Genomic DNA, 55,932 nt, shown 5'->3' with positions numbered 1-55,932 from the left:
GTCCGTGTCCATGGGCACCCTAGAGAATCCGACATGCAAAAACTTGCAAAAGGCATCACCGTAGAGGGCGTCCGCTATGGATCGATTGATGGCACCATCGACAGCGCCAAGGGCGCCAATAGCTGGCTAACCATTGCTCTCCGGGAAGGAAAAAACCGAGAAATCCGGAAAGTGATGGAATATCTTGGCTATTCCGTATCCCGGCTGATCCGGACATCTTACGGGCCTATGTCGCTCGGCGATCTGCCCGCCGGTGCCGTAGATGAAGTGAGATCCAAGATCCTGCGGGAACAGATGGGTGTCGAAAAATTCGAAGATCAGGCCGCCACGGCGAATACGGGACAACGCGCACCGCGCGGCAAACGGCAAGGGGCTCTAAAGCCCAAGGCCAACTCCCCCCGCCCAACAACTGCGCCGCGCAAGCAAGGAACCTTGAAAGCCCGCCCTTCCCCTAAAAAATCAAACTGATGCGCATCGTTGGCGGCAAATTTAGGGGCAAGAAACTCGTCATGCCGGAGGACACGCAGGTTCGTCCAACGTCCGATCGTGCGCGGGAGGCCCTTTTTAATATTCTCGGCCATGATCCGGAGCTGCGCGGCGAAAATGGCCCTCTTCCCCGCGATGCCATAGTGCTGGATGCTTTTGCGGGGACCGGTGCGCTTGGGCTGGAGGCACTTTCACGCGGGGCGGAGCATATTACCTTTCTCGATAATCGCGCGGAAAGCCTGAAACTTGTCGAGCAGAACGTGAAAAACATGAACGCGCGCAGTTCTACGGATATTCTCCGTCGAGATGCCGCTAATCCGGGAAAACCGGGAAGGCCATACGACCTTATCCTCATGGACCCGCCTTACGGTGAGAATCTCTCCGCGCCAGCTCTCTCGGCACTCGAAAAAAATGGCTGGATCAAACCCGAGGCCATCGTCGTGATCGAAGTTGCCGCGAAGGAAAATGTCGATATCCCATCAGAATTCAGGCTTCTGAAAGACCGTAAATACGGCGCGGCGCGGCTTATTTTCCTGCGCCAAAACCCGGATCAATATGGCGATACTTCGCAAACTGATCCTGAATAAGTCTGCGCCGTGTCTCGAATGGTGGAAGTTTATCCATATCCATCAAAGGCTCGGCAAGCGGATCAAACGCTCCGTTCTGAAATTCGAGCGATAGACTAACCCTCGGGTTCTTTGCCATCGGCGTATATTCACCGCCCCAGTGGTATAAATCCTGCGGCCAGCCGAGAAGGGATCCCGCCTTTACGGGAAGCGGTCGTGCTCCCAAAAGATCGGCTTTTTGAGCCGTACCCTTTGCCGCATGACGCGATTGGGGCACGACATACATACAGCCATTACTCTCATCCGCATCCGTCAGCGGGAGCCAGAGAGAAAGGCTCATCAGGACAGCGTCCTCTCCTTCCCCGAAGACGGTCTCGGCATCGCAATCACGATGCGGCGGCCAGCCGCGTGCACCTTCCCGATCAAGATGCCAGGCCCAAAGGTTGGGAAGAACGCCAAATTTCTCTCCGGCAAAATGTCGAAGCAAGACGCCAAGGCGCGCAAAGAGCCACCAGGGCTGATCAAAAAGATAGATATAAACCGGCGGGATATCCTGTTCTGACAGAGCGTATATCGCATCCCGGATTGGGACCAACTCATCTTCACCAAACAGGGGCGGGAGGGAGAGATACCCCTCCTCCCAGAATGAGCCCGAAATCTCCCTTAGTCTGGATGGCGAGAAGGGCAGTTCGTCAATGAATGCATCAGCCCCGATACTGAGCCCCGAGGCCAAGGCCAGCCAATCCTCTTTTCCCCGAGGCTTACGCATATTGCCCCGCAACAAAGCCCGAGGACCAGGCCCATTGAAAATTATACCCACCAAGGAATCCGGTCACGTCGACAGCTTCCCCAATGAAGAAAAGACCGGACACGGATTTCACCTCCATCGTTTTTGAGTTGAGCACCGCCGTGCTGACCCCGCCAACGGTTACTTCCGCCTTGGCATATCCTTCTGTTCCATTTGGAACTATTTTAACCAGTTTAATTTTACTTACCAATTCCTGGATTTTCGTGTCCGATAGATTACCAAGTTCGGGAAGTTCCTCTACCTCTTGCATAAGAGAGACTGCCAACCGGTTTGCAAGGAAGTCCTTGAGCAGGTTTTCCACTTTCAGCTTTGGCTGACTTTGCCGCTTCTCTTTAAGCAGACTTGCAAGGTCGATATCTGGGAGAAAGTCAATCTGGATCGCCTCTCTTGCTTGCCAGAATGACGATATCTGCAGGATTGCCGGTCCACTGAGGCCCTTGTGCGTAAAAAGGAGATTTTCCCGAAACTGAACTTTGCCGATGCGGATAACAACATCGGCGGAAACACCAGTGAGACCCGCAAACCGCTCCTTATCTGCAGGCTCAAAGGTAAAGGGTACCAGTCCGGGCTTCGGCGGCACAAGGGAGAGGTCAAAGTCCTTTGCCATGCGATAGGCAAAATCATTCGCGCCAAGCTTCGGGATGGAGAGACCGCCAGTTGCCAGGACAGCACTTTCTGCCTCAACCGTTTGCTCTCCGGCAAAAATCAGAAACGCGTCCTTCACCCGCTTAATCTGATCCACCCCGGTTCCACGCCATATCGTGACATCAGCCTCGGTGCATTCCGCCTCCAGCATCGCGACAATCTGCTTCGCGCTTTCATCACAAAATAGCTGCCCCAACTTCTTCTCGTGATAGGCGATGCCGTGTTTTTCGACAAGGGCGATAAAGTCCGTCTGGGTATACTGGCGAAGTGCAGATTTGCAGAAATGCGGATTATTCGAGATAAATTTTTCGGGCGCCGCAAGGAGGTTGGTGAAATTACACCGGCCACCACCGGAGATAAGGATTTTCTGCCCACATTTCTCGGCTTTTTCGAGAAGGAGAACTTTTCGGCCGCGCTTTCCCGCCTCGATCGCGCACATCATCCCGGCGGCGCCTGCGCCAACCACCACCACATCAAATTTCAGCGCGCGCGCAGAGCTCATCGGGTTATTTTTTCAGATTATTGTCAGGGTCGGGTTTTAGCGGCGGCCGAATAATTTTTCAATATCGCCGAGCTGCAGTTCTACATAGGTCGGGCGGCCATGGTTACACTGACCGCTGTGGGGCGTGACCTCCATTTCCCGCAGGAGGGCGTTCATCTCGTCAATGGAAAGCCTCCGGCCCGCCCGGACGGACCCGTGACAGGCCATTGTCGCGCAGACATCATCCATCCGATCCTTCAGCGATAACGCCGTATCGAGTTCCGCGAGGTCATCAGCCAGATCCTGAACCAGCCCCTTTATATTGCATTCACCGAGCATGGCAGGCGTTTCCCGCACCACAATGGCGCCAACGCCGAATGGCTCCAACATCAGACCCATCTCCGCAAGTTCCTCCGCCCGTTCAGTAACGCGGTTTGCCGACACCTCGTCAAGCTCAACGACCTCTGGCAAGAGAAGCATTTGCCGCGCCACAGCTTTCTCTGCCAGTTGCTTCTTCATTCGTTCCATCACCAGCCGTTCATGCGCCGCATGCTGATCCACAAGAATGAGACCATGCGTGGTCTGAGCAACAATATAGGTTTCATGAAGCTGGCTTCTTGCGGCGCCCAAAGGGAACTGCTCCAGTGCCTGCGACTTTTCCTGCTGTTGAGGCGTTTCATCAACTCCCCACGCGCGAGGAGGACTTTCTGCCGTGAGCGGCGCCTGATACTCCGCGCTTGCCTCCGCTAGTCCAGGCGACATGGTTGCCGCCTGATCCCCGTTCCAGCGCCCCCAACTTGCTGCCGGGCGGCTCGACGACTGCAAAGGAAGAGGCGCGCTTTGTGGACGGAACGCCCCGAGCGCCTGACCGGATATGGTGGAGGACGCACGATGCCCATGCTCCGCCAGCGCATGACGCAAGGACCCGACAATCAGCCCGCGCACCCCGCCAGAATCGCGAAAGCGGACTTCGGCTTTTGCCGGGTGTACATTGACATCCACCTGATCCGCTGGCAGCTCCAGAAATAGCGCAAGCAAGGGGTGGCGGTTGCGTGCCAGCAGGTCCATATAGGCCCCGCGCACCGCGCCGGTAAAAAGCTTGTCACGCACCGGACGGCCATTGACGAACATAAACTGCATTGTGGCGTTGCCCCGATTAAACGTCGGCACACCAGCATAGCCCGCCAGCTTGACGCCATCACGCTCGGCCTCGATCCGGATGGCGTTCTCTGCGAATTCCCGCCCCATAACCGCGCCAAGCCGATCCAGCCAGGCATCGAACAGATCGCCCTCCGATCCGGCGACACGAAGGGCCACACGGTTTTCATCCCCCAAGGAAAAGGAAATGGCGGGGAAAGCCATGGCAAGGCGGCGGACGACATCAAGCGCTGCGCCAAATTCCGACCGTTCAGTCTTCAGAAACTTGAGCCGTGCCGGCGTCGCGAAGAAGATATCCCGAACCTCGACCCGCGTTCCCTTCTGCCCGCTACCGGGCTCCGGCGCTGCCTTCTTTCCGCCCTCAACCGACATTTTCCAGGCGGTATCTTCTCCCTCCCGCCGGGTGGTGATGGACATGCGACTGACCGACGCGATGGAGGGGATAGCTTCCCCGCGAAACCCCAGATTCTGAATAAAGACAAGATCATCATCGGGCAGTTTGGACGTGGCGTGCCGTTCGAAACAGAGCTCCAGCTCTTCCGCACTCATCCCGGAGCCGTTATCTGTGACCGTGATCAAGGAGCGCCCGCCATCGCGCATAACAACATCAATCCGGGTCGCACCGGCGTCAATCGCATTTTCCACCAGTTCCTTGACGGCGGAGGCAGGCCGTTCAACAACCTCACCGGCGGCAATCTGGTTGACAATATTTTCAGGCAGGCGTCTTAACGGCATGATCCATCCATCGGGAAATTCCAAATGAGCTTAGCAAAATTGAGTTGTCCGGCCTAGGGGAGCAGACCTAATTCTTTTCTACGCCCTTGCCTTTGGCTTCCAGATTTTCGGGCTTGCCGGCGACGACGACGATCAGCTTATCAGGATCGAGCAGTTTTTGCGCAACACGCCTGATATCGTCTTCACTGACCGCATTGATCAGATCTGACCGATCATTCAAATAGTCAATCGGAAGGTTGCTAAATTGCATGGCAACAAGGATGTCGGCGATACGATCATTGGACGACAGGCTCAGCGGGAAGGAACCATTGAGATAGGTCTTTGCCGCCGCCAACTCCTCCGTTGTCACGCCGTCGGCGCGGACGCGACCAAGTTCAGCCTCCACCAGATCAAGGGCCTCCCTCACGGAGGCATTGCTGGTCCCGAAGCCGCCCATCTGCAGCCCGGCTGCCTTCATGGGATAGAGATAGCTGTAGACGGAATAGACAAGGCCCCGCTTCTCGCGAATTTCTTCGGTCAAGCGGGATTGAAAGCTTCCCCCGCCCAGAATGTAATTCAGTACGTAAGCCGCGTAATAATCCGGATCTTCCCTTTTCACGCCCTGTCCGCCAAAGACAACGACGCTTTGCGGGATATCCTGCGGGATGATCTTGACGGCGGCCTCGGATAACGGCACGGTTTGCGGGACGATGGAATTTTCCGCTTTCTCAGGCAGTGCGCCAAATGTTTTATCGAGAAGCAGGCCCAGCTCCTCCGCCGAGATATCGCCTACAACGCCGATCAGCATGTTATTCTTGCCGAGCCGCGTTCTCGCGAATTTTGCAAGATCGTCCCGGGTAACCGCTGTCATCGTCTCAATCGTTCCCTCCGACGGCTGAGCATAGGGGTGATCTTCGAAGGCAAGTTCAAACCAGGCCCGTCCGGCAAGACTGTTCGGATCGGAGAGTTTCCGGTTGAGGGAGGCGAGAATCTGCCCCCGGATACGCTCTACCGGTTCCTCATCGAAACGCGGATCCGTTATGGCAAGTCCGAAGAGACGAAACGCCTCCTCGGTATTTTCACTTAATGTCTTGAGGCTTCCGGAAAAGCTGTCCTTGCTTGCATCGAAGCTAAGCTTGATCGCAAGATCGGAAAGACGCTCCTGAAATGCCTTGCTGTCGAGATCTCCGGCTCCCTCATCCATGGTGGAGGAGGCGAGATAGGCGAGCCCCGCCTTGTCTGCGGGATCAAGGCTCGCCCCGCCCCGCCAGGCAACATTCATGCTGACGATGGGGATCGAGGGCTCTTCCACCAGCCAGGCTTTGATTCCGCCTGGGCTGGTGACTTCTTTCACCTCAACCGCTTTTGCAGGCAAGCTGATCAAAAGGAAGAAAATAACGGCAAGGCCCGCTGCAATTGAACGATATGCAATCAACATTACTCTTCCCTCAGCTCTTTACCTGTTCGGGCAGGAGACGCCCGACAACGGATTGACGCTCATCAAAAACCGCCTTCGCGGCGTTTTGAACGTCTTCTGCGGTCACCTTTGCGATATTTCTCGGCCAGTTGACAATCTGGTCAATGGTCTCACCACTGGCAAGTGAGGAGCCCAATATATTCGCCGCCCCGCGAATGCTGTCTCGCGCGTAGATCGCATCGGCAAGAAGCTTCTTCTTCGCGCGCGTAAGCTCCTTGTCCGTCACGCCGTTCTCGATCACATCCTCGATAATGGCATGGATGGCCGTCTCCACATCGTCAAGATTATGATCCGGTGTCGGGCTGCCGTATAGAACGAAAGTGGATTTGTCATAGGAGCCAGATCGATAGTAGGCGCCTGCACTGGTGGCTATTTTCTTATCGACGACCAGACCGTCATAAATCCGGCTGGTCACTCCACTACCCAGGATCTGGCTCAAAACTTCAAGCGCCCGGACATTGACTTGGTCCTCACCCCTTGCTGACGGCGCGAGATAGCTCTGCCGCCAGGACGGCTGCCGCACCCGCTTGTCGCTCATCTCAAGAACCCGTTTGGCAAGTTGCGGGGGTTCCTGTACCCGCTCGCGCACCGGAATTTTCTTTGACGCGATTGGCCCGTAGTATTTTTCCGCCAGCGCGAACACTTCATCCGCCTCGACGTCACCCGCAACGATCAGGATGGCATTATTCGGCGCATAATAAGTGTTATACCAATCGAGCGCGTCCTGGGTTGTCAGGCTTTCGATTTCGTGACGCCAGCCAATGACCGGCGCGCCGTATGGATGGGCCAGAAACTGCGCCGCCTCGAACTGCTCCCCGAACAGGGCAGCGGGATCATTATCTGTCCGTTGGGAGCGTTCCTCCAGCACTACTTTCAGCTCCGGCGCGACAACCTCATCGGTCAGCACAAGGTTTGCCATCCGATCCGCTTCCATCTCCATGAAGAGCGGCAGCTTGTCCACACTGACATTCTGGAAATAGGCGGTGTAGTCCTGAGAGGTGAAGGCATTTTCCTGCCCGCCATTTTCGGCAACAACCTCGGAAAATTCACCGAGCTGCAACGTCTTGGTTCCCTTAAACATCAGATGTTCAAGGAAATGAGCGATCCCGGATTTAAGCGGCTTTTCGTCTGCGGCGCCCGCCTTGTACCAGACCATATGCGTCACCACCGGCGCGCGATGATCTTCCAACACGACAACCTGCAACCCGTTATCGAGCGTCGTGACCTTCGGATCAAACAGGGTTGGAATACTCTCTTCGGCAAAAAGCTTTTCCGGGCTACCGCCGAAAATCAGGCCAAAAGTCAGGACAAAAACAAATAGCGGTCGCATCGGGCTCATGGATAGCCTCCGGTCGCGTAAAAACTGGTACCCTTGAATAATGGGGGAGACGCCCGAATTTACAAGACTATGCAGCCATTATTTATGACGATTTCGCCGCGAAAGCCTGATTGACGCCCGCCTAGTTAAACAACCCTTCCAGCAGGGCACGCTTGCGCCGCTCGATAATCGGGGTTTCCGGGCCGGCCGCAGGGTTATCGCCAAGTGCCGCATTTTCCTGCAGCCGCTTTTTCTCCTGCACAGGATCAACAACGGTACCGAAGGGAGGCTGATCCTGCCAGAACATGATCTTCTCCATGAAGGTTTCGTCATTCTCTGCAAGGACAGCGGTTTCCGTATCGACTATTTCCCGAATGCTCGGATCAATATTTTCCGCACCGGCCTGACGCAGAAGCGCGAGTTCTCCGGTGGAAACGCCCGCAGCGACCGCATCACTATGAGTGACGGGGGCTGTATTGGGCTGATTCCCGAGTAGAGCCGCTTTCGCGCTGTTCTCGGCAAGAATGTCCTGCGGTCCCTTTTGTCCGGGCGCAGGAGGGCGAAGTGAAAAGTCCGGCGGGATGATCAGGGGCGCCTTGGTAATGACCGTAAATTCGTCCGGTCCTTCCTTCTTGCCGATGCCAAGCGCCTGCTTCGTGCCCTCGCAGCCCGTCAGAAAGACCGCGAACAACAGGACCAGCCCGGTTAAAATTCGCCCACTACGCATTATGTTGTACCCTTCCCTCATGCCGATAATTTATCGGATTTACGCCCCTGAAACAAGTTTTCAAGCAAAATTACGATCACACCGACAACAATGGCCATATCCGCAACGTTAAAGGCGGGCCAGCGCATAAAGATCAGGTCAAAATCGAAGAAGTCCGCGACCGCCCCAAATCTGACACGATCGATGATATTTCCGATGGCGCCACCAAGCACCAGCCCGAGCCCGATAGATAGCATCCTGTTTGTGGCTTTTCTGAGCCAGAAGACGACGACAACGGAAATCACGGCAGCAACAGCAACCAAGATCCACCGCATATTGTCCCCGGCGAACATGCCGAAGCTGACCCCTCTGTTCCAGACCATCACAAGATTGAAGAAGCTTGTCACCTCAATCCCAGATGGATAGCGCGCCATGAGGTCGATCAAATACACTTTGCTGATCTGGTCGACCGCAATGATCACCGCAGCAATAATCAGCCCGAGACGGAGCATGTTGTTCATGCCTCGATTTCCACGGGTAAGGAACCCACAACATCGGCGCAACGGCGGCACAAGTCATCATAGACATCATGCGTTCCCACCTCGTCGAGGATTTTCCAGCAGCGCTGGCATTTCTCGCCTTCGGCGAGGGCCGGGACGACAGCAACATCTGATACTTCCTCAAGGGTGAAGGCACCCTCCGGCGCGGGATCGGTTGAGAGCGTGACTCCGGATGTGATGCAGATATCCGCAAGATCGAACTGGTCGAGCAGCGCCTTATATTTCTCACTCACATAGACGGTGGGGGAGGCCTGCAGGCTAGAGCCAATCCGCTTCTCTCGCCGTTCAATTTCCAGCGCGCCCGTTACCACACGGCGGAAAGCTCGCACGCTGAACCAGCGATCCATAAGTGCGCCATTTTCCCACTCTGCCGGAATGTCCGGGAACTGGCGTAGGTGGACACTGCTGTCCTCACCGGGATAACGTGTCAGCCAGGTTTCCTCCGCCGTGAAAACCAGCATCGGCGCGAGCCATGCCGTCAGGCAATGGAACAGCTGATCAAGGACTGTCCGCGCGGCGCGGCGACGCGTGTCATTCGCCCCGTCGCAATAAAGCGCGTCTTTGCGTATATCGAAGTAAAAGGCCGATAGTTCCAGTGTGCAGAAATTGTGGATCGTGGTGAAAACACGGCTGAATTCATAGATATTGCAGTTCGTACGGATCATCTTATCCAGCTCAAAAAGCCGATGCAGCACCCATTGCTCAAGCTCCGGCATTTCGCTAACTTCCAGCCGCTCACTCTCATCCCAACCCTCAAGATTACCGAGGATGAAGCGCAAAGTATTGCGGAGACGGCGATAGCTGTCGACCTGCCCCTTCACGATTTCATTACCGATGCGCATATCTTCGGAGTAGTCCGACGCCACGACCCAAAGACGCAGGATGTCCGCGCCATTCTGCTCAATGATTTTTTGCGGCGCAACGACATTGCCGAGGGATTTCGACATTTTTCGCCCTTGACCGTCCATCACGAAGCCATGGGTCAGAACGGCCTCATACGGTGCGCGGCCTCTTGTGCCGCAGGATTCGAGCAACGAAGAATGGAACCAGCCGCGATGCTGATCCGTGCCTTCCAGATAGAGTGAGGCGGGCCACTGCAATTCCGGCCGCGCCTCGAGCGTGAACGCATGGGTACAACCGGAATCAAACCAGACATCGAGAATGTCTTGCGCCATGTCATAATCATCGGCGTTATAGTCGTTGCCAAGAAAGCGCTGAGGCGGCGAATCAAACCAGGCGTCAGATCCTTCCTCTTCCGTGATTTGTTCGATACGCGCGTTGACCTTGTCATCACGCAAGAGTTCACCCGTTTCCTTATGGGTAAAGACCGTGATCGGCACGCCCCAGGCTCGCTGCCGCGAAAGAACCCAGTCAGGGCGACCCGAGATCATCGCATGTATACGATTACGACCGGAGGCCGGAAACCATTTCGTATCGTCGATTGCCTTGAGCGCCTTGGCCCTCAGATCATTCGTCTCCATCGAGATGAACCACTGGCTGGTATTGCGGAAAATAAGCGGCGCCTTCGACCGCCATGAGTGTGGATAGGAATGGACGAGCTTACCGCGTTTCAGCAACGCGCCGACTTTTTCAAGCTCGTCCGCTACACCCTCGTTGCATTTATACACATGCTGCCCGGCGAACATCGGCACGTGATCGTAAAAAGTGCCGTCCTCATCCACCGTATGCGGCACCTCAATGCCATGGATCATACCGACTTCATAGTCTTCCTGACCGTGGCCCGGGGCGGTATGAACGAAGCCCGTACCCGCATCCACCGTGACGTGATCGCCATCAATCAACGGCACATCGAAATCATATCCTTTGCCATGGAAAGGATGCAGGCAGATGACACCCTTGAAGGCATCGCCCTTGCCGCGCCAGATCACCTCAGCAGCAGCGATCCCCGCTTCTTTCTGGACCTCTTCCAGAAGCTCGGTGGCAACGAACATCTTCTCGCCCACCACAGCAAGCGATCCCTCCAACACCTCTTTCACTTCTATCCCGACATATTCCATGTCCGTACCATAGGAGATTGCGCGGTTGCCCGGCATCGTCCAAGGGGTTGTCGTCCAGATAACAATGGACGCGCCCATAAATTCTTCCGGGCCAGACTTCACAGGGAAACGAACATGGATCGTAGTCGACGTATGATCGTGATATTCAAGCTCAGCTTCAGCGAGTGCCGTTTTTTCGACCGGCGACCACATGACCGGCTTCGATCCACGATAGAGCCCGCCATTCATCAGGAACTTGTGCAGCTCGCGGACGATCTGGGCTTCGGCATCGAAGCTCATAGTGGTGTAGGGGCGCTCCCAATCTCCGATCACGCCAAGGCGCTTGAACTCTTCCTTCTGAACGCCGACCCAGTGGGTCGCAAAGTCGCGGCACTCTTTGCGAAACTCGACAACCGGCACCTGATCCTTGTCCTTACCGGCCTTGCGGTATTTTTCCTCGATCTTCCATTCGATGGGAAGGCCATGACAGTCCCAGCCAGGCACATAATGCGCGTTCTTGCCCATCATCTGCTGCGAGCGGCTGATCACGTCTTTCAGGATCTTGTTCATCGCATGGCCGATATGCAGATTACCGTTCGCATAAGGCGGGCCATCATGAAGAATGAATTTTTCGCGATCCTTAGACTGTTCCCGCTGGCGGCCGAACAGGTCCATTTCCTCCCAGCGGTCCAGCAATCCGGGCTCTTTCGCAGGAAGGCCGGCCTTCATAGGGAAATCGGTACGAGGTAAAAATAGCGTCGATTTATAGTCAGTGCTCATCGGGCGAACTGATCCTAACAGTATCTCAATTTATCGGTAAATCATGCGCGGCGGTTCGCCGCATTTTTCTGGTTTTACCCTGATCATCAGGTGTGAACCTTTATTACCCGGCCCTATACAGCAAAGGCCGGGTTTATAATTCGATCATAGGCGACACTCCGCCCAAGGAAACAAGCTATATGTATCCGTAATTCTGTCATGGCAGGTGTTTTATCAACTCCGTGCTCTGCTGTCGAGAAATCATAGACGGAAAGGAGCAAAAATTAGCAGTTTTATGCGCCATCCCGTTCCGTTAATCCGCGTTTCCCAACAAAAGATACTTTTGAAGATATTCAGGCAACCTTTTACGGGCCCGCCCCTTCCGGTTTCGCAAGACAGGCGGTGAGCCGGGTCTTTCCGTCGAGACTGGGGAAATAAACAATGTCATAAGCATGTGCTGGCAACGCGGCAGCTAGAAAAAGGAGGATGCTGCAAAGCAGAAAGTAGACTTGCCTAGCTATGGACTTTCTTGTCCGCATATTTGGTTTGCCGATTATTATGATTGGCGAGAATCTCCCGCGCCTTTTTGACATCCTCCGATATCTGCGCGGTTAATTCTTCTATCCCGGCAAACTTCATTTCCGGGCGGATATAGTCAACAAAGGCAACACGCAGGCTCTGATCATAAAGATCGCCGGACCAATCGAGTAGATGAACCTCCAGCAGGACATCCTTCTTATCGAAAGTCGGTCGCATACCAAAATTTGCGACACCATCTATCCAGTCGACATGGGTTCCCCGATGCAGCCCGACCCGGACAGCATAAACACCCAGTTTCGGATGATGATAACCGACCAGCGGAATATTCGCGGTCGGGAACCCGATGGTGCGCCCGCGCTTGTCCCCTTCGATGACGGACCCCTCGATCTCCCACCAATGGCCGAGAAGCAGGGCCGCTTTGCCGGGATCGCCCGCTTTCAAACATTCACGGATCGCCGTGGAGGAAAAAATGACGGTGCCTTCCCCAACCGGTTCCACCACTGTGACTTCAAACCCATACTTCTTGCCTAGCTCTGCAAGAACAACGGTTGTTCCCTGCCGTTTGTGGCCGAAAATAAAATCATAGCCGACAACCACATGCGCGACGTTATATCCATCGACGAGCACATCGCGGACAAAACCCTCGGCCGATTTCTGGGAAAAAGCCAGATTGAACTCTAGGGCCACCATGACATCAAGGCCAAGCCATTTCAGATGCGCCGCCTTCGTATCAAGGGTTGAAAGGCGGAATGGCGGCGCATCGGGCGCGAAAAATTCCCGCGAGTGCGGCTCAAACGTCAACACCCCGGCGGCAAGGCCCAGCCTGTCCGCTATTTCCTGGGCTTCCGCGATAACGGCCTGATGGCCACGGTGAACACCATCAAAATTCCCGATGGCCAGCACGAGGCCGCGGCATTCTTCCGGAACATTTTGATAATCGCGTAAGATGCGCATCGACTGAAATCCGTAATTCTCTCGTTTATCTTATTGGCGTTTTGAGACCATTAAAGTTGCCTCACCATCCAGCACAACAGTCTCGCCGATCGTGCAAACACAGTCAAAAGTAACCCGTTTGCCATTCATCTCGCGCAGCGTCACTCGCGCTACCACTGTATCACCAATGCAGACCGGCGCCTTAAAATTCAGGTTCTGGTTCATGTAAATCGCCCCGGGACCGGGTAGTTTGGTCCCAAACACTGTCGAAAGAAGACCGGCGGACAACATGCCATGAGCTATACGCTCCTTGAAAATCGTCTTTTCAGCGAATTCAGCATTGAGATGAACCGGATTTGTATCGCCTGAGATACCTGCATACATGACGATATCTGCTTCGGAAATCGTTTTGGCATAAAGCTCGGTCATGCCTACTTCCAGATCCTCAAGGAAGTAGCCGTGTAAGTCTTCATAAACTGACATTGGGTTCCCACTCGCTCTTAATCCCGCATACGTCGAGCTATATAGAAGGAAAAACTGCATTGTCGCAAGCATTGTGACGAAAACAGCCGCCTGGATGTAGCCGATGTCGCCAGTTTTTATAAAACTATATCCAAATTAACCATTTTTTTAAGGTTCCGATCTTAATCTCCTGTGGAATGGTTAAGGTGGAGTTTCGAACTATACCGTGACAAAGACAGATTTTTAGGAAAATAAGAGGGCATTTCCATGGCAGTCGATATGAACATGTCGATCCTTATCGTAGATGATTACAAAACGATGTTGCGCATTATCCGCAACCTTCTCAAACAGCTCGGCTTTAATGCAGTCGATGAAGCAGCAGACGGATCCGCCGCGCTTGCGAAAATGCGGACGAAGAACTATGGCCTGGTTATTTCCGACTGGAACATGGAGCCGATGACCGGCTATCAGCTGCTGAAGGAAGTCCGCGCTGACGAAACCCTGAAAAGCACACCCTTCATTATGATTACGGCAGAATCCAAGACGGATAACGTAGTCGCCGCAAAAAAGGCTGGGGTTAACAACTACATCGTCAAGCCGTTTAATGCAGCCACCTTGAAGACAAAAATTTCTTCGGTTCTTGGTGATTTCTAATGTCCGATACGGAAGAGGTCATTCAGCTGAGGAAGGCGATCGCCTCTCTTCACCAGGATTGTCAGGATCTTGCCGGTTTCATTATGGCGGCCAGATCGGAAATTGCCGAAATCCGGCCAAATGACCTAAAGCAGGAAAAGCTTCCACGGGCAGGTAAGGAACTGGATGCGATCGTGGAAGCCACGGAAAACGCAACCAACCAGATCATGAGCGCGACCGAAAAGATTATGTCTGCGAAAGTAACGGACGCTGACGTCGTCAATGACGCCTGCATGGAGATTTTTGAAGCTTGCTCCTTTCAGGACATTACCGGCCAGCGGATCAGCAAGGTTGTCTCAACCCTCAACTATATTGAGGAATATCTCGCGCGCCTCACCAAAGCCTGGGGGCATCACATGGATAATGTCGCCGAAGCAGAGGCTGCGGTGGTCAGCGATGATGATGAAAGCGCGCTCTTGAACGGCCCCGCGCTGGAGGGAGAGGGTGTCAATCAGGGCGACATTGACACGCTTTTCGACGAAGAGAACGACGGGCTACAAAAGAAAAACATGGCCCCTACGGACGAGGACAAGGGCTCGGGCAATAAAGCACAAGATGAGATCGACGCTCTGTTCGATTGACAGGGCTCCAGCACTTCCTACCAGACCATATGTCCCATCACATAGTTTGGTGAAAACTGATGCAACTCAGTGATTTTCTCGATTTGCGCCGCTGTGGGCAATTGCCCATCCTTTAACCCCCACTCATCGGCATGTATCCCGCCACTCACTAACACGCTGTCAATACCATTGGCGTTGGCACCCTTGATATCGGTTCGCATGCTGTCACCGATGGCGAGAATCCTTGACGGCTCAAGGAACTGCAATTTCTTTATCGCCTGCCGATATACTTCTGGATACGGCTTCCCGAAAAGCTCAACCTGCCCGCCAAGCTCCTCATAGAGAGCCGCAATGGCACCTGCGCAATAATGGGATGTCGTCCCCCGCATCACAGTCAGATCCGGATTGGCGCAAAGCATCGGAAGGCTATGTTTAAGGGCACCCAGCAATAATTCACGATAGTTCTCCGGCGTTTCCGTCTGGTCATCCACGAGACCGGTACAAATCAGAAAATCAGCCTCTCCAACGGAAGAAACCCGTCGATAGTCAAGGCCATCCTCCAACCCTTTGTCGCGAACTGCGCCGATCTGGTAAAAGGCGCCGCCGCTGTTCTTTAAAAAGGGATGATCGCGGCGCATCAGCACCTCGCGCGTTATATCGCCCGAGGTTAGAATATGGTCATAACGCTTCCTCGCCACCCCGATGTTTTCCAGAAACTCGATCACATAGCCGTTCGTACGCGGGGCATTGGAGAGAAGGAGTATCGGCTTACCCTGGCTCCGCAGCCTGTCCATGCACTCCAGCACGCCGGGATAGGGATGATGGCCGTTATGCACCACGCCCCAAAGATCCAGAATGAAGGCATCATAGCTCGGTGCCACTCCGGCAAGGCCGGAAATAATCTTGAAGGACATAAAGAATAACCTGTTAATTTACCGATTGCGGCGGGCGCGGCACGCCAAAAAGATATCCCTGACCGAAGCCGACTTCCACATCAAGCAGCCCGATCACGGTATCCTCATCTTCAACCATGCTGGCAATCAGCTCGATATTCTCACGCAGCAGGGCTTCGCGCAGATCATCAGGATGAATATCCATCGGCAGGCCGGGGCGACCGGGAAGAAGTTCTGCGGCGGCAACCTTCAAATACCTGAAATGTCGCTTCCCGAGTTCGCCGAAGTCGAAATCAAGGCGCTGTACATGGTCAACAGAAAATGAAAAACCCATTTTCGCTAACGTGGACAGCCCCTTCTGGACGGCCTCCGACGCATTCTCGACATCGTCCTGAGCAAATTCCAGGATCAGGCTCTCACTCAAATCCTTGTTCTGATCTAGGAATTCAACGAACTGCCGGAAAAAGGCGGTGTCGTTCAGTGTCCGGGCAGACACATTTACGAAAAAGCCGATATCGGCATTGCGCTGGCGGACACGCCGGATCAGCTGGACGCAACGGATGAGTAGCAGATTATCGATCGTTCCGATCAGACCCGCGTTTTCCGCGACGGCAAGATACTGCCCTGGCGTAATTACTTCACCCTGGGGTCCGCGAATGCGAGAAAATGCCTCGTAGAAAAGGGTACGTCTCTGTGGTAGCCGAACAATCGGCTGCAGATAAAGATCAACCTTGTTTTCCTGCAGCCCGGAACGCACAATCTCCAGTATCGCCGCATCCTGAGGGAGGATTTCCTCGTCCGGGCCGTTACTGTTTCGTTGCGGCTCAGGCGGCTCTTCCGGCGCCTCCACCAGCTCCTCATCTGCGGAGAGGATGATTTCCTCTTCCTCATCCTCTTCTTTTTCAGGCGCCTGATCCGTTGAGAGCTGTTTCAACAATTTGCGTAATATCTGCATTTCGGAGGCAAAGCTGTCCATGTTGCCGTCTTTTCCCGCGAGACGGCCGAGAATATTATCGAAACGATCAAGGCCGGTTTCCGCCATATCGAGATCGCTACGCATTTTGATCAGATCACGCTGAAACCGCGCGCGCTCCACATGCCGCATGATAAAATCATGGACCAACGCACAAATAAGGAAAAAAACGCCCCCCGCCCAATAGCCGACGACCGGATCAATCCCCTCGACATAGATCGGCGTTTGCACAGCGATAACAACTGCCGTCAAGGCATAGGCAATAATAATTACGCTATGGTAGAGCACGCGATGATAATCCCCCGTAAGTTACAAGGCGCCAGTTTAGTCAAAAATTACAAATTGGGAAGCCATCTCTGCCGGAAGGCCAAAAAACATCTATTCTCGGCGCTCCATGTATTGATATAGTCCAATATTCCCTAATCAGAAGCTCAAGCAAAGAAGAATGAAAATGAACCGACTACAGGATAAAGTAACCATTATAACGGGCGGAACCAGCGGGATTGGTCTGCGCACCGTGGAAATTTTCGCGGAAGAAGGCGCGACCGTCGTTTTCTCCGGCCGACGGGAGACAGAAGGCAAAGCAATTGCCGACAGGTTGGGCGACGGTGTGCATTTTGTCCGCGCCGACGCGAGTGTTGAGGCCGATATGGCGGCTCTCATCAAGGGAACAGCAGAAAAATTCGGCAAACTCGACTGCATCTTCAATAACGCGGGCGGGCCGGCTCCCGTCGGGAGTATTGAAACCGTCGATTTTGAAAAGTCGATGGAAGCTATGGCGCTGCTGTTCGGCGGTGTCCTTCTCGGGATAAAGCACGCAGCACCGATCATGAAAAAGCAGGGCTTTGGCAGCATCATCAACAACGGTAGTATCGCCGGTCATCTCGCGGGCTACTCGACCTCAATGGTCTACAGCAGCGCGAAAGCGGCGGTCTTGCAGCTAACCCGCAGCGCCGCTATGGAGCTGGGTGAGAGCAATGTCCGGGTCAACTCTATCTCCCCCGGTGCGATTGCAACCGGTATTTTCGGCAAGGCCCTAGGCCTTAAAGGTCAAGCCGCAGAAGATACAGCGAAGGTCGCGGGGGAAGTGCTCTCGCAGGCGCAACCCATTCGCAGGGCGGGCCTTCCCGATGACATTGCCAAGGCAGCACTTTTCCTGGCATCGGACGATTCCACCTTTGTCAATGCCGCCGACATTCTTGTGGACGGCGGTATGATTGGCGGGCGTCACTGGTCCGTCCATCAGGAAAGCGTTCGTAATCTTGGAAAGGCTTTTACCGGCTGACGATCAGCCTTCGTCGAAGCGGCCAATCGCAAGGAATTTGCGGCGGCGCTCTTCACGGAGCTCGCCCGGCTCCTTGCCCGTGAGGGAGGCGAGTTCTTCCTCTATCGCATCCCCAAGCGCGGAAATCGCAGCGGGCACATCACGCTGGGCACCGCCAACAGGTTCATCGACTATCCGGTCGATCACTTTTAGCTTTAGAAGATCCTGCGCGGTGACTTTCATGGCAGTCGCCGCTTCCTGCGCTTTATCACGTGTTTTCCACAGGATCGCTGCGCAGCCCTCCGGTGAGATCACCGAATAGATGGCATGGGCAAACATCAAGACCCGATTTGCGCTCGCCAGCGCCACCGCGCCGCCACTGCCCCCTTCCCCGACGATTGAGGCGATCATGGGCACGCGTACATCGAGGCTAACCTCGATAGAGCGGGCAATCGCCTCCGCCTGACCGCGCTCCTCTGCGCCGATACCCGGATAAGCGCCGGATGTATCGATGAAGGTCAGAATGGGAAGGGAAAAATGATCGGCAAGCTGCATAAGCCGCTGCGCCTTACGATATCCCTCCGGTCGGGCCATACCAAAATTATGCTTGAGGCGGGTTTCTGTATCCTTGCCCTTCTCGGTTCCGATCACGACAACGCTACGACCCCGAAAACGTCCCATACCACCGATTATGGCCTTGTCGTCCGCGAAGGCCCTGTCGCCTGCAAGGGGCGTGAATTCTTCGATCAGCTGCGCCGTGATATCGCTCAGCTTTGGCCGATCGACATGACGGGCAACCTGCGTTTTCTGCCAGGGCGTCAGTTTCGAGTAGGTTTGTTCCAACTGGTGAAGGGCCTTCTGGCGGAGTTTGGCAATATCCTCCTTGATCTCGATATCACTGCCGTCTTCCAGCCCCTCAAGCTCGCGAATTTTGCCTTCGAGGTCAGCAATCGGCTTCTCAAAATCAAGGAAATTATTCATTAAATGTCCAAACTCCACAGTTATCGACGGTCTGATTAATAAATTGGCGGAACGGTTACGTCAATCAACCGTTCCGCCAGCATTTAAAATAATGACAGCTATATGACGCGAAAAATTATCCGCGGGCCGCGATGATATCAGCCTGATTTACCAAAGCTTCCGCCTGCTTGATCGAGGCGATATCGATCAGCCGACCATCGAGAGCGACGGCGCCCGCGCCTTCGGCTTGCGCCTTTTCCATGGCTTCCAGAATACGGCGTGCCTTCGCGACTTCTTCCTTCGCTGGCGTGAAGATGTCATTGGCAAGCGGGATCTGTTTCGGGTGAATGGCCCATTTCCCTTCACAGCCAAGAATGGCCGCGCGATTACCATGGGCGACATACCCATCCGGATCAGAGAAATCACCGAACGGGCCATCAATCGGGCGAAGGCCGTTGGCGCGCGCGGCCACAACCATGCGGGCAATCGCATAATGCCACATATCGCCCCAATGAAAATCACGGCTTCCGTCTTCTGCCGGATCCGTCAGCACGCCATAAAGCGGGTTCGGTCCGCCGATGGAGGTTGTCCGCGCCTTTGTCGAGGCGGCATAGTCCGCCACACCAAAATGCAGGCTCTCGTTGCGCTTACTTGCCGCAGCGATTTCATGGATATTCTGCATCCCGAGAGCGGTTTCAATAATATGCTCAAACCCGATTTTCTTTTTTCGGCCCGTTGCTGTCTCAATCTGAGTTACCATCATATCAACGGCATATACGTCGGAAGCCGTGCCGACCTTCGGGATCATGATCAGGTCGAGGCGCTCCCCGCCCTGCTCAACCACATCCACAATGTCGCGATACATGTAATGCGTATCAAGACCGTTGATCCGGACAGACATGACCTTATCGCCCCAATCGATATCATGCAGGGCTTCGATGATATTCTTGCGCGCCTGCGCCTTATCATTCGGTGCAACCGCATCCTCCAGATCGAGGAAAATAGCATCCGCATCGGACTTAGCGGCCTTTTCAAACATATGCGGGCTGGAACCGGGAACGGCAAGTTCACAACGGTTCAGGCGCGAGACGCAAGGTTCCGGAACAGTAAAGCTCATGAGTTTTACACTTTCTTCAATATGAGTTTGTGAATTAGTTGGGAGGAAATTGCGTTAGCCGGAAGACAGAGTCAAGTTTTCCCCCAAATAAATTTTCATCATGCAAGGGGATGGTGGGTTGTAACAATTTCCTTCAGCCGTTCCTGCAGAACATGGGTGTAGATCTGGGTCGTCGAAATATCGGAATGCCCCAGCATCTTCTGAAGGCTTCGAAGATCGGCCCCATGGGCGAGCAAATGGCTCGCAAAAGCGTGCCGCAAAACATGCGGGGAAACTTTGGCGGAATCAATATTTGCCTCAATCGCCAATTCTTTTAGAAGCTGGCCCAGTCGTTGGCGCGTGAGAAACCCCTGCCCGCCCCGTGACGGATAGAGCCATTTTGAATGAGCGCCATCCGGGCAGAAAACGTCCCGCACTTCAAGATATCGACCCAGCGCCTGTTTGGAGGTATCATTCACCGGCACCAGCCGTTCCTTATTGCCCTTACCTCGGACAATGAGAAACCGATCCTGCTCCCGCAGCGCCGGAAACGGCAGGGATACAAGCTCCGTCACGCGGAGGCCGGTCGCATACAACAGATGAAGCAGAGACAGGAGCCGCCTTTTTTCCGGCGTATCCCCTTCTGCCGCCGCCAGCAGGCCGTCCACCTCAGCTTCCGTCAGATACTTCGGCAAACGACGTCCCGCGCGCGGGCTATCAATGTTCAGCGCGGGATCATCATGGCGAATATCCTCCCCCAATAGATAAGAGAAAAGCTGACGTATCGCACTCAAGCGTCGTGCCTGGGTGGATGCTTTCAGACCGCTGTCATCCAGAAGCTTGAGATAGGCCTGAATATCCTTTGATGATACGACCGAGAGGTTCTTTCCGCACCGAAGGGCGAAGCTCTCGAAATCATTGAGGTCCCGACGATATCCGGACAGGGTGTTTTCCGCGGCTCCCCGCTCGGTGAGGAGCATTTCAAGGAAACCCTCGATATAATGGCGGGTCACCTTAAAGGTTCCGCGAAACGGCGGCCTCTAATGCGAGTTGACGAGCCTCGGCTTCGAGCCCGATAGCCTTCAGCGCGCGGATAACCGCAACCAAAGTCTCACTTGACGTCTTGCCGGGCCCTTCCGATCCAATTGCCGCAATAGAGAGGGCCACGGTTTCCCCGATCAGCCCCGCCCCGGCGGCAGATTGCAGGTTCCGCTCGATCACAATGTTGGAAAAACCCGGCCTTGAGGTCTGGGCTGCGCCAAGTGCGGCGGCCCAGAGATCATCCGGAACCGGCTCACCCATCACATCGAGAATAGCAAGATACAGCCCGGCATTATCACCGGGCGCGGCAGCGCCACTATGATCAAAATCCTCAGCGTCGAAATTGACGGCGTTCCAGCGTGCAATGCCTGTCGTACCGGAGATGAGCATATAGGCGTCCGCGCGGGCGATAAATTTCCGCGCTGTTTCCCGCTCCGCGAAATCACCCCGAAGCGCGCCGCGGCGAACGGCACGCTCCCATAGTGCTGCGGTCGCCTCTTCCTTTCCGACGAGAGAGAGACGCAAGGCGTCCAGTTCGAACACATCGCCATATTCCGCAGCCGTCATCCCGGACAGGAGTGGCATGGACAGATCAGCGGCCGCCAGATAAGAGCCATCCCGCTCACCAGCTGCCCAAAGGTCCCCAAGCAGGCGAGTTTTTTCAGCATCGGCAGAGGCCCCTAATGCGTCCCGATAGAGCGCCGCAATCTGGCCGAGGCTGGGGTTTTCTTCCGTCTCTAACAGAAAGGCGCCTTCATTGATAAGGCGCCGGGACAGGAGAGCCGGAATACTTCCAATGGAAAGCGATTTATAGGCTGCGGTAAATCTCGCGTTGACATCCGCCGTCTTATCCATCGCGAGCGCCCAGAGGAACGCATTTCCCGCCCTCTCAAGCACCGCGACAGATGGTGCAGCCTTGGCAAGGCTTATCATCGCGAAATGCAGCGCGGTGAGGGGTTGGGCCGTTTCAGGGAGGTCGGCATTGCCGCCGGCCAGCCGGTCATAGAGCGCGAAGAACAGCGCATCTTCGCCCGCTGTTTCGTCCAGCAGCGTGATGCCAATCTCCGCCCGAGGCATATTGCCTGCAACGATATTGCAGAAAACATCCGCCTTGGTCCAAAAATTATCGACAGTTGCGGCTTTGGTGCGATCAACGACTTTGCAGGCCTGTTCATTCTGCCCCTGAAGCAGCAGAACTTCGGTTGCAATACGGTTAAGCTCAGGTGTCATGCTGGAGGCAGGGACCCGGCTCACCAGATCCGACGCATCCGTCACCAGACCGGCAGCCAGCAGTTTTTCAAGCCGCAATCTAATCAGTTCCGTCGGCTGGCCCTGCCCCTGTGGAATTGCGGCTGACGTAAGCAGCAGGCGGCGATAGAGTTTCTGTAATTCAGGAGATTCATGCGGAACCGGCAAATACTCAAGCAAGGTCTGGATGCGGCCCTGGGATGATCCCTGCCACATATCCGATCCCAACCCGCCATTTGTCGCGCTCAAAGTGCCAATAGAGGCCGGGTTCAACCCGCCGAGTGACTGCACAACAACAGCCCCCTTGATACGGTTCCCCTCCAGCACATTTTTTTGTGGCGCCGACGTTATTGGGGCTGAACTCACAGGAGCCTTGTCAGTATTCGTTGCCGGTGTAGCTTTTCCAAGCGACGGCACCAGATTAAGCGGCTTATCCTGCGCCGCTGCTATCGGCGCCATAGCCGTCAGGCCCGCAATTAACAGGCCAGTGCCGAATAAAAGCCTGAATCTATTTCGGGAACTGGTCATTCGGAATAACCTTCTCAACTTTTACCGTCGGCGCAGGAATATCCCAGGCGGAGAGGAACACACCGCCGCCAATAACCGCAGCAGCCACCAAAAATAGCAGGAAAAGGGAAAACTTAGACATATTCGATCACTATTTCCGAAATCAGAGCACCAAAAATGAGTGCATGTTAGGCAAACTGTTGCTATTTAAAGCACTAAGCTGCGATTATGGTAAAAATTGGCTTTATTGATTAGCACGGTTCGGCGAATTACATCAATAACCTTAGCAAAGATATTGTGCCGCTGGGATTAAGCGGAGGGATCGCCTGACCGCTGAAAAAAAGTGATAGGATGAATAAGATACAAGTTGCCGAAGCCGGTTCTGCCGCTCCGGTTGATGATTTTGAAACCAGGCCCATCGTGTTGGTCGGCCTGATGGGTGCCGGGAAGAGTTCTGTCGGGCGGCGTCTCGCGACCCAACTCGGATTAGCGTTTAAAGACGCGGATACGGAGATTGAAACCGCATCCAATCTGTCTGTATCGGAATTCTTCGATATTCATGGGGAGGCGTCTTTTCGTGATGGCGAACGGAAGGTCATCGCTCGCCTGCTTAAAGAGCCTCGGCATGTTCTGGCAACTGGCGGCGGAGCGTTCATGGACCCGAAGACGCGCGCCCTTATTGTCCAAAAAGGCTGTTCAATCTGGTTGCGTGCGGAGCTTGATGTCATTTATAAGCGCTGCATGAAACGCAACAATCGCCCACTTTTAAAAACAGGCGATCCAAAAACTATTTTAAAGGATCTGATGGACACGCGGTATCCGGTCTATGCCGAGGCGGATATCACGGTCGACAGTGACGATGGCCCGCATGAAATTGTGGTCGACAAGATCATCGCCGCGCTGAAAAGCCTATCATCGGCCCAAGACACTTCAGGTAGCAAATGACATCCTTACCCGCAGAATCCGCCTCGACATTCGCAGAAGTACAGGTTGCACTGGGCGCGCGCTCCTATAACATTCTCATCGGCACTGATCTGATTGGCGGCGCTGGCGCGACGTTGCGGAATATCCTGAAAAATCCACGCGTCGCCGTTGTCACGGATGAAAATGTCGCAGCGGTTCACCTGGAAAGCCTGCAAACTTCCTTGACCGATACCGGGATCGAGCATAGCGCTCTTGTCTTTCCAGCCGGTGAAGGGAGCAAGAGTATCGCGACCTATAGCGATTTAATGAGCCGCCTTCTGGATAGCCGCATTCAAAGGGACGAGGCTTTGATCGCTCTTGGCGGCGGCGTCATCGGCGACCTCACGGGTTTTGCTGCGGCCACTTTACGCCGGGGTGTGGATTTTATCCAGATACCAACGACCTTGCTGTCCCAGGTTGACAGCTCAGTCGGAGGCAAGACCGGTGTTAATGCACCTCAGGGCAAGAATCTCATCGGTGCCTTTTACCAACCGCGTCTGGTGCTCGCTGATATCTCAACATTGGACAGCCTGCCACATCGCGAGGTTTTGGCGGGTTATGCCGAGGTCGTGAAATATGGCCTGCTCGGCGACTATGCATTTTTCGAATGGCTCGAAGCGAATGGTCGGAAGGTGATTGAGGGCGATACCGCCGCGCGCATTTATGCCGTAGAGCAAAGCGTGAAAGCCAAGGCCCGCATCGTGGCTTTGGACGAACGTGAAGGCGGTGTAAGGGCACTCCTAAACCTTGGCCATACATTCGGGCATGCGTTAGAGGCGGAAACCGGCTATGGCCCGCACCTCAATCATGGGGAGGCCGTCGCAACTGGCATGATCATGGCGGCGGAACTATCCGTGAGCCTCGGGCTGCTCAATCGTCAGGACTGCGGACGAATTCGTGCGCATTTTATTTCTATCGGGCTGCCTGTTGCAGTCCCGAAAATTGATGGCATTACCTGGACGGCAGAAAAACTGCTCGCTCATATGCGGCAGGATAAGAAAATCAGTGGCGGCAAAATCACACTTATCCTCATGAACGCCATTGGCGACGCTTTCAGCACAAAAACAATTGATGAATCGGATATCCTGTCGCTCCTTCGACAGGAACTACAGGAATAGAACAAGGAAATGGACACGGGTGAAATAAATTTGGAATTGATCCTCCTCCCGCTCGCAATTTTTCTGCTTTTAGTGCTTTCCGCTTTCTTTTCGGGCTCGGAAACTGCGCTGACGGGGGCATCCCGCGCCCGCCTGCATCAGATGGAGCAATCCGGCGACCACAGAGCCGGGCTTGTAAACCGGCTCCGCGACAAGCACACGAAGCTTATCAGCGCCATTCTACTTGGCAATAACCTGGTCAATATCCTGGCTTCCGCCCTTGCGACCAGCATTTTCATTTCCCTGTTCGGAGATATTGGCGTTGCCTATGCGACCCTTATCATGACCGTTCTTGTGCTGGTCTTTGCGGAGGTTCTGCCAAAAACCATTGCACTCCGGCGGACAATCCCCGTCGCACTCTTCGTCGCGCCCGTACTGCGACCGGCGGTCTTCCTCCTCTCGCCCGTGGTTATGGGTATCAACTATATCGTCGATGTAACCTTGAGCCTGATGGGGATTAAGGGAGGCGACGGCGACAGTGATACATTAACGGATGCCGCGCAGGATGAATTGCGCGGAGCGATCGAGCTGCATTCGGAAGATGCCGGCGTTATCATGCATGAACGCTACATGCTGGACACGATCCTCGATATGGACGAGGTGGACCTTGAAGAGATCATGGTTCATCGCAAGAATGTGGAAATGGTCGATGCGGAAAAACCAGTCCGCGAAATTATCGATCAGGTACTTGGTAGCCCCTATACAAGATTGCCTCTCTGGAAGAAAAACCCCGAGAATATTATTGGCATCATCCACGCGAAGGATATGCTCCGTGCCCTGATCCCCTTGGGCGGCGATTATGAGAATCTGGATATCGAATCAATCGCTCTCGAAGCATGGTTCGTTCCGGAAACCACAACGCTGCGCAGCCAGCTCAACGCATTTCTGGAACGAAAGAGCCACTTCGCCCTTGTCGTCGATGAATATGGTGCACTCATGGGGTTGGTCACGCTCGAAGATATTCTTGAGGAAATCGTCGGCGATATCGCGGACGAACATGACCTTGCCGTAAGCGATGTCCGATTGATGAAGGATGGCAGCATTGTCACAAAAGGCGATGTTACCATCCGTGATCTGAACCGGCAGTTCAATTGGGCGCTTCCTGATGAAGAGGCCGCGACGGTTGCCGGATTGGTCATCCATGAAGCCCAGATTATCCCGGACATTGGGCAAGCCTTTATATTTCATGGATATAAATTTGACATTCTCAAAAAAGATCTTAACCAGATTACGGAACTTCGTATCACCTCGCTTGAGCTATAGAATTTCAACCGGACAAGCCAACTGGAAACTCCGCCCATATGTTTGAAATTCTCCTCAACATTATTGCGCCGGTCGTTATCACCGCCGGGATTGGTTTTTTCTGGGCCAAGACAGGCCGCGCCTTTCATACGGAAACAGTGACCGGGTTGGTAACGAATGTTGGCTCCCCGATGCTGATTTTCTCGACGCTTGTCAAACTCGATATGGAACTAGGCGCCTTCCTTGAGTTTGCAATGTTCGCCGCAGTTTCCGCCTTGGCCTTTTGCTTGATTGGCGTCACGGCATTGAAACTCAGTAGCCTCAATATCCGCAATTACCTGCCCGGCCTGATGTTTCCGAATACGGGAAATATGGGCCTGCCGCTTTGTTTCTTCGCTTTCGGGGAAGCCGGTCTCGCGCTTGCCATCGCCGTCTTTACCGTCTTTTCCACCTTACAGTTCACCTTCGGCATTTGGCTTTCTTCCGGCGCTAGTTCTCCCGGTCAACTGCTTCGCACGCCCCTTATCTATGCCGTGATTATCGGACTTGGGTTGAAGGCACTTGCTTTTCCCGTCCCGCTTTGGATCATAAATACGACCGAGCTTATCGGCAGCCTGACCATTCCCTTGATGATCCTTGCCCTGGGTGTCAGCCTTGCGAGCCTTTCTGTAAATCACATCCGTCTTGCAACCGGTCTGTCAGTTCTTCGGCTTGCCATGGGATTTGCCGTCGGATACGGCCTTGCCGCCCTGTTCGGACTGGAAGGGGTCGAGCGCGGAGTTCTGATCCTTGAATGCAGCATGCCCGTCGCCGTATTCAACTATCTGTTCTCGCTTCGCTATGACCGCGCCCATAGCCATGTTGCAGGGATGGTGCTCATATCAACACTGCTCTCCTTCATCACCCTCCCCGCATTGCTCTTCTATCTACTTTAAGGCGGTCAGGAATCAAGGTTTCTGTTCTGGTTGCGATAGTGATCAAGGATGGCAGACCGTATGCGGGAAGTGCGGGAATGCTCTTGGCGCCTCTCATCGCTGTCCGCCCTACAGCAGAAATCATTGATCGACATATTTTCCCGCGCGCAAATGTCGCGCAGGGCCTCCCATTCGATTTCCTCCAGCCGGATGCTGGTCCGATGGGGCTGGCCTGAGGTTGGATCTATGACTGAAATATTGCGGTTAATGAGGGATTGGCTTACCTGGGTCATGTTAGGGCTCCTGTCGCTGCTCTTATAAGTTGCCATATTTTTTACTAAACTCTCAAAAGGAGCATATAGGCGCGTGATAAATTCGTTCAACAGTTTTTTCTGATGTTTTTATCGGATCAAGAACAGCGAAGTTACGATCGCACGTTGAGCGCGAGCGCGTGGATATCCGAGCTAAGCTCCTCCGAGAGAACCTCATACACGGCCCGTTGGCTAGCAACGCGGGACATTCCTTTGAACTTCTCCGCAGTTATTTCCACCCGAAAATGGCTTTCCCCTTCGGGACGGGCGCCTGCATGGCCTGCATGCATATGCGATTCGTCGACAACGACAAGGCGGGTTGGGGAAAACGCTTTGTTGAGCTTATTCTCTATGGTTGCTGCGACTGACATTATGCCTGCTTTCCTTACCTATCTTGCTCACCTGTCTTACTGATAGGTTTATAGCAGATATTTCCATTGCGCATCGACTGAATATCACAATTTTTCTGAGTCCTTAGCGTCATGCCAACACTGTAGATAGATGTTGCCCAATTACCGTCGTCGTGAGTTTAAAAAACACCTCTTTTTCTGCCCCAGCCTTGCTATGGGAGCGGGCAGCGCCCATAATAATTTAATGTCGAAGAACAGAGAAATACCGCTTGGCGATGACACGCCCGAACCACTCCACAGGCAATGCGATCATGTGGATTGTTTCGAGGTGGGGGAATTTCGGGCGCCAAAAGCCCGGCTGCTCGATCGGGGAAATCCGGCCGATTACCAGTGGTTCTGCCTCGCGCATATCCGCGAGTTCAATAAATCGTGGAATTTCTTTGATGGCATGTCGGATGAAGAAGTCCTCCGTTATAAGGACGAGGATATCACAGGCCACCGCCCGACGTGGAAACTGGGAAGCCGCACAGCAAGCCCGCGCGACGAATACCGATATCATGATCCCTTCAATTTTCGCGACGATATGGGAACTTCGGATAAGACGTCTGAAAAATCCCGCGCAAACGGCCACCCGGAAATGGATCCGAAGGAGCGGGAGGCCCTCGCCGTCCTGAATTTACAGCCCGGCAGCAGCCTTGAGCAGATCAAGCGGCGCCATAAGGAACTTGCAAAAAAATACCACCCTGATATCCGTGGTGGAGATAAAAAGGCCGAAGAAATACTAAAAAACATCAATCAGGCCTATACACATTTGCGATCTTGCGCTAACTCGTAAGCTTGCCCGTAAAAGAAACACCACAAATTGTGACACGGAACTGCTATTTATGACGTCCTTAGAACTTGCCGGCGAAACGCCGGAAATGAAAATTGATTTGCCCGATACGAAGGTTTCCGTCCGGGAAGTTTTTAAAATTGACAGTGATCTTGAAGTCCCTGCCTTCAGCGTATCGACCGATCGCGTGCCGGACCTCGATCCGGCCTATGTCTTCGATCATGATACAACACTCGCGATTTTGGCCGGTTTTGCCTTTAACCGCCGGGTTATGGTGCAGGGGTATCACGGTACCGGCAAATCCACCCATATCGAGCAGGTCGCCGCGCGCCTCAACTGGCCCTGTGTCCGGGTTAATCTCGACAGCCATATTTCACGTATCGATCTTGTTGGCAAGGACGCCATCGTCCTGCGCGACGGCAAACAGGTAACCGAGTTTCGCGAAGGCATCCTCCCCTGGGCGCTGCAGTCACCGACAGCGATCGTCTTCGATGAGTATGATGCCGGGCGTCCGGATGTGATGTTCGTGATCCAGCGCGTTCTCGAAGTTGAAGGCAAGCTGACATTGCTCGACCAGAACCGGGTTATCCGCCCGCACCCGGCCTTTCGGATGTTTTCGACGACGAACACCGTGGGACTTGGCGACACAACCGGTCTCTATCATGGCACACAGCAATTGAATCAGGGCCAGATGGACCGCTGGAACATTGTGACGACATTGAATTACCTGCCGGAGGAAACCGAGAACGAAATTGTTCTTGCGAAGTTGCCGGGCTACGACAATGAAGAGGGCCGCAAGACCGTCCGCGCCATGATTGCCTGCGCTGAGCTGAGCCGGGCCGGATTTATCGCCGGCGACATCTCCACCGTTATGAGCCCCCGGACGGTGATTACATGGGCGGAAAATACGCAGATTTTTGGCGAGATCGGGTTCGCCTTCCGCGTCACCTTCCTCAATAAGTGCGACGAGATGGAACGGCCTCTGGTTGCCGAATATTATCAGCGCAGTTTTGGCGAAGAGCTCCCTGAATCCGCAGCCAATATCGTCGCGTAAGCGCTCCGATGGCCTTTATCAAAAATAAGGAGCCTGCGGCCGAACCCTTTAAGCGCGCCGTCACCGCCGCCATGCGGGCGATGTCGCATGAGAAGGAGCTTGAAGTTGTCTATGGGAACGATGCGCCGGGGATGAGCGGGGATCGCGCGCGCCTGCCAAACCCCGCAAAAGACCTGCCGGTGGAGGATGTCCGCCTCGTGCGCGGGCTCGCTGACAGCATCGCCCTTCGCAAGCGCTATCACGACGACGGAATGCATGCCCGTTACGCCCCGGAAGGGGGTGACGCGAAGGCTGTGTTTGATGCAATCGAACAGGCACGAGTAGAGGCCATCGGCGCGGGCCGGATGAAAGGCGTAGCCGACAATCTTTTTAACCGGTGGGATAGCCATTGCAAGGAATGCGGTTTCGATCGTATTTACGACAAGGCGGAAGCGCCGATTGCGGAAGTTCTTGGGCTTCTCGCGCGCGAAAAGCTGGCCAATATTCCCGTGCCGGAGAGTGCACAAAGCATGGTCGATCTCTGGCGCGCCGAGATTGAAGAAAAAAGCGGCGATGATTTCGCCGAGATGCTCAAGACCATCTCAAGCCAGAAGGAATTTGCAAGCGCTGCGCGGAAACTGCTTAAAGATCTCGATCTGATAGATGATGCCGAAGGCGAATTTTCCGACGAGGACGATAGCGGCGACAGCGATGAAGGCGAACAGCAACCGGATGCCGAGAGCAGCGGCTCCGAAAGCGATGATGAGGCACAGGAAGCCAGCGCCGCCGAGGATGCCGACACGCAAGAAGGCGCCGGGGAAGACGGCACCGATACCGAAGCAGGCGAGAGCGCCGATATGGAGGCCACCAGCACCGGCGATGAAGCGGGCCGCGATCGCCGCCCGGTCTATCCGGAGGACTTCCGCAATTCGCCGGAGGCCGCCGCTTATAAAGCCTATACCACTGAGTATGATGAAGTCATTCAGGCCGGCGACTTATGTGAGCCCGGAGAGCTTGCCCGGCTTCGCCAGCAGCTCGATCAGCAGCTGACCAATATGCATAGCCTGGTCAGCAAACTGGCCAACCGCCTTCAACGCAAACTTCTTGCACAGCAGAACCGCTCTTGGGAATTCGATCTGGAAGAAGGTATTCTGGATGCCGCCCGGCTTTCCCGCGTGGTTGTTGATCCGCAGCTCCCGCTCTCTTTCAAGGTGGAGCAGGACACGAACTTCCGCGATACGGTGGTAACGCTATTGATCGATAACTCCGGTTCCATGCGAGGTCGGCCGATTTCCGTCGCCGCCATGTGCGCCGACGTCCTCGCCCGGACGCTGGAGCGTTGCTCCGTCAAGGTTGAGATCCTTGGCTTCACGACCCGCGCCTGGAAAGGCGGACAGTCGCGTGAAAAATGGCTGGAACAGGGGAAAGAGCCAAATCCCGGCCGTCTCAACGACCTCCGCCATATCGTCTATAAATCTGCGGATTATCCCTATCGCCGCGCCCGCCAATCACTTGGCCTGATGCTGCGCGAAGGGCTACTGAAGGAAAATATTGATGGCGAAGGGTTGCTCTGGGCGCATAACCGGCTGCTGGGCCGACCGGAGCAGCGGCGCATCCTGATGGTAATCTCCGATGGCGCGCCGGTGGATGACAGCACACTGTCCGTCAATCCGGGCAATTACCTCGACAAACACTTGCGCGAGGTTATCAAGTGGATCGAAACACGCTCCCCTGTCGAGCTGATTGCCATCGGCATTGGTCATGACGTCACGCGTTATTATCAGCAAGCCGTCACGATCATCGACGCCGAGCAACTTGGCGGGGTCATGATGGAACAGCTTGCCGATCTTTTTGATGAACAGAAACCCGCGAAACGGAAAAAATCCGACCGCTGGTAACCTCCCCTACCCCATCAGGGTCTTTTTGAAAAAGCCGACGCTGCGCTGCCAGGCAAGCTGTGCATCCGCCTGATCATATCGACCGCCCGACGGGTTGGCGAAGGCATGATCCGCATCGTACCAGAACACCTCCGGTGCAGGCTGCTCCGCGAGCTTCATTTGCTCGACAAAGCCATCGACCATCGCCTTATTGATCCATTGATCCTTTTCGGCAAAATGGCCCATGACCGGACCTTTCAGGGGTTTAAGCTGATCGGCGGACCGGTCAACGCTACCATAATAGACAATGGTTGCTTCCGTCGGCGCCGCAATCGAGGCATTGAGCGCCCAACCGCCGCCAAAGCACCAGCCGATTGTTCCGAGATTATCTGTGGTTTTCTCATTGGCGCGCGTCCATGCGACCCATTTTTCAAGGGTTTCGGTCGCCTCTGCCGGTTTAACCGCCTTCATATGCTGCCCGGCCTCTTCGCCATTTTCCGCAATCTTACCTTCATAAAGGTCGACCGCAACGGCGACATACCCTTCCCGGGCCAGCTCCGCCGCAACGGCCTTGATCTGGTCATTGAGGCCCCACCACTCATGGACAAGGAGAACAGCCGGCGCCGGTGTTACTTCCGGATAGATAACGGAAGCCGTTACCGACTGTCCGCCATCAAGCTTGATCGTGACATCTTCGGTCATTTCGGCAGCCGCCCGCGCAAGCAATGGGTCCGCAAGGATTGCCGCCAGCGGCAAGGTTGCCGCGCCTTTTACAATATCACGTCGTGCATACATCTGAATTCTCCCCAATTGAGTAAAGTTCGCCCCGGTGCTTAACCAGATAGTACGCTTGAATTGTGAGGCAAATTTGGCATAAAAAAAACGGGTGGAAAAATCCACCCGTTTTTTATTCCGTGATCTTCAGATCAGATTTATGCGGAAGCCGCCGCTTTCTTGATCTCGCGCTTTACGCGCTGTGCCTGCAGCGACAGATTAGTGTCACGCGCCTTCAACAAGAATTTGTCGAGACCGCCATTATGTTCAACGGAACGCAGCGCCGATGCCGACACTTTCATGTTGAAGGAACGGCCAAGTGCCTCGGACATCAAACGGACTTCCTGCACATTCGGCAAAAACCGGCGACGGGTTCTATTCTTGGCGTGGCTGACATTATTGCCGGCCTGAACACCTTTACCTGTCAATTCGCAACGACGTGCCATCCTGGACCTCTTTAACCAAATAAATAGGGGTGCCGGCGCAGAACGCCGGACGTGAGGACGCTATTTAAGGAATGAAGGCCCATCCGTCAAGCATATTAGGCGGTTATCGCGCTATTTTCCTAAAAAGATTTCCAAGAGCTTCTCTGCGGCGGTTGTCGGCGCTATTTGTGCCGTCCTTACATCCGCTTCCATCTTTTTGATGCGTGCCGCCACGGCCTTATGGCCCTTGAAACGTGCCATCAGGGAATCACCGAGTTCCGACCACATCCAGGCAACGGACTGCTCCCGGCGCTGTTCAGCAAGCTCTGTATTGGCGCCACGCGCCTCTCGATAGTTTGCGATTGTCTCCCAGAGCTTGTCGATCCCGATCTTATTGAGCGCAGAAACCATCAGAACCTTCGGCTTCCAGTTCGCGCTTTTCGGTCGCATCAGGCCAATAGCACCCTTGTACTCCGCTGCGGCTCTTGATGCTGACGCTTTCAGGTCCCCGTCCGCCTTGTTGATGACGACGATATCCGCGAGTTCCATCACGCCACGCTTAATGCCCTGAAGCTCATCCCCACCCGCCGGGGCGAGAAGGAGGAGGAACACATCGACCATTTCCGCCACGGTAGTTTCCGATTGACCCACCCCAACCGTCTCGATCAGGATGACATCAAATCCTGCCGCTTCGGTCAGCAGCATGGCCTCCCGTGTACGCCGTGCAACACCGCCGAGCGACCCACCGGACGGAGAGGGGCGAATAAAAGCATTCGGGTCGCGGACTAACTCTTCCATCCGTGTTTTATCCCCAAGGATGGATCCCCCGCTCCGCTGCGAAGACGGATCGACGGTCAGCACCGCGACTTTATGTCCTTCTCCGGTCAGAAGCTTGCCGAAAGCCTCAATGAAGGTGGATTTCCCGACGCCCGGCGTGCCGGAGATACCAACACGAATGGAATTACCGGTGGACGGAAGAATCAAATTAAGGAGCGCTTGCGCAGTTGCTCGGTGATCATCCCGCAACGACTCCACGAGCGTGATGGCCCGCGCAAGTGCCCGGCGATCGCCCTGTCGCAGTTTCTCGGCGATTCTCTCAGCATCCGCTGACGTTTTTCTGCTCATTTCATTCATAGCCTTCGGTATGGGAAAATCCTGCGGCTTCGTCAAGTCAATTGAAAGCACTATCGGAATTAAACAGAAGACCCTATTCTGGACATAAGAGTGGGGAAAGAATGATCAGCAGTATCCAGACAGTCGAGATGCATACCGGCGGGGAACCTCTTCGCATCATCACCGATGGCGTACCGGTGCCCGAAGGGCATACCCTGCTTGAAAAGCGAGCCTATCTTCGCGACCATGCGGATCAGTACCGGCGATTTTTGATGTTTGAGCCACGCGGCCATAAGGACATGTATGGCGCACTGCTGGTGCCGCCGGATCATCCAGAGGCCGACCTTGCCGTCATCTTCATGCATAATGAGGGATACAGCACCATGTGCGGTCATGCGATCATGGCGCTTGGCCGCTATGCGCTCGACTATGGCCTGATCGTGAAGGAAGACGGAGAAACGCCGGTCAATATCCAGTGCCCCTGCGGCCTCGTGCGCGCCTATGTCGCGACCGAAAATGGCGTAACCGGCGCCGTCCGATTTGAGAGTGTACCTGCCTTCGCCTATAAACTCAGCCAATTTGTCGAGACACGCGACTATGGCCCGGTTGAGCTCGATATCGGATATGGGGGCGCATTTTACGCCATTCTGGATGCCGCAACCCTTGGCCTTGATGTGCGAACGGCACGCACCCGTGATCTGGTGATGGCGGCAACGCATATCTCCGATGTAGTAAAGGCACAAATTCCGACCCCCCATCCGGAAGAGGAAGACCTCGGCTATCTCTATGGCACCATTCTCACCGATGGCAATACTGGCCGCTCGGGTACGCCCAGCGCAAATATCTGCGTCTTTGCCGATGAGCAGGTGGACCGGAGCCCGACCGGATCGGGTGTCACGGCACGCATGGCCCTTGCCGCCGCCCGAAAGGAAGTCAAATCCGGAGAGGCCTGCCAGTTCGAGAGCGTGACAGGTGCCATCTTCAACGGGAAAATCGCGAGTGAGACAAAAGTGGGGCCCCATGATGCCGTGACGGTTGAGGTCGCGGGCCACGCCCATTATTCTGGCACAGCGGAGTTCACCTTCGAGGATGGCGATCCGCTCAGCGGTGGGTTTCTCCTTCGATAGTCTGGCAAAGGAAATAAAGGGTTATGGATAAAGCTGATCTGAAAGCCGAGGCGGACAAGGCACTTGAAAAGGCCTATTCCCCCTATTCCAACTTCAAGGTCGGAGCCGCCATCCTGACAGAATCAGGCAATCTCTATACGGGCTGCAATGTCGAAAATGTCTCCTACGGTCTCACCATCTGCGCGGAACGCACCGCCATTACCCAAGCCGTGGCGAAAGAGGGACCGGGCATGAAACTCCGCGAGGTGTTCGTTGCCAACCGCAATGAAAATGGCGTCTCCATCCCCTGCTCTCCCTGCGGGGCCTGCCGCCAGTTTATCGCCGAATTCGCAACACAAGAGACCCGCGTTCATTACGCAGGCAAAAGCGGAGACGTCACCAAATCGGTGAGCGACCTCCTCCCTGACGGATTTACTTTCTAAATTATCCGCGCCCGCGATAGGTCGGCACGCCTTGATCGGGAAGCCAGACATCGGCAAGCGGTGCGCCCGTCTGCCAGAAAACATCGATCGGGATGCCGCCGCGCGGATACCAGTATCCTCCGATCCGAAGCCAGCGCGGCGCAAGAAGATCGACAAGGCGCTTCCCGATCATGACTGTGCAGTCCTCATGAAAGGCGCCATGATTTCGAAAGGACGTCAGGAAAAGTTTCAGTGATTTCGATTCCACCAGCCATTGATCCGGCACATAGTCGATCACCAGATGAGCAAAATCCGGCTGCCCTGTCATCGGGCAGAGGGATGTAAATTCCGGCGCGGTAAAGCGGACGAGATAGTTTACATCCGCCTGTCCGTTCGGAACCCGCTCCAGCACCGCTTCCTCCGGGCTCTGTGGCTGCTCGACATCCTTACCTAGCTGAGTGAGGCCGCTGACATCCGTTCCGGTCATTTACCGCGCTCCTTCAAAACCGGCGATAAAGCTTGTGATATTTGCGCCAAGGAAATCGCGGTTATAGCCCCCTTCCTGCACCAGAACCGTCGGCAAGTTTAGCTTCGCGATACGCGCCGCGATGCGCCCAAACCCCTCCGTCGTGATGGAAAGCCCGATCAACGGGTCCCCCTCAAACGCATCGAGCCCCAGCGCAATAAAGAGAACATCCGGCGCATAAGCGCGAAGTGCGGTCATCGCTTCCTCCAACCGGTGAAGAAATGCATCATCGGCGCTTTCCGGTGCGAGCGGCAGGTTGAGGTTATACCCCTCACCCGCGCCTGTGCCGCGCTCATGCGCATAGCCAGCGAAAAAGGGATAGAAATCGGTCGGGTCGCAATGCATTGATATTGTAAAGACATCCGCGCGGTCATAGAAAATGCCCTGCGTGCCATTGCCATGATGCACATCCACATCCAAAATTGCGACACGGTTCACCGTCCGGCGGGCATAGTCGGCCGCAATCGCGATATTGTTGAGAAAACAAAAACCACCCGCCTGATCCTTGAAGGCGTGATGCCCCGGTGGACGGCAAAGCGCATAGGCCGAGAGGTTGCCTTTCAGATTGGACAGCACATAATCCGTTGCCGTCAATGCAACATTGTTGGAGGCAACGGAGGCCTCCCATGTGGTCGGGCCGACGGGCGCGGAAATATCGGTTGTATAGAAACCAACCTCACCGATAAGCCCTTTCGGCATGGAGGACATATAGCGCCCCGGGTGAATATTGGGGAGCACTTCCTCCCCGCCCATTCCACCGGCATGCCAACGCTCGTGAATCGTTTCGAGAAAATAGAGATAGCCCGGTGTATGCACCGCCGCGCGCGGGGATGGGCCAAAATCCTCTGGTGCTACAATTTCGTGCCCCGCGCTCTTCAGTCCCGCGACCAGTGCTTCCGCCCGGCCCGGCACTTCCTGCGGCTCGTGAAACGCCCCGCCCTTAAAATATGTTTTCGGATCATGCTTGGCATGATCGGGGCTATAGACGATTTTCATAAATGGCTCCCTGCCCTGTTGTAATAGCGGTTACATCTTACAACACCAGGCAGGAAACAGGTCAAGCCGCCTTGCGATTTTTGCGGATCAATTCGAGCACTTCCGCTGCGGCCTTTGGAATATTGGTTCCAGGGCCATAAATGGCGGCGACGCCCGCGTTATAAAGTGCGTCATAATCCTGCGCCGGGATAACCCCGCCACAGACGACAAGGATATCTTCCGCACCCTGTTTCTTGAGTTCGTCGATGATTTGCGGGACGAGTGTTTTATGCCCAGCTGCCTGAGATGAAATGCCGATGACATGGACATCGCTTTCGATGGCGTCTTGCGCAGCTTCCGCCGGTGTTTGGAAAAGCGGGCCGACATCAACGTCAAAGCCGATATCGGCGAAGGCCGTAGCGATTACCTTGGCACCGCGGTCATGACCATCCTGCCCAAGCTTGACGACCAGCATGCGCGGGCGGCGTCCCTCTTCGCGGGCGAAATCTTCGATATCCTTGCTGATTTTCATAAAGCCCTCATCTCCCTCATAAGCCGCGCCATACACGCCGGAGATAGAGCGGATCTCGGCGCGATGGCGAGTGAACACCTTTTCCATGGCATCGGAAATCTCGCCAACGGTGGCTCGTGTCCGAGCGGCATTTACACAAAGCTCCAGCAAATTTTCAGTGCCTTCCGCCCCTTTTGTCAGAGCCTCCAGCGCAGCAGTGCAAGCCGCCTCATCCCGGGTACTCCGGATTTTTTCAAGCCGGGCGACCTGCTGACGAAGCACCTCTGTGTTATCGACGTCGAGAATTTCAATATTACTGTCGTCTTTGTCGATCCGGTATTTGTTGACACCGACGATGACTTCTTCGCCGCGATCGATGCGGGCCTGACGGCGAGCAGCGGATTCCTCAATCCTGAGCTTTGGCATCCCGCTTTCGACGGCCTTGGTCATGCCGCCCATTTCCTCGACTTCCTCGATCAGCTTCCAGGCTTCCGCCGCGATGGAATTGGTCAGGCTTTCCACATAGTAACTGCCACCAAGCGGATCGATCACATTCGGAATGCCGGTTTCTTCAGCGAGGATCAACTGCGTGTTTCGAGCGATACGGGCAGAGAAATCCGTCGGAAGTGCAATCGCCTCATCAAGCGCATTTGTATGCAGGCTCTGCGTGCCGCCAAGAACGGCGGCCATGGCTTCATATGCCGTGCGGATAACGTTGTTGTAGGGGTCCTGCTCCGTCAGGCTGACACCGGACGTCTGGCAATGGGTGCGCAGCATCAGGGAGCTTTGATTCTGTGGTTCAAACTCCTTGATCATTTTCGCCCAGAGCATTCTTGCCGCGCGCAGCTTGGCAATCTCCATGAAGAAATTCATGCCAATGGCGAAGAAAAAGCTGAGGCGCGGCGCGAAATCATCAATTTTAAGGCCCGACGCCATGGCGGCCCGCGCATACTCCGACCCGTCGGCAAGAGTGAAGGCGAGTTCCTGCACCTGTGTCGCGCCAGCCTCCTGCATGTGATAGCCGGAGATGGAGATTGAATTAAAGCGCGGCATCTTGGCGGAAGTATAGCCGATAATATCCCCGATGATCCGCATGCTTGGTGCGGGCGGATAGATATAGGTGTTGCGAACCATAAATTCTTTCAGGATATCATTCTGGATCGTGCCGGAAAGCTGCTCCGGCTTTACGCCCTGCTCTTCCGCAGCGACGATATAGTTCGCCAAAATCGGCAGGACCGCACCATTCATGGTCATGGAGACGGACATCTGATCGAGCGGGATGCTATCGAACAGGATTTTCATATCTTCTACGCTGTCGATGGCTACACCAGCCTTGCCAACATCGCCAACAACGCGCGGATGATCCGAATCATAGCCGCGATGAGTGGCTAGGTCGAAGGCGACGGAGAGCCCCTTCTGGCCGGCGGCAAGGTTACGGCGATAGAAGGCGTTTGATTCTTCAGCGGTTGAAAAGCCGGCATATTGGCGGATCGTCCAAGGGCGATTGGGATACATGGTTGCGCGAACACCACGTTGGAACGGCGCGACACCCGGAAGAGCGCCATCAAGCTCCATCCCCTCGAGATCGGCGGCCGTATAAAGTGGCTTTACTTTGATGCCTTCTGGAGTTTCCCAGTTCAGTTCATCCAGCTTGCGGCCGCGAAGTTCCTTCTCCGACAGCTTTTCCCAGTCCTGAAATGTTTGTTTTGGAAAATCGCCCATAATTTTTATCCTTTTTATCCCGCCACACAATAAGCCGGCACTCAATCGACAGCCTATTCAGGCCGGGAGCTATATCATAGAATTATAAAAACACCAAACGAGCGTTAGCTTTAGGTGCAACCCAACCTTATTATGACGCATCGAAATAAGTTTTTCTTTTCCCAATAATGCGAATTTCTGCCCGGAAGGCGAGACATTTTTGACATAATGCCTACATATAAAATGCCCTTAGAAATGCCGTGCTGTGAAAGATTTTCCTGTCCTCGGCAGGATGGCTGCGTATAAAATAAGTATGAGGACATTATCCGCCTCACCCAAAGATCAGGTTTGCAATGCGCCCTACTTCCCCCAGCAACTTTAAAACAGGTCAGGTAACTGCCATTCTGGGCCCTACGAATACCGGCAAGACGCATCTCGCGGTAGAACGGATGATGGGCCATGCGGACGGTGTCATCGGCCTTCCCTTAAGATTGCTGGCACGGGAGGTTTATGAACGAGTTGTCGCCCAAAAAGGTGCGGCAAATGTGGCTCTCGTCACCGGGGAAGAGAAGATCATCCCGCCGCAGGCCGCCTATTTTATCTGCACCGTTGAGGCCATGCCGCTTGATCGTGGTTTTGAATTTCTTGCTGTGGATGAGATCCAGCTCGCTGAGGATCCGGAGCGCGGTCATATCTTCACGGACCGGCTGCTCTATGCGCGGGGTCGCGAGGAAACCCTCTTCTTGGGAGCCGAGACAATCCGGCCCTGGATCAAGCGGTTGATCCCGGAGGCGTCCTATATTTCGCGACCTCGCTTTTCGAAGCTGATTTACCGGGGTGCGAAGAAGATATCACGCCTGCGGCCCCGCACCGCGATTGTCGCTTTTTCCTCCAACGATGTATACGCCATTGCCGAGATGGTCCGGCGTCAGCGCGGCGGCGCCGCCGTCGTGATGGGTAGCCTCTCGCCCCGCACACGCAATGCGCAAGTAGAACTCTACCAATCGGGCGATGTGGATTATCTGGTGGCAACCGATGCCATCGGCATGGGCCTCAATATGGATATCGATCATGTCGCCTTTGCAGGCACGGTCAAATATGACGGGGCTTTGTCCCGCCGCCTTCGCCCGGCGGAGTTTGCCCAGATTGCCGGCCGCGCCGGGCGTCATATGAACAGCGGGAGCTTTGGTACCACCGTTAATGTCGAGCCATTGGAAGACGATCTGATCGAAAAAATTGAAAGTCATAATTTCGACGCGGTTCGTCAGATACGATGGCGCAATCTGGATCTTGAATTCACGACGTCCCGCGACCTTTTAAGATCGCTTGAAATGCTCCCCGGGATTGACGGGATGGTCTCGCCGCGGGAACCGGATGATTATAATGCGTTCAAGACGCTGATCAGGGATGAGGAGGTACGACACCATTCACAATCCATGCCTGGCGTCCGTCAGTTATGGCAGGTCTGCCAGGTGCCGGATTTTCGCAAGACGATGCATGATGTCCATGTTCGTCTCCTGCGGGAGATATTTCTGCATTTGCAGGGGCCAACCGGAAAACTCCCTCCAGACTGGGTTTCCGGACACCTGAAAAGCCTGGAGAAAATCGATGGTGATATAGACACACTTGCAACACGTATTGCTCATACGCGCACTTGGACGTATATTTCCCATGTTTCCGATTGGATGGACGATTATAGATACTGGCAGGAAACGGCGAGAAACATTGAAGATAAATTGTCGGACGCTCTGCATGAGCGGCTGACGCAAAGATTTGTAGACAGACGCACCGCGATGTTGGTGCGAAAACTGAAAGACCGAAGTCAATTGGAAGCACAGATTAGCGAGACCGGGGAAGTCCATGTTGAAGGGCATTTTCTGGGCACCCTCTCAGGTTTGAGATTTAACGCCGATACCAGCCTGAATAGCACCGAAGCCAGAACTCTCCGAAATATCGGGAACAAGGCCGTCGCAGCAGAGATTGCAGCGCGAGCCGCACAGCTTGCCGCGGCGCAAGATGCAGACATTACTCTTGATCCAGATGGCAAGCTGATTTGGCAGGAGACCCAGGTCGCGAGCCTTGCCAAGGGTGATACGGTGTTGAAACCGCGCGTCCAACTGCTCGCCAGTGAACAATTGAATGGCAGCGCGCAGGACGCGGTTTCCAAGCGGCTGAGCGACTGGATTACGGCCCAAATCGAAAATCGACTGAAGCCTCTTGTGCAGCTTGAAACGCTGCCGCTTACCGGTGCGGCGCGCGGGATTGCCTTCCAGGTCAGCGAGAATCTGGGTGCCATGCCGCGCTATAAACTCGGTGATCAGATTCGCCTGCTAGAGAAGAAAGACTACGGCAGATTGAAATTCGGCGGCATTCGCGTGGGGTATGAACATGTCTTTATGCCGATCCTGCTAAAACCCGATCCAACGGCACTACGCTGCCTTCTATGGGCGATTTATCAGGAACGCGCCGAAATTCCGCCCGCCCCGCCCGCCGGTCGCGTGTCATTCGAAACCGATGGCAAGCTTCCCTGGACCTATTATCTAACGGCGGGCTACGCGGTTTATGACAAGCTGGCGGTTCGTGTGGATATGCTGGACCGGCTTGCCGGGCTGCTGCGCCGAGCATCCCGCGGCCTGCTTGAAGAGGCCGACCCGACAAAGAATAAGGCCCAAGAGGGCGATAATGCGACACCAACTTCGCAGGAAGGTACCCCTTCTGAAACAACAGTCGCAGTTGAGGGCGATGCAGACAAGACAGAAGAACCTATAGAGAAAACGACAACTGAGGAGTCATCCCCTCCTCCCGCGTCGGAACCACCCGCAGAAGAGGCCCAAGCTGCTCCTGAAGCATCTGAAGCGCCAAGTAAAGCGCCAGAGCCGGATGCTCCGGCGGAAGCCACTGCCGAAGAACAGACATCCACCCCTGAAACGCCTCGGGAAGAAAAACCAGTCGCGGTCGATACGATGGACCAGAAGAAAAAGGACCTGCCACGCAATCTCCCCTTCAAACCGACCCATGAGATGCTCTCACTCGTCGGAACCACGCGGGAGCAATTCTCGCTCATCCTCGATAAGCTTGGCTATGTGGCTGAGGGCGAGGGCGAGGACCTGACCTATCGCCGGAAATCCTTCAAAAAGAAAAAGAAGAGCCCGAAACAGGATCGCAAAGACAAGCCGAAAGTGCAGGAAAAAGGAGCCCAGAAGGCGGGTAACAAGCGCCCCGCACAGAAGCGACCGCAACCGAAGCCTAAGGAAATCGACCCGGATTCGCCCTTTGCGATCCTCAAGACGCTCGGTAAAAAGTAACGCATGATCGACAACGGAGGAACCGCAGCTGCCAGCATCCGTGTTGATAAATGGTTGTGGTTTGCCCGCTTCTTCAAAAGTCGCTCTTTGGCGGCAAAGCTCGTTCAGTCCCGAAAACTCCGTATCAACAGCGTGGTTGTCACGAAGGCGAGTTCATCGGTAAAGGCGGAAGATGTTCTTACCTTCGCGCAAGGAAAAAGCATTCGCGTGATCCGTATTCGCAATATCGGTGTCCGCCGAGGGCCCGCGCTGGAGGCACAAACCCTCTATGAGGACCTGGCGCCGCCTGAAAAGAAAACGCCGGATACGGACCCTGCTTCCGCCCCCGTGGCAAAACGGGATAGCGGTGCTGGAAGACCGACAAAAGCGGATCGACGGGCGCTTGACAAATTACGCTCAAACCCCGAGGAATGAGACAGATTCTTCGCAAAGGAAATAACGGTGACACGCCAGAACAATATTGCGCAATTTATCACAGCTTGGGATGCGGACGGCACGGGCTATTTCAAAATTGGTCGCGTCCAGTTGAACGAAACCAAGGACGCAAAAAAACTTGAAGCCGAAGCCAAAAGGGCTGCACGGGATATCGAGGCAGAAGTGATGTATGCCTGGGAACTTGGCAGTCCCAAAAGTGATGCTTGGTGGCTTGGCTGGGGCGGATATGACCTGGAAGAGGATATCCCGTTTTTCGCCGCCATGACGAAGGCCGAGGTTCAGGAGAAGATCAAAGGTTTCGATCCGAAGGACAATGAGTTTGAATGTGGCAGCCTGGATGAATACAAGGAAATTCTGTTCAACGCCTATGATGAGGAACTGACCGCCGATGAGCTGACACGCGGGTTTGAGGATTGGTTTAAAACGCTTGATGACACCGCCCAGAAAACGCTGCTCAAAGATCTCGAGGGCTGGCAGCGACATTCAGAAGAAAAATAACCCTTCATCAGGAAAGAGTTCCCCCTATGGCCTATGTATTTGACCCGATTGAAACGCCATCAGTTGCTGTAACGGGCACAGATCAACGCTTCCCGGTGAGGCGTATTTTCTGCGTTGGACGAAACTATGCGGAACATGCCCTTGAAATGGGAGGTGACCCCGACCGCGAACCGCCTTTTTTCTTTACAAAGCCCGCGGATGCCGTGGTTGAAAGCGGCACGACAATCCCCTTTCCTAAAAGCACGAATGATCTCCATCATGAAGTCGAACTGGTAGTCGCGATCGGAAAAGAAGGGGAGAACATCCCTGTAAAAAAGGCCCTGGATCATGTCTTTGGTTACGCCGTCGGGATCGATCTGACCCGCCGGGACCTCCAAAAGCAGGCGAAAGAAAAAGGGCGGCCTTGGGACAGCGGCAAGGCGTTTGATCAATCCGCCCCCTGCGGCGCGATTTCGCCCAGGTCCGAGATTGAAAACATTAGCACTGCAAAAATCTGGCTGACCGTGAATGAGGAGTCCCGCCAGTCCGCGACTATTGCTGACTTGATCTGGTCGATCGAAGAGGTGATTGCCGTCCTGTCCGAAGCCTTTATCCTGAAACCAGGCGACTTGATCTATACCGGCACACCAGCAGGCGTAGGTCCCCTTTTTTTGGGCGATCACGTCACCGGCCATGTCGACGGCCTGACTCCTATTGATGTCAAGCTAACGTCATAGTTCAACCGACGTTTCCTCAATAAAAGTATTTGACTAATTCGCGTGTCACGATACATGAGAAATAAAGCTTCCTAGAGGTGGATAATGCAGAACATTCGAAATTTGGCAGTGTGTGGAATAGCGGTTTTTGCCATTTCCTCCTGCACGGGCAACGAAGGATATCTTCAACAGAATATTGCAGCCTTTGGACCTGAAGATTGCGAACCCGTCGTCGAGCAACAGATTGACAGGTTGAAAATTGATCGGAGCAAAATTACGAGGATCGACTATCTGACCTATTACATATCGGAAAGTGAATCTGGCGAAACATACAATTTCCAGGGCTGGCTCGACTTCAATAATTGTAAGGGTAATTTTGTTGTGGATATGAACAGATCCTGTCAGATCGAACGGACCTATCCGACCGGCAATTGCCGAATGGAAGATATCGTCGCCCAGCAGTGACCCTGTCTCTTCAATCTCGAAAGCCGATTCGTGTTAACCATAACCATATGAAAAAGCTGCATTTTTATGGCAAATATTCTAATTGGATAGAGAATATGGATGGATGCACAATCCGTTTTCAGACCATTTTTGAAATTTTCATTAAATTTTTTGTAAATTTACTGGAAATTAACCATAAATCTTAGTTTTTAGGTAGTTTTCGACCGAATTTCCCGTTAAAATGTCCAAAGTGATCCAAAACTGTCCTTGTCAGTTTTTAAAACCGGGATTGCAACCAATCATTCGAGAATGAGACGGGAAAAGCGCATCATATGAGTTTCGCTCGCCACAATCGTGGAAGGCCTCTCTTCAGCCAGTCCGACATCGTGTCGGCGCGGGAACGCGCGCTGCTTGCCGAAAATGGGCAATTGCGTGAGAGAAATGCCCGCCTGAAGAACGCGATGCTGACGCTCGTTGAACGGGTTGAGATGCAGTTGCCGTATCTCAAGGAAAACACGACGACATTTGAGCGGGCCAAAAACGGCAGCTCAAACCAGCATAAATCGAGCGAACGGGGCTATCGGGAACGGTCCCGGAGGTATCGATATTCTTCTCCTCCTAAAATGGAGATTTATGAATCCTTCGAGGAACCGATCGAGTTTGGCGACCCTGCCCCGCAAATGCGTTTTCGCGCGAATACTCCGCCCCGGCAGGAAAAGCCAACGGCAAGTTCGCCTCATCGGACCGAAAATACCTCTTCGGAGTATTTTATCTCCCCGGAGCTTGCGCCAGAAGAAATTGATATCCTGAAGTCTCCAACACGAGAGCGCCCTCGCAAGAGACCCGCTCAGCGTGAAACCGTTGATGTCGTCGATCTGCATCCCGCGAAAGACAGCAATGCCGACGCCGCCGAATGGTATGAAACCGGCCCCTCCAGCCAATCGGAGGTTCCGGCCTTTGAATTCCCGGAGGAAGAAGAGATTATCGATATCGACTTCGAACGCCGGGAAACGCTGCGCGCGGCGATGCGTCGACGAGTAAATCGCCTGCGCTGGTAAAATCCGACTAGTTTCGCTATTCTCCACGCCATTGCAATTGTATTCGTGGAAACTCCATTAGCAGAAATATTCACATGCCCCTTCCCGCCAATCGCCCAGAGGAAATTTCTCTGCCCGTTCTATACAGCTTCCGCCGCTGCCCCTATGCGATGCGGGCGCGTATGGCGATTGCCTGTTCGGGCGCGATTGTGGAGCTACGCGACATACTATTAAAAGACAAACCGGCGGAGATGATTACCGCCAGCCCAAAGGCAACAGTTCCCGTCCTCATGCTTGCGGACGGGGAGGTGCTGGAGGAAAGCCTGGATATCATGCTCTGGGCGCTTGCGCAAAACGATCCGGAAAGCTGGCTGCCAGAGGACAGAACCGCGCGGAAGGAAATCTTCGCCCTGATTGAGGAGAATGACGGCCCGTTCAAGTCCAGCCTTGATCGATATAAATATCATATCCGCTTTCCAGAGAAATTACGGGAGGATTACCGGGAGGAAGGAGAGGCATTCCTTAGAAAGCTTGAACAGAAATTATCAGACCGGCCCTTCCTGATGGCTGACAAGGTCACCTTGGCGGATATCGCGATTTTTCCCTTTGTTCGGCAGTTCGCAAATTCCGACATCACCTGGTTCAACGCGGCGCCCTACCCTCATTTACATCGCTGGATGGAGGGTTTTCTCTCCTCAGAGCGGTTCGCTTATATTATGAAAAAGCGGCCGATCTGGAGGCAAGGAACGGCGGGCGAATTATTTCCAGTTCCCGATGCAAGCTGAATTTTTTGGAGAGTCCGGGGCGGACTTCAGCCCCTGCAAAGCTTATAGATACCGGCTTTGGCGACGCTGGAATAACGGCCCGAGTGTCGCCTTCATCATGCTGAATCCCTCCACCGCCGATGAATTCCGCAACGACCCGACCATCGAGCGATGCCACCGCCGGGCCATCGATATGGGCTACGGCGCATTGGAGGTGGTGAATATTTTCGCCTACCGCGCGACGGACCCGAGGGAGCTTAGAAAACACGCGCATCCGATCGGCCCGGAGAATGACGCCGCCTTGCTGGCAACCGCAGGCAGCGCCGATATGGTCATCTGCGCCTGGGGTGGCCATGGGAGCCATAGGGGCCGTCATGAGGAGGTTCAACGCCTATTGAAGGCGCATGAGATTACGCCGCATGTCCTGTCGCTCACCCAGAAAGGACTGCCCGGCCACCCCCTCTATCTACCTTATTCACGGCACCCCGTCCCCTGGACGGATTTTTAGGATCAAGACTGTCATGGCAAAGCTTTACTTCAACTACTCCACCATGAACGCCGGTAAATCGACCACACTTCTGCAGTCGAGTTTCAACTATCAGGAACGGGGAATGCGGCCCTTTCTCTTTACCGCCGCACTTGATGACCGATATGGCGTCGGTAAGATTGCCTCCCGCATCGGCCTGCAGGCGGAGGCGAGCCTTTTCTCGACTGACACCGACCTTCTGAAAGTCATCGAGGGCGAGATTAAAATCCAACAGATCGATTGCGTGATGGTGGATGAAGCCCAGTTCCTGACCAAGGATCAAGTGTTCCAGCTTTCCGAAATAACGGACAAGCTCAAGATCCCGGTTCTCGCCTATGGCCTGCGCACGGATTTTCAGGGCAATCTTTTTGAGGGGAGCCAGTATCTCCTCGCCTGGGCGGATGAACTTCGGGAGCTGAAGACCATCTGTCATTGCGGCAAAAAAGCCACCATGGTGATCCGCGTGAATGAAGCGGGGCAGCCCGTCCGTGAAGGTGCACAAAAGGAAATCGGTGGCAATGATCGCTACGTCGCCCTCTGCCGCCTGCATTTCAAGGAGGCGGTTTACTCATAAAAAATGCCGGAACCCATTAGGCTCCGGCATTTATCTGCTGGGTTTCGCGTAACCTTATGAGGCCAGCGCGGCGTATTTCTTGAAGTGATAATCGGTGTTGCCGAACAGCATTTCAAGGGTCGTCAGGCGCTTGAAATAATGACCGATGGAATATTCATCGGTCATGCCCATGCCGCCATGCAGCTGGATTGATTGCTGGCCGACAAATTTTGCCGCCTGTCCCACTTGCGCCTTCGCGGCGGCAACCGCCTTGCGACGCTCTGTTTCATCATCAAGGCCCAGCTTCATCGCCAGCATATCGGACATGGATTTGGATTGTTCCGCCTCCATATACATATCAACCATGCGATGCTGCAACACCTGAAACTTCCCGATTGGCGTTCCGAACTGCTTGCGTTCCTTCATATACTCATTGGTGATATTATTCGCGGCCTGCATCGCCCCGACGGCTTCGGCGCAAAGCGCGGCAATGGCCTGATCGACAACCTTTTCGATAACCGGAAAGGCGCCACCTTCTTCACCAAGCAAAGCATCTGCGCCCACCGTGACATCCTCGAACTTGATATCGGCAGCGCGCTGACCGTCAATCGTGCGATAATCGCGGCGAGTCACACCGCTTGAATTATTATCGACGATAAAGAGGGAGATGCCGTTCTCATCACGGGAGTTGCCCCCGGTGCGGGCGGAAACGATAATCTTGTCCGCCGTCGTGCCATGATAGACAACCGCTTTGTGCCCGTTCAGCACATATCCATCGCCCGACTTGGTTGCCGTGGTTTCCACGTCATTCAAATCGAAACGCGATTGCGGTTCAGCATAGGCGAAGGCGAGCATCATGTTACCTTCGATGACTTCTGGAATAATTGCTTCGATCTGCGCCGAGCTTCCGGCTTCACTAACCAGTCCGCCACCGAGAATGACGGTGCTCAGAAACGGTTCCAGGACCAGCCCGCTTCCCATACTCTCCATCATGATCGCTGTTTCGATGGCCGTGCCGCCAAATCCGCCGACTTCTTCGGAGAACGGTAGGCCCAGCCAGCCAAGCTCCGCCATCTTCTTCCAGTGATCCTGGCTGAATCCAAGTTCCGTCTCCGCGAGTTTCGCGCGCGCCTCGGCTGAGTAGTTATCCTTCACGAACCGTTCGACACTGTCTTTGAGCATATTTTGCTCATCGGAAAGTTCAAAATCCATCTTATTGTTATCCTTATAATCCAAGAACCATTTTGGAGACGATATTGCGTTGAATTTCATTGCTGCCGCCGTAAATTGTGGCCGCACGCAGGTACAGATGCTCAGCCATCGGGCCATGCGCATAATCCGGCCCAACGGGAGCTTCGTTACGGCCCTCATAAGCACGTTCAGCCTCATAGGGCGCGCCATACATACCAAGAGATTCAACCAGCAGACCGGTCAGGCGCTGCTGAATTTCCGTTCCCTTGATTTTCAGGAGCGATGGTTCGGCCGAAAGCTGCTTGCCACTGGCAATCATCGAGAGATAGCGAAGCTCCGTATATTCCAGCGCCATCAGGTCAACTTCAATGCGCGTCAGCTTGTTAATGAAATCCGTATCTTCGGCAAGCGTAACTCCGCCGCAACGTTCCGCTTTTGCAATCTCCCGCAACCGTTCAACCTGCCGCTTGGAACGGGCGACACGGGCGATACCGGTCCGCTCATTCCCGAGCAGGAATTTGGCATAGGTCCAACCCTTATTTTCCTCACCGATACGATTGGCAACCGGTACCCGCACATCTTCGAAGAAGACTTCATTCAGGCTGTGTTCCTTATCAATCACGGTAATTGGCTTAACCGTGATACCCGGGGTCTTCATATCGATGAGGAGGAAGGAAATCCCTTCCTGCTGCTTGGCCGAGCTGTCGGTACGGACAAGGCAAAAAATCATGTCCGCATATTGCGCGTAGGAGGTCCAGATTTTCTGCCCGTTGACAATATAATCGTCCCCGTCACGAACCGCCTTCGTCTGGAGAGAAGCAAGGTCCGATCCCGAGCCCGGCTCTGAATAACCCTGGCACCACCAGTCATCAGAGTTAAGGATGCGCGGCAGATATTTATCTTTCTGCTCCTGATTGCCGAAGGTGTAAATAACCGGGCCAACCATGCTAACCCCGAACGGCGTCGCAATTGGAGCCGATGCATGCCCGAATTCTTGCGAAGCGATGTATTTCTGTGTGATGGTCCAGCCGGTACCACCATATTCCACGGGCCAGTTCGGTGCCATCCATCCTTTTCCGTTAAGAATTTTCTGCCATCTGACTTGTCCTTCCTTGGTCGGGTGCAGGCCACGGTCACTGCGATCCTTCACGTCCGCTGGCAAGTTAGCCGCGAGAAATTCCCTGACCTCATCGCGAAACGCCAAGTCTTCTTTACTAAATGATAAATCCATCGGGTTCTCCATTCTTGTCATGGGATTCTATGGGCCCATTTATGTCCCATGCTAGGACGGGTTTTTCTCCATTGCAAGTGCGGCTTTCAATATGTCCTCCAGCTATCTGCAAGGCAAGCATTCCCTTACGTTAACGGGAATAGAATCACTCTATAATTAACCGATCCATAGTCAAAATTTCCGGAATCGGGCAAGTCCGTCCCGCTCGATCTGCTGCACCAGACCAACTTCCCAGTCCAGATACTCCTGCATCCGCCGCCGGGCCGACTCCGGATCATTCGTATCATAGGGTTTGTACCAGACATCATCCGTACGACTTAACAAGTTCGTTTCACCACTTTCCAGGGCGAGGGACGCATCCGCCCAGGCATCGGTACCCCCGTCAAGAACGCGGATGATTGTCTGTGGGCGCAACCTCTCAACTTCCGGGGCCGCAAGATGGGCAATATCCCCATCGGGGGACGTCAGGATGACAAGCCCCACTGCCGGGATAAAAATATGATCCTCCGCCAGTCGCGCGCGGATCGCCCAGTAAGCGCCAGGAACATGACCGCTCCGGTATTCGAGGGAACTCGCCAAATCAATCACGGCAACCGCCTCTCCGGACGCCAGCACCGCATCCAGCTCCAGCGCGGACAGAACTGCCGCCTTCGCAATTTCCGGCATCGGTGCGGGGCCGCTTTCCATCATCTCAGCATCTGTCGCAGTATATACATACACTTCCGGCCAGCTCATCTGAACCAGCCAGGATGCCGTCATAACCCCGCGCACAGCGTCATCATCGATGAGGACAATCCGGCTGTTACGCACCCCGACATATTCATCCGTTGCCTGAACAAGCTGACCGCCCGGCGCATGACGCGCGCCCGGAGCATGGCCGACAAGAAACTCTTCCTCACTTCGCACATCCAGTAGGTAAAGGCTGCGCTCTTCCGTGTCGGCCAGCAAAGACTGCAACGCGGTTTGATCTATTCTTTTGACACCGAAGCGGGCGGCAACCTCTTCTGCCGACTGCTGACTGCGTGCGAGAGCCTGTTCACCCGGCGGAGGGGCAATCGTATCTTCCCGGTGCGCCAGATCCAAGCCGGCCAGGTGCCATCCCATTGTCCCATCCTTCAATGCCGCAACCGGGTTCTTCACCCCGGCATTGATCAGGGATTGCGCGCCGATAATGCTCCGGGTACGGCCCGCGCAATTAACGACAATCTGCGTGTCCTCATCCCCGACCGTCTCGTACACGCGATGAACCAGCTCTGCCCCCGGCATATCCACGCCGCCGGGGATCGACATACGGTGAAATTCCGGAAATGGGCGGCTGTCGAGAACAAAAATTTTCTCTCCGGCCTCACGCCGAGCCGCCAAATCGGCGGCAGAAATATGCGGTGTGCCGTAAGTTTCCTCAACAAATTCGCCGAAAGCCTTGCTGGGCACGTTGACCCCGGAAAAAAGCTCGTAGCCCGCCTCATGCCATCCGACAACGCCGCCTTCGACGAGATATAGATTATCGTAACCGAGAGTACGGAGCTTCTCCGCGGCCTGCTCCCCCAATGGCACCTCCGGTCCCTGATCCAGGATATAGACGGGTGCTGACTTTCGCGGGAGCAGCGCCCCGGCTTTCAGTTCCAACTTGCTGAGCGGCAAGGGGACGGCAAAAAAGGGGTGCCCCTCCGAATGGACGCCATGTTCGCGTACATCGATGAGGGCATATTCCTCCGAGTTTTCCTCCATAATCGCACGAAGGGTCGCCGGACTAACAGTTTTAAAGCTCAATTGCGCGCCTCGCGGATATCTGTATGGGCGGGAAAGACCTTCCATTCATGCGTGTTGTTATTCCAGAATCTCCGCCCATCCAATTGCTCAAGTCCAAGGCCATACATATGAAAATTCAACACCGGTTTGTCGGCATCGATATGGATGGTATGAATTTCACCGGGAAGCATGGCCACGCCTGTTCCCTGCTCCACTACATGACTGGCTATTTGCTCAACGCCGTCCGGCAGTTTTTTATAGAAGCGGTTTTCTTCCTGTCCCTCAATCCCGACAATAACAGCCCATGTCGTATGATCATGCGGCGGAGCGTTCACCGATCCATTGGCGACGTTGAGATAAAGCGCAAAGCCATGATCATCGTCCTCAGACAGCCGATAGAGGCAACTACGGCGTTTTGAATCCGCGCCTGGCGGCGGAAAGTCCTTGATTGAGAAAAGCTCCTTGCGACTGGCAAGTCCGATCAATTCCGACCTGATATCGCCCAGCACCGTTTTCGTTATTTCCTGATTTTTCGCGGCCTGCCGTATCCTATCGACAGTTTCTTTTACCGCCTCTTTGCGTTCTTCCTGCGCCATTGTCTCGCTCCCATTTTTTATTTGCCTTTATATTTACCATCCTGCACCCTTCAGGAAAAGGATTACCGCTAAAAATTCGAACCGGAGTGGTGCAGGGATGTTCAAGAAAATTGGTCTTTTCATCGTCATTGTGATCATTCTCCTGATCGGGGTGATGGCTTTTAACACCTTCACAAACACGCCGGACACCCTGGTTGTCGAGGTGGTTGAGATGCCCGCAATTGACATCGATGCTGTCACGATGCGCCTCTCGGAAGCAGTTCGCATTAAGACCATCTCCACCGGCGTGGACGATCCTCCCGCCAGCGCGGAGTTCGACCGGCTGCATCTTTTGATTACCAGTTCCTTCCCGCTCGTACATGAGAATCTGAAGAGAGAAGTCATCGGCGGGCATAGTCTCCTCTACACTTGGGAAGGGAGCGATCCGAGCCTCCCGCCTGCCCTGCTGATGGGACATATGGATGTCGTCCCCGTCGAGCCCGGTACGGAAGGGGGCTGGGAAGAAGATGCCTTCTCCGGCGCGATCAAGGATGGCGCCATCTGGGGGCGCGGCACGCTGGACGACAAGCTATCTGTCTTCGCGATATTGGAGGCCGCAGAACTCCAGCTAACGGCAGGTTTTGCACCAAAACGCACGCTCTATTTTGCCTTCGGCCATGACGAGGAAATAGGCGGGGAGAATGGCGCGAGGAAAATAGCTGCCTTGCTTGAAGAACGCGGCATCAGACTTGCCTTTACGCTGGATGAGGGCATGGTCATCGTTCAAGGAATCATGCCCGGAGTGGAAGAGCCAATTGCCTTTATCGCGCTTGCAGAAAAGGGATATCTGACGCTGAAGCTGACAGCCACGACGGAAGGCGGGCACTCCTCTATTCCACCGAGAACAACCGCCATCGGAAAGATCGCGCGAGCCGTCTCCCGGCTTGAAGAAAACCGATTTCCTGCCGCCCTCAAAAGCCCGGCCTCGGATATGTTCGATGCACTTGTACCGCATATGGGATTGCCGTTGAAGGCCATCATATCAAACCGATGGCTGCTTGATCCTCTGCTGGTCAGCGAACTGGGCAAGGGCGGCGCGACAAACGCCATGGTTCGCACGACCACTGCTGTCACCATTACCGAAGGCGGCACAAAGGATAACGTTCTTCCGTCAACCGCCACGGCAACGATCAATTTCCGCCTGCTACCGGGTACAAGCATTGAGGATGTTGTCGCGCATGTTACGGATGTAATTGACGATCCAGATATCGACATCACCGTCAAACAGGGAAACGAGGCGTCCCGCGTCTCGAACAAGGACGCAGAGGGATATCGGCTCATAGAGAAAACCATTCAGGAAACTCTGCCCGATGTGCTTGTCTCGCCGGGCCTGATGCTCGCTGGTTCAGACAGCAAGCATTATGAAGCGATCGCGGAGAACAGCTATCGCTTCCTTCCCATGCGCTTTGGTCCGGAGGATATCGCACGTGTCCATGGCACCAATGAGCGAATTTTTATCGAAAACTATGTCGAGATCATCCAGTTCTACCGCCGACTTATGGAGAATACCGGCGGCTGAGCAAAATCAATGCCGCCGGGCCTGAACGATTACAGCATCGATGCTTTCCTCCCCGAGCGCCTTGATCGCCTCAAGCCGGTGCAACCCTTCAATCAAGACATAGCGATCCTGACCGAGACGGACCTGTATCGGTGATTTCTGGCCATTTTCCAATATGTCTTCCGCCAGCGCATCGACGCGTGCCATGTCGAGGAGCTTACGGGCCTTGCTCGTCACATAAATCTTGTCGGTCTCGATAATGACGGTCTTCATCGTGGTTCCAGTTTAAAAAAGATACGGTAGCGTCTATCTCACGATCTCACAAATCAGTGGCTCATGCGTCTAAATCTATATTTAGCCAATGGAGATCAGAATGACAGATAAAGACGACAGAGATAAGTGGGAATTTTACCAGGACCATAACGCAAAGCATCATAAATGGCGTTGGCGGCGCACGGCGACCAATGGGCGCATTGTCGGCGCCTCTACGCAAGGGTATGCGGAAAAGGAAGAATGCATGGAGAATGCCGAACGAAACGGTTATGTCAAAACGCCGGAGTAAACTTGCCTAGCTCGAAGAGGAGGGCAACGGACGACGGCTGTCCTCCTCCCGTATTTCTTCCAACGCCTGACTTATCACCACCCAGGCTCCCTGCAGCGCGAGAAGCGCCATGATCGCGGCGACGATAAAGTCCGGCCAGCCTGTTCCTGTGCCGAAAACACCAGCGGCAGCAATCAAAACGGCAATATTGCCAAGCACATCGTTCCGGGTGCAAAGCCAGACGGACCGCATGTTGCTGTCCCCTGCCCGATAGGACCATAGCAGGATAAAAACTGCGGCATTGGCCACCAGGGCTGCCGTGCCGACTACGCCCATCGTCATCGCGCCCGGCAATGTTCCGGAAATGGCATGCATAATAGCGGTCCCGATCACCCAGACCCCGAACACTGCCATAACCAAGCCCTTGAACAATGCCGCCTTGGCCCGGACGCGGAGAGCCATGCCGAGGACGAAGAGACTGATTGCATAATTTCCGGCATCGCCCAGGAAATCAAGCGCGTCAGCCTGAAGTGAGGCAGAGCCCGCTGTCAGGCCGGCGAAAATCTCGACCAGGAACATCCCGCCATTCACAATCAGGGCGAGCCACAGAATCAACCGGTATCGACCGCTTTGAAGCTCAGCCTTCTTGTCGAAACCATATCCCCCGCAGCAATTCGCACTCATATTCTCAAATATCCTTTTATTCTCGTGACAGGGTAGCATCCCCTATCCCTCATACGTCAAGAGCCATCCTTATAATAGCTAATGCGGCAACTCTCTTGCGCAATGACCAATATTTGCGATACTTAAAAAGAAAAATGATAAAGAGTTCCCTGTATGACAAGTCCTCCAATTCCGGAAGGCTTCCGCGTTTATGGCGCGCGAAGCCCCTTCACCTCAAAGATTGGCCCTCTCTATTACAAAGAGGATGGCGACGACTTTATTTATGGTTTTCTGGCGGAGGAAGGTCATACCAACAGCAACGGTGTCGTCCATGGCGGCATGCTGTTCAGTTTTCTTGACGATATTCTGGGACATATCGTCTGGCGATCGCTCAATCAAAAGCGCTGCGCGACAATTTCCATGAACTGCGACTTCGTCGCGTCCGCCAAGCCCGGCGACTGGGTCGAGGCACGATCGGAAATCAGCCGCAAGGGCATGGCCGTTGTCTTTATGCGCGGCGAATTGCTGGTCAAGGGAGAGCGGATCTTATCTGCCGATGGCATTTGGAAAATTATCGGGAAATGATGGCAGCATGACCACAGATATCACTCTTGAAATGATTGAAACTGCCCGCGACAGGATAGCCCGACGCATTCGGCGGACGCCGCAGATGACGTTCACTCTGGATAATGGACAGGAAGTCTCAGCCAAGCTTGAGAATCTGCAGATTTCCGGTTCCTTTAAAATACGTGGTGCACTCAATACCGTTCTAGGTCTCTCGAAAGAAGAGCTGAAACGCGGGCTGGTCACGGCCTCCGGCGGCAATCATGGGATGGGTGTGGCAACTGCGGGCGCGATGACCGGGACAAAGACAACTATTTATCTGCCCGAGAGTACTCCCCTTTCGAAAATCGAAAAACTCCGGAGAATAGCGACAGAGGTTATCGTCAAGGGAGCCGTTTGGGATGATGCGAACGCGCTTGCTCTTGCCGCCGCCAAAGAGGGAAAACACTATGTTCACCCCTTCGCGAATGCCAGTGTCATCGCCGGGCAGGGAACCACCGGTCTTGAAATACTAGAGGATGCACCC

General features: G+C 54.4%; 58 protein-coding genes (2 of these 58 running past the window's edge). 27 read left to right on the top strand and 31 right to left on the bottom strand.

Features of this window, described 5'->3' with window-relative positions; translation table 11 throughout:
- Both P1U71_RS00620 and rsmD read left to right on the top strand, forming a co-directional pair.
- Window positions 1-468, top strand: partial view of a pseudouridine synthase gene (locus P1U71_RS00620; RefSeq protein ID WP_301103603.1) — the 3' portion only. 423 nt of this gene lie to the left of the window's left edge; the window shows 468 of its 891 coding nt (coding positions 424-891); the start codon falls outside the window, past its left edge; its stop codon occupies window positions 466-468.
- A gap of 41 nt (window positions 469-509) precedes the next feature.
- A complete protein-coding gene (rsmD, locus tag P1U71_RS00615; RefSeq protein WP_301103602.1) occupies window positions 510-1,073 on the top strand; it encodes a 16S rRNA (guanine(966)-N(2))-methyltransferase RsmD in 564 nt (187 codons plus the stop codon).
- Here the strand turns inward: rsmD and P1U71_RS00610 are convergent.
- From P1U71_RS00610 to P1U71_RS00565, 10 genes are all read right to left on the bottom strand, one after another.
- A complete protein-coding gene (locus P1U71_RS00610; protein WP_301103601.1) occupies window positions 1,012-1,821 on the bottom strand; it encodes a phytanoyl-CoA dioxygenase family protein in 810 nt (269 codons plus the stop codon). The two genes, rsmD and P1U71_RS00610, sit on opposite strands and share 62 nt — an antisense overlap.
- On the bottom strand, window positions 1,814-3,007 hold the full coding sequence (locus P1U71_RS00605) for an NAD(P)/FAD-dependent oxidoreductase (RefSeq protein ID WP_301103600.1): 1,194 nt from the start codon (window positions 3,005-3,007) through the stop codon (window positions 1,814-1,816). Before P1U71_RS00605 ends, P1U71_RS00610 begins: the two co-directional genes overlap by 8 nt.
- Window positions 3,008-3,043: 36 nt before the next feature.
- Window positions 3,044-4,879, bottom strand: coding sequence for a DNA mismatch repair endonuclease MutL (gene mutL / locus P1U71_RS00600; RefSeq protein WP_301103599.1), 1,836 nt, complete (start codon window positions 4,877-4,879; stop codon window positions 3,044-3,046).
- A 67-nt stretch (window positions 4,880-4,946) separates the two neighbouring features.
- On the bottom strand, window positions 4,947-6,296 hold the full coding sequence (locus P1U71_RS00595; protein WP_301103598.1) for a pitrilysin family protein: 1,350 nt from the start codon (window positions 6,294-6,296) through the stop codon (window positions 4,947-4,949).
- A 10-nt stretch (window positions 6,297-6,306) separates the two neighbouring features.
- Complete coding sequence (locus tag P1U71_RS00590; RefSeq protein WP_301103597.1) at window positions 6,307-7,674, bottom strand: pitrilysin family protein; 1,368 nt, start codon at window positions 7,672-7,674, stop codon at window positions 6,307-6,309.
- Window positions 7,675-7,795: 121 nt separating this feature from the next.
- Window positions 7,796-8,380 (bottom strand): DUF3035 domain-containing protein, encoded by a 585-nt coding sequence (locus P1U71_RS00585; RefSeq protein WP_301103596.1) that lies wholly within the window; start codon window positions 8,378-8,380, stop codon window positions 7,796-7,798.
- Window positions 8,381-8,397: 17 nt separating this feature from the next.
- Window positions 8,398-8,880, bottom strand: coding sequence for a signal peptidase II (lspA, locus tag P1U71_RS00580; protein ID WP_301103595.1), 483 nt, complete (start codon window positions 8,878-8,880; stop codon window positions 8,398-8,400).
- On the bottom strand, window positions 8,877-11,696 hold the full coding sequence (ileS, locus tag P1U71_RS00575; protein ID WP_301103594.1) for an isoleucine--tRNA ligase: 2,820 nt from the start codon (window positions 11,694-11,696) through the stop codon (window positions 8,877-8,879). Before ileS ends, lspA begins: the two co-directional genes overlap by 4 nt.
- Before the next feature lie 492 nt (window positions 11,697-12,188).
- Window positions 12,189-13,169 (bottom strand): bifunctional riboflavin kinase/FAD synthetase, encoded by a 981-nt coding sequence (locus P1U71_RS00570; RefSeq protein WP_301103593.1) that lies wholly within the window; start codon window positions 13,167-13,169, stop codon window positions 12,189-12,191.
- Between the two features lie 30 nt (window positions 13,170-13,199).
- Window positions 13,200-13,631 (bottom strand): MaoC family dehydratase, encoded by a 432-nt coding sequence (locus P1U71_RS00565; RefSeq protein ID WP_301103592.1) that lies wholly within the window; start codon window positions 13,629-13,631, stop codon window positions 13,200-13,202.
- 246 nt (window positions 13,632-13,877) lie between these two features.
- Here P1U71_RS00565 and P1U71_RS00560 point away from each other — a divergent pair, with 246 nt between their 5' ends.
- The gene (locus tag P1U71_RS00560; protein WP_301103591.1) at window positions 13,878-14,264 is read left to right on the top strand and encodes a response regulator; all 387 of its coding nucleotides are present in this window, start codon (window positions 13,878-13,880) and stop codon (window positions 14,262-14,264) included.
- Complete coding sequence (locus P1U71_RS00555; protein WP_301103590.1) at window positions 14,264-14,884, top strand: protein phosphatase CheZ; 621 nt, start codon at window positions 14,264-14,266, stop codon at window positions 14,882-14,884. The genes P1U71_RS00560 and P1U71_RS00555 overlap by 1 nt, the downstream gene beginning before the upstream one ends.
- A gap of 17 nt (window positions 14,885-14,901) precedes the next feature.
- On the opposite strand, the gene P1U71_RS00550 is transcribed toward P1U71_RS00555, so the two are convergent.
- Both P1U71_RS00550 and P1U71_RS00545 read right to left on the bottom strand, forming a co-directional pair.
- The gene (locus tag P1U71_RS00550) at window positions 14,902-15,777 is read right to left on the bottom strand and encodes a TIGR01459 family HAD-type hydrolase (protein ID WP_301103589.1); all 876 of its coding nucleotides are present in this window, start codon (window positions 15,775-15,777) and stop codon (window positions 14,902-14,904) included.
- Between the two features lie 13 nt (window positions 15,778-15,790).
- Window positions 15,791-17,017 carry an EAL domain-containing protein gene (locus tag P1U71_RS00545; protein ID WP_301103588.1) on the bottom strand — a complete coding sequence of 409 codons (1,227 nt, stop codon included), beginning with the start codon at window positions 17,015-17,017 and terminating at the stop codon, window positions 15,791-15,793.
- 163 nt (window positions 17,018-17,180) lie between these two features.
- Here P1U71_RS00545 and P1U71_RS00540 point away from each other — a divergent pair, with 163 nt between their 5' ends.
- Window positions 17,181-18,014: an SDR family oxidoreductase gene (locus tag P1U71_RS00540; RefSeq protein ID WP_301103587.1), complete on the top strand. Its 834-nt coding sequence runs from the start codon at window positions 17,181-17,183 to the stop codon at window positions 18,012-18,014.
- Window positions 18,015-18,017: 3 nt separating this feature from the next.
- Here the strand turns inward: P1U71_RS00540 and P1U71_RS00535 are convergent, their stop codons facing one another.
- From P1U71_RS00535 to P1U71_RS00515, 5 genes are all read right to left on the bottom strand, one after another.
- Window positions 18,018-18,974, bottom strand: a complete 957-nt coding sequence (locus P1U71_RS00535; RefSeq protein WP_301103586.1) for an acetyl-CoA carboxylase carboxyltransferase subunit alpha — start codon at window positions 18,972-18,974, stop codon at window positions 18,018-18,020.
- A 115-nt stretch (window positions 18,975-19,089) separates the two neighbouring features.
- Window positions 19,090-20,070 (bottom strand): CoA ester lyase, encoded by a 981-nt coding sequence (locus tag P1U71_RS00530; protein ID WP_301103585.1) that lies wholly within the window; start codon window positions 20,068-20,070, stop codon window positions 19,090-19,092.
- Window positions 20,071-20,168: 98 nt separating this feature from the next.
- Window positions 20,169-21,062: a site-specific tyrosine recombinase XerD gene (gene xerD, locus P1U71_RS00525; protein WP_301103584.1), complete on the bottom strand. Its 894-nt coding sequence runs from the start codon at window positions 21,060-21,062 to the stop codon at window positions 20,169-20,171.
- Between the two features lies 1 nt (window position 21,063).
- Complete coding sequence (locus tag P1U71_RS00520) at window positions 21,064-22,866, bottom strand: hypothetical protein (protein WP_301103583.1); 1,803 nt, start codon at window positions 22,864-22,866, stop codon at window positions 21,064-21,066.
- Complete coding sequence (locus P1U71_RS00515; protein ID WP_227947910.1) at window positions 22,847-22,987, bottom strand: hypothetical protein; 141 nt, start codon at window positions 22,985-22,987, stop codon at window positions 22,847-22,849. The genes P1U71_RS00520 and P1U71_RS00515 overlap by 20 nt, the downstream gene beginning before the upstream one ends.
- Before the next feature lie 209 nt (window positions 22,988-23,196).
- On the opposite strand from P1U71_RS00515, the gene P1U71_RS00510 reads away from it, so the two are divergent.
- From P1U71_RS00510 to P1U71_RS00495, 4 genes are read left to right on the top strand one after another with little or no spacing between them, the layout of a single operon-like run.
- A complete protein-coding gene (locus P1U71_RS00510; RefSeq protein ID WP_301103582.1) occupies window positions 23,197-23,790 on the top strand; it encodes a shikimate kinase in 594 nt (197 codons plus the stop codon).
- Window positions 23,787-24,926 (top strand): 3-dehydroquinate synthase, encoded by a 1,140-nt coding sequence (gene aroB, locus P1U71_RS00505; protein ID WP_301103581.1) that lies wholly within the window; start codon window positions 23,787-23,789, stop codon window positions 24,924-24,926. The genes P1U71_RS00510 and aroB overlap by 4 nt, the downstream gene beginning before the upstream one ends.
- A 9-nt stretch (window positions 24,927-24,935) precedes the next feature.
- On the top strand, window positions 24,936-26,228 hold the full coding sequence (locus P1U71_RS00500; protein ID WP_301103580.1) for an HlyC/CorC family transporter: 1,293 nt from the start codon (window positions 24,936-24,938) through the stop codon (window positions 26,226-26,228).
- A 38-nt stretch (window positions 26,229-26,266) separates the two neighbouring features.
- Complete coding sequence (locus P1U71_RS00495) at window positions 26,267-27,142, top strand: AEC family transporter (protein WP_301103579.1); 876 nt, start codon at window positions 26,267-26,269, stop codon at window positions 27,140-27,142.
- A 5-nt stretch (window positions 27,143-27,147) separates the two neighbouring features.
- Here the strand turns inward: P1U71_RS00495 and P1U71_RS00490 are convergent, their stop codons facing one another.
- Both P1U71_RS00490 and P1U71_RS00485 read right to left on the bottom strand, forming a co-directional pair.
- A complete protein-coding gene (locus P1U71_RS00490) occupies window positions 27,148-27,414 on the bottom strand; it encodes a ribbon-helix-helix domain-containing protein (protein ID WP_301103578.1) in 267 nt (88 codons plus the stop codon).
- A 131-nt stretch (window positions 27,415-27,545) separates the two neighbouring features.
- Window positions 27,546-27,803, bottom strand: coding sequence for a BolA family transcriptional regulator (locus tag P1U71_RS00485; protein WP_301103577.1), 258 nt, complete (start codon window positions 27,801-27,803; stop codon window positions 27,546-27,548).
- 223 nt (window positions 27,804-28,026) lie between these two features.
- Between P1U71_RS00485 and P1U71_RS00480 the strand changes: the two genes are divergently transcribed.
- The 3 genes from P1U71_RS00480 to cobT are packed head-to-tail and all read left to right on the top strand — an operon-like array spanning window position 28,027 to window position 31,545.
- A complete protein-coding gene (locus P1U71_RS00480) occupies window positions 28,027-28,617 on the top strand; it encodes a J domain-containing protein (protein WP_301103576.1) in 591 nt (196 codons plus the stop codon).
- Window positions 28,618-28,666: 49 nt separating this feature from the next.
- Window positions 28,667-29,668, top strand: coding sequence for a cobaltochelatase subunit CobS (gene cobS / locus P1U71_RS00475; protein WP_301103575.1), 1,002 nt, complete (start codon window positions 28,667-28,669; stop codon window positions 29,666-29,668).
- A gap of 8 nt (window positions 29,669-29,676) precedes the next feature.
- Window positions 29,677-31,545: a cobaltochelatase subunit CobT gene (gene cobT, locus P1U71_RS00470; protein ID WP_301103574.1), complete on the top strand. Its 1,869-nt coding sequence runs from the start codon at window positions 29,677-29,679 to the stop codon at window positions 31,543-31,545.
- Between the two features lie 6 nt (window positions 31,546-31,551).
- Here cobT and P1U71_RS00465 read toward each other — a convergent pair whose 3' ends face one another.
- From P1U71_RS00465 to meaB, 3 genes are all read right to left on the bottom strand, one after another.
- Window positions 31,552-32,319 (bottom strand): dienelactone hydrolase family protein, encoded by a 768-nt coding sequence (locus P1U71_RS00465; RefSeq protein ID WP_301103573.1) that lies wholly within the window; start codon window positions 32,317-32,319, stop codon window positions 31,552-31,554.
- Window positions 32,320-32,456: 137 nt separating this feature from the next.
- Window positions 32,457-32,744, bottom strand: coding sequence for a 50S ribosomal protein L28 (gene rpmB / locus P1U71_RS00460; protein ID WP_227947921.1), 288 nt, complete (start codon window positions 32,742-32,744; stop codon window positions 32,457-32,459).
- Between the two features lie 111 nt (window positions 32,745-32,855).
- The gene (gene meaB / locus P1U71_RS00455; RefSeq protein ID WP_367281085.1) at window positions 32,856-33,857 is read right to left on the bottom strand and encodes a methylmalonyl Co-A mutase-associated GTPase MeaB; all 1,002 of its coding nucleotides are present in this window, start codon (window positions 33,855-33,857) and stop codon (window positions 32,856-32,858) included.
- A gap of 101 nt (window positions 33,858-33,958) precedes the next feature.
- On the opposite strand from meaB, the gene P1U71_RS00450 reads away from it, so the two are divergent.
- A complete protein-coding gene (locus tag P1U71_RS00450) occupies window positions 33,959-34,963 on the top strand; it encodes a proline racemase family protein (RefSeq protein WP_301103571.1) in 1,005 nt (334 codons plus the stop codon).
- Window positions 34,964-34,986: 23 nt separating this feature from the next.
- A complete protein-coding gene (gene cdd / locus P1U71_RS00445) occupies window positions 34,987-35,385 on the top strand; it encodes a cytidine deaminase (protein WP_301103570.1) in 399 nt (132 codons plus the stop codon).
- Between the two features lies 1 nt (window position 35,386).
- Here cdd and queF read toward each other — a convergent pair whose 3' ends face one another.
- The 3 genes from queF to scpA all read right to left on the bottom strand — a co-directional run bounded on the left by queF (window position 35,387) and on the right by scpA (window position 39,098).
- On the bottom strand, window positions 35,387-35,851 hold the full coding sequence (queF, locus tag P1U71_RS00440) for a preQ(1) synthase (protein WP_301103569.1): 465 nt from the start codon (window positions 35,849-35,851) through the stop codon (window positions 35,387-35,389).
- Window positions 35,852-36,886, bottom strand: coding sequence for a histone deacetylase family protein (locus P1U71_RS00435; protein WP_301103568.1), 1,035 nt, complete (start codon window positions 36,884-36,886; stop codon window positions 35,852-35,854). It abuts the gene before it with no gap.
- 61 nt (window positions 36,887-36,947) lie between these two features.
- Window positions 36,948-39,098, bottom strand: a complete 2,151-nt coding sequence (gene scpA, locus P1U71_RS00430; protein ID WP_301103567.1) for a methylmalonyl-CoA mutase — start codon at window positions 39,096-39,098, stop codon at window positions 36,948-36,950.
- A 332-nt stretch (window positions 39,099-39,430) separates the two neighbouring features.
- Here scpA and P1U71_RS00425 point away from each other — a divergent pair, with 332 nt between their 5' ends.
- From P1U71_RS00425 to P1U71_RS00385, 9 genes are all read left to right on the top strand, one after another.
- Window positions 39,431-42,382 (top strand): helicase-related protein, encoded by a 2,952-nt coding sequence (locus P1U71_RS00425; RefSeq protein WP_301103566.1) that lies wholly within the window; start codon window positions 39,431-39,433, stop codon window positions 42,380-42,382.
- Window positions 42,383-42,385: 3 nt separating this feature from the next.
- Window positions 42,386-42,796, top strand: coding sequence for an RNA-binding S4 domain-containing protein (locus P1U71_RS00420; protein WP_301103565.1), 411 nt, complete (start codon window positions 42,386-42,388; stop codon window positions 42,794-42,796).
- A gap of 27 nt (window positions 42,797-42,823) precedes the next feature.
- The gene (locus tag P1U71_RS00415) at window positions 42,824-43,315 is read left to right on the top strand and encodes a hypothetical protein (protein WP_301103564.1); all 492 of its coding nucleotides are present in this window, start codon (window positions 42,824-42,826) and stop codon (window positions 43,313-43,315) included.
- A gap of 26 nt (window positions 43,316-43,341) precedes the next feature.
- Complete coding sequence (locus P1U71_RS00410; protein ID WP_301103563.1) at window positions 43,342-44,031, top strand: fumarylacetoacetate hydrolase family protein; 690 nt, start codon at window positions 43,342-43,344, stop codon at window positions 44,029-44,031.
- Between the two features lie 84 nt (window positions 44,032-44,115).
- On the top strand, window positions 44,116-44,475 hold the full coding sequence (locus P1U71_RS00405; protein WP_301103562.1) for a hypothetical protein: 360 nt from the start codon (window positions 44,116-44,118) through the stop codon (window positions 44,473-44,475).
- 311 nt (window positions 44,476-44,786) lie between these two features.
- The gene (locus P1U71_RS00400; RefSeq protein WP_301103561.1) at window positions 44,787-45,512 is read left to right on the top strand and encodes a hypothetical protein; all 726 of its coding nucleotides are present in this window, start codon (window positions 44,787-44,789) and stop codon (window positions 45,510-45,512) included.
- 74 nt (window positions 45,513-45,586) lie between these two features.
- Window positions 45,587-46,276 (top strand): glutathione S-transferase, encoded by a 690-nt coding sequence (locus P1U71_RS00395; protein ID WP_301103560.1) that lies wholly within the window; start codon window positions 45,587-45,589, stop codon window positions 46,274-46,276.
- Window positions 46,266-46,763 carry a DUF1643 domain-containing protein gene (locus P1U71_RS00390; RefSeq protein WP_301103559.1) on the top strand — a complete coding sequence of 166 codons (498 nt, stop codon included), beginning with the start codon at window positions 46,266-46,268 and terminating at the stop codon, window positions 46,761-46,763. The genes P1U71_RS00395 and P1U71_RS00390 overlap by 11 nt, the downstream gene beginning before the upstream one ends.
- Window positions 46,764-46,776: 13 nt before the next feature.
- Window positions 46,777-47,355 (top strand): thymidine kinase, encoded by a 579-nt coding sequence (locus P1U71_RS00385; RefSeq protein WP_301103558.1) that lies wholly within the window; start codon window positions 46,777-46,779, stop codon window positions 47,353-47,355.
- 54 nt (window positions 47,356-47,409) lie between these two features.
- On the opposite strand, the gene P1U71_RS00380 is transcribed toward P1U71_RS00385, so the two are convergent.
- The 4 genes from P1U71_RS00380 to P1U71_RS00365 form a co-directional block, all read right to left on the bottom strand.
- The gene (locus P1U71_RS00380) at window positions 47,410-48,546 is read right to left on the bottom strand and encodes an acyl-CoA dehydrogenase family protein (RefSeq protein ID WP_301103557.1); all 1,137 of its coding nucleotides are present in this window, start codon (window positions 48,544-48,546) and stop codon (window positions 47,410-47,412) included.
- Between the two features lie 13 nt (window positions 48,547-48,559).
- Window positions 48,560-49,756 (bottom strand): acyl-CoA dehydrogenase family protein, encoded by a 1,197-nt coding sequence (locus tag P1U71_RS00375; protein ID WP_301103556.1) that lies wholly within the window; start codon window positions 49,754-49,756, stop codon window positions 48,560-48,562.
- 171 nt (window positions 49,757-49,927) lie between these two features.
- Window positions 49,928-51,526 (bottom strand): rhodanese-like domain-containing protein, encoded by a 1,599-nt coding sequence (locus P1U71_RS00370; RefSeq protein ID WP_301103555.1) that lies wholly within the window; start codon window positions 51,524-51,526, stop codon window positions 49,928-49,930.
- Window positions 51,523-52,101, bottom strand: coding sequence for a hypothetical protein (locus P1U71_RS00365; RefSeq protein ID WP_301103554.1), 579 nt, complete (start codon window positions 52,099-52,101; stop codon window positions 51,523-51,525). The genes P1U71_RS00370 and P1U71_RS00365 overlap by 4 nt, the downstream gene beginning before the upstream one ends.
- A 97-nt stretch (window positions 52,102-52,198) precedes the next feature.
- Here P1U71_RS00365 and P1U71_RS00360 point away from each other — a divergent pair, with 97 nt between their 5' ends.
- Window positions 52,199-53,659, top strand: a complete 1,461-nt coding sequence (locus P1U71_RS00360; RefSeq protein ID WP_301103553.1) for a M20 family peptidase — start codon at window positions 52,199-52,201, stop codon at window positions 53,657-53,659.
- 6 nt (window positions 53,660-53,665) lie between these two features.
- Here P1U71_RS00360 and P1U71_RS00355 read toward each other — a convergent pair whose 3' ends face one another.
- Window positions 53,666-53,911 (bottom strand): ParB N-terminal domain-containing protein, encoded by a 246-nt coding sequence (locus tag P1U71_RS00355; RefSeq protein ID WP_301103552.1) that lies wholly within the window; start codon window positions 53,909-53,911, stop codon window positions 53,666-53,668.
- A 100-nt stretch (window positions 53,912-54,011) separates the two neighbouring features.
- Between P1U71_RS00355 and P1U71_RS00350 the strand changes: the two genes are divergently transcribed.
- Window positions 54,012-54,200: a DUF1508 domain-containing protein gene (locus P1U71_RS00350; protein WP_301103551.1), complete on the top strand. Its 189-nt coding sequence runs from the start codon at window positions 54,012-54,014 to the stop codon at window positions 54,198-54,200.
- 6 nt (window positions 54,201-54,206) lie between these two features.
- Here the strand turns inward: P1U71_RS00350 and P1U71_RS00345 are convergent, their stop codons facing one another.
- Window positions 54,207-54,863: a cation transporter gene (locus tag P1U71_RS00345; protein ID WP_301103550.1), complete on the bottom strand. Its 657-nt coding sequence runs from the start codon at window positions 54,861-54,863 to the stop codon at window positions 54,207-54,209.
- Window positions 54,864-55,016: 153 nt separating this feature from the next.
- On the opposite strand from P1U71_RS00345, the gene P1U71_RS00340 reads away from it, so the two are divergent.
- Complete coding sequence (locus tag P1U71_RS00340; RefSeq protein ID WP_301103549.1) at window positions 55,017-55,427, top strand: PaaI family thioesterase; 411 nt, start codon at window positions 55,017-55,019, stop codon at window positions 55,425-55,427.
- Window positions 55,428-55,434: 7 nt separating this feature from the next.
- On the top strand, window positions 55,435-55,932 hold the 5' portion of the coding sequence (locus tag P1U71_RS00335; protein ID WP_301103548.1) for a threonine/serine dehydratase. The gene runs 447 nt beyond the window's last position; only the first 498 of its 945 coding nucleotides appear in the window; the start codon lies at window positions 55,435-55,437; its stop codon lies beyond the right edge, outside the window.

The organism is Sneathiella sp., assembly GCF_029233945.1.
In the GTDB taxonomy this organism is placed as follows: domain Bacteria; phylum Pseudomonadota; class Alphaproteobacteria; order Sneathiellales; family Sneathiellaceae; genus Sneathiella.
The sequence above is the reverse complement of the archived record's forward strand: the minus strand, read 5'-3'. Positions and strand labels throughout refer to the sequence as shown.

Coding starts and splice junctions, on each gene's coding strand:
- rsmD (WP_301103602.1), top strand. CDS start 510: ATGCCGGAGGACACGCAGGTTCGTCCAACGTCCGATCGTGCGCGGGAG.
- P1U71_RS00610 (WP_301103601.1), bottom strand. CDS start 1,821: ATGCGTAAGCCTCGGGGAAAAGAGGATTGGCTGGCCTTGGCCTCGGGG.
- P1U71_RS00605 (WP_301103600.1), bottom strand. CDS start 3,007: ATGAGCTCTGCGCGCGCGCTGAAATTTGATGTGGTGGTGGTTGGCGCA.
- mutL (WP_301103599.1), bottom strand. CDS start 4,879: ATGCCGTTAAGACGCCTGCCTGAAAATATTGTCAACCAGATTGCCGCC.
- P1U71_RS00595 (WP_301103598.1), bottom strand. CDS start 6,296: ATGTTGATTGCATATCGTTCAATTGCAGCGGGCCTTGCCGTTATTTTC.
- P1U71_RS00590 (WP_301103597.1), bottom strand. CDS start 7,674: ATGAGCCCGATGCGACCGCTATTTGTTTTTGTCCTGACTTTTGGCCTG.
- P1U71_RS00585 (WP_301103596.1), bottom strand. CDS start 8,380: ATGCGTAGTGGGCGAATTTTAACCGGGCTGGTCCTGTTGTTCGCGGTC.
- lspA (WP_301103595.1), bottom strand. CDS start 8,880: ATGAACAACATGCTCCGTCTCGGGCTGATTATTGCTGCGGTGATCATT.
- ileS (WP_301103594.1), bottom strand. CDS start 11,696: ATGAGCACTGACTATAAATCGACGCTATTTTTACCTCGTACCGATTTC.
- P1U71_RS00570 (WP_301103593.1), bottom strand. CDS start 13,169: ATGCGCATCTTACGCGATTATCAAAATGTTCCGGAAGAATGCCGCGGC.
- P1U71_RS00565 (WP_301103592.1), bottom strand. CDS start 13,631: ATGTCAGTTTATGAAGACTTACACGGCTACTTCCTTGAGGATCTGGAA.
- P1U71_RS00560 (WP_301103591.1), top strand. CDS start 13,878: ATGGCAGTCGATATGAACATGTCGATCCTTATCGTAGATGATTACAAA.
- P1U71_RS00555 (WP_301103590.1), top strand. CDS start 14,264: ATGTCCGATACGGAAGAGGTCATTCAGCTGAGGAAGGCGATCGCCTCT.
- P1U71_RS00550 (WP_301103589.1), bottom strand. CDS start 15,777: ATGTCCTTCAAGATTATTTCCGGCCTTGCCGGAGTGGCACCGAGCTAT.
- P1U71_RS00540 (WP_301103587.1), top strand. CDS start 17,181: ATGAACCGACTACAGGATAAAGTAACCATTATAACGGGCGGAACCAGC.
- P1U71_RS00535 (WP_301103586.1), bottom strand. CDS start 18,974: ATGAATAATTTCCTTGATTTTGAGAAGCCGATTGCTGACCTCGAAGGC.
- P1U71_RS00530 (WP_301103585.1), bottom strand. CDS start 20,070: ATGAGCTTTACTGTTCCGGAACCTTGCGTCTCGCGCCTGAACCGTTGT.
- P1U71_RS00520 (WP_301103583.1), bottom strand. CDS start 22,866: ATGACCAGTTCCCGAAATAGATTCAGGCTTTTATTCGGCACTGGCCTG.
- P1U71_RS00515 (WP_227947910.1), bottom strand. CDS start 22,987: ATGTCTAAGTTTTCCCTTTTCCTGCTATTTTTGGTGGCTGCTGCGGTT.
- P1U71_RS00510 (WP_301103582.1), top strand. CDS start 23,197: ATGAATAAGATACAAGTTGCCGAAGCCGGTTCTGCCGCTCCGGTTGAT.
- aroB (WP_301103581.1), top strand. CDS start 23,787: ATGACATCCTTACCCGCAGAATCCGCCTCGACATTCGCAGAAGTACAG.
- P1U71_RS00500 (WP_301103580.1), top strand. CDS start 24,936: ATGGACACGGGTGAAATAAATTTGGAATTGATCCTCCTCCCGCTCGCA.
- P1U71_RS00495 (WP_301103579.1), top strand. CDS start 26,267: ATGTTTGAAATTCTCCTCAACATTATTGCGCCGGTCGTTATCACCGCC.
- P1U71_RS00490 (WP_301103578.1), bottom strand. CDS start 27,414: ATGACCCAGGTAAGCCAATCCCTCATTAACCGCAATATTTCAGTCATA.
- P1U71_RS00485 (WP_301103577.1), bottom strand. CDS start 27,803: ATGTCAGTCGCAGCAACCATAGAGAATAAGCTCAACAAAGCGTTTTCC.
- P1U71_RS00480 (WP_301103576.1), top strand. CDS start 28,027: ATGTCGAAGAACAGAGAAATACCGCTTGGCGATGACACGCCCGAACCA.
- cobS (WP_301103575.1), top strand. CDS start 28,667: ATGACGTCCTTAGAACTTGCCGGCGAAACGCCGGAAATGAAAATTGAT.
- cobT (WP_301103574.1), top strand. CDS start 29,677: ATGGCCTTTATCAAAAATAAGGAGCCTGCGGCCGAACCCTTTAAGCGC.
- P1U71_RS00465 (WP_301103573.1), bottom strand. CDS start 32,319: ATGTATGCACGACGTGATATTGTAAAAGGCGCGGCAACCTTGCCGCTG.
- rpmB (WP_227947921.1), bottom strand. CDS start 32,744: ATGGCACGTCGTTGCGAATTGACAGGTAAAGGTGTTCAGGCCGGCAAT.
- meaB (WP_367281085.1), bottom strand. CDS start 33,857: ATGAATGAAATGAGCAGAAAAACGTCAGCGGATGCTGAGAGAATCGCC.
- P1U71_RS00450 (WP_301103571.1), top strand. CDS start 33,959: ATGATCAGCAGTATCCAGACAGTCGAGATGCATACCGGCGGGGAACCT.
- cdd (WP_301103570.1), top strand. CDS start 34,987: ATGGATAAAGCTGATCTGAAAGCCGAGGCGGACAAGGCACTTGAAAAG.
- queF (WP_301103569.1), bottom strand. CDS start 35,851: ATGACCGGAACGGATGTCAGCGGCCTCACTCAGCTAGGTAAGGATGTC.
- P1U71_RS00435 (WP_301103568.1), bottom strand. CDS start 36,886: ATGAAAATCGTCTATAGCCCCGATCATGCCAAGCATGATCCGAAAACA.
- scpA (WP_301103567.1), bottom strand. CDS start 39,098: ATGGGCGATTTTCCAAAACAAACATTTCAGGACTGGGAAAAGCTGTCG.
- P1U71_RS00425 (WP_301103566.1), top strand. CDS start 39,431: ATGCGCCCTACTTCCCCCAGCAACTTTAAAACAGGTCAGGTAACTGCC.
- P1U71_RS00420 (WP_301103565.1), top strand. CDS start 42,386: ATGATCGACAACGGAGGAACCGCAGCTGCCAGCATCCGTGTTGATAAA.
- P1U71_RS00410 (WP_301103563.1), top strand. CDS start 43,342: ATGGCCTATGTATTTGACCCGATTGAAACGCCATCAGTTGCTGTAACG.
- P1U71_RS00405 (WP_301103562.1), top strand. CDS start 44,116: ATGCAGAACATTCGAAATTTGGCAGTGTGTGGAATAGCGGTTTTTGCC.
- P1U71_RS00400 (WP_301103561.1), top strand. CDS start 44,787: ATGAGTTTCGCTCGCCACAATCGTGGAAGGCCTCTCTTCAGCCAGTCC.
- P1U71_RS00395 (WP_301103560.1), top strand. CDS start 45,587: ATGCCCCTTCCCGCCAATCGCCCAGAGGAAATTTCTCTGCCCGTTCTA.
- P1U71_RS00390 (WP_301103559.1), top strand. CDS start 46,266: ATGCAAGCTGAATTTTTTGGAGAGTCCGGGGCGGACTTCAGCCCCTGC.
- P1U71_RS00385 (WP_301103558.1), top strand. CDS start 46,777: ATGGCAAAGCTTTACTTCAACTACTCCACCATGAACGCCGGTAAATCG.
- P1U71_RS00380 (WP_301103557.1), bottom strand. CDS start 48,546: ATGGATTTTGAACTTTCCGATGAGCAAAATATGCTCAAAGACAGTGTC.
- P1U71_RS00375 (WP_301103556.1), bottom strand. CDS start 49,756: ATGGATTTATCATTTAGTAAAGAAGACTTGGCGTTTCGCGATGAGGTC.
- P1U71_RS00365 (WP_301103554.1), bottom strand. CDS start 52,101: ATGGCGCAGGAAGAACGCAAAGAGGCGGTAAAAGAAACTGTCGATAGG.
- P1U71_RS00360 (WP_301103553.1), top strand. CDS start 52,199: ATGTTCAAGAAAATTGGTCTTTTCATCGTCATTGTGATCATTCTCCTG.
- P1U71_RS00355 (WP_301103552.1), bottom strand. CDS start 53,911: ATGAAGACCGTCATTATCGAGACCGACAAGATTTATGTGACGAGCAAG.
- P1U71_RS00350 (WP_301103551.1), top strand. CDS start 54,012: ATGACAGATAAAGACGACAGAGATAAGTGGGAATTTTACCAGGACCAT.
- P1U71_RS00345 (WP_301103550.1), bottom strand. CDS start 54,863: ATGAGTGCGAATTGCTGCGGGGGATATGGTTTCGACAAGAAGGCTGAG.
- P1U71_RS00340 (WP_301103549.1), top strand. CDS start 55,017: ATGACAAGTCCTCCAATTCCGGAAGGCTTCCGCGTTTATGGCGCGCGA.